This window comes from Novosphingobium aquae (assembly GCF_037572715.1).
Lineage (GTDB): Bacteria > Pseudomonadota > Alphaproteobacteria > Sphingomonadales > Sphingomonadaceae > Novosphingobium > Novosphingobium aquae.
The window spans coordinates 226,334-282,315 of the sequence record NZ_JBBHJY010000002.1; the positions used below are offsets into that span (position 1 = coordinate 226,334).

The 55,982-nt window shown below is 64.4% G+C and carries 55 protein-coding genes and 1 pseudogene (2 of these 56 running past the window's edge); 29 read left to right on the forward strand and 27 right to left on the reverse strand.

Going from position 1 to position 55,982, the window contains the following annotated elements:
• The 10 genes from WG900_RS06405 to WG900_RS06450 all read left to right on the forward strand — a co-directional run.
• On the forward strand, nt 1-250 hold the end of the coding sequence (locus tag WG900_RS06405) for a leucyl aminopeptidase family protein (RefSeq protein ID WP_339965665.1). Its footprint begins 1,133 nt before the window's first position; only the last 250 of its 1,383 coding nucleotides appear in the window; its start codon lies off the left edge, out of view; the stop codon is at nt 248-250.
• Complete coding sequence (locus WG900_RS06410; protein WP_339965666.1) at nt 247-1,848, forward strand: MBL fold metallo-hydrolase; 1,602 nt, start codon at nt 247-249, stop codon at nt 1,846-1,848. Before WG900_RS06405 ends, WG900_RS06410 begins: the two co-directional genes overlap by 4 nt.
• 93 nt (nt 1,849-1,941) lie before the next feature.
• Entirely contained in the window at nt 1,942-2,298 is a 357-nt protein-coding gene (locus tag WG900_RS06415; protein WP_339965667.1) for an SH3 domain-containing protein, read from the forward strand.
• Nucleotides 2,295-3,218, forward strand: a complete 924-nt coding sequence (argC, locus tag WG900_RS06420) for an N-acetyl-gamma-glutamyl-phosphate reductase (RefSeq protein WP_339965669.1) — start codon at nt 2,295-2,297, stop codon at nt 3,216-3,218. Before WG900_RS06415 ends, argC begins: the two co-directional genes overlap by 4 nt.
• Nucleotides 3,218-3,706 (forward strand): GreA/GreB family elongation factor, encoded by a 489-nt coding sequence (locus tag WG900_RS06425; RefSeq protein WP_339965671.1) that lies wholly within the window; start codon nt 3,218-3,220, stop codon nt 3,704-3,706. The genes argC and WG900_RS06425 overlap by 1 nt, the downstream gene beginning before the upstream one ends.
• Nucleotides 3,706-3,885, forward strand: a complete 180-nt coding sequence (locus tag WG900_RS06430) for a DUF4169 family protein (protein ID WP_339965672.1) — start codon at nt 3,706-3,708, stop codon at nt 3,883-3,885. The genes WG900_RS06425 and WG900_RS06430 overlap by 1 nt, the downstream gene beginning before the upstream one ends.
• Before the next feature lie 6 nt (nt 3,886-3,891).
• Nucleotides 3,892-4,383 (forward strand): invasion associated locus B family protein, encoded by a 492-nt coding sequence (locus WG900_RS06435; protein ID WP_339965673.1) that lies wholly within the window; start codon nt 3,892-3,894, stop codon nt 4,381-4,383.
• Nucleotides 4,384-4,434: 51 nt separating this feature from the next.
• A complete protein-coding gene (gene rlmN / locus WG900_RS06440) occupies nt 4,435-5,709 on the forward strand; it encodes a 23S rRNA (adenine(2503)-C(2))-methyltransferase RlmN (protein ID WP_339965675.1) in 1,275 nt (424 codons plus the stop codon).
• Between the two features lie 98 nt (nt 5,710-5,807).
• Nucleotides 5,808-6,161, forward strand: a complete 354-nt coding sequence (locus tag WG900_RS06445; RefSeq protein ID WP_339965676.1) for a glycine zipper 2TM domain-containing protein — start codon at nt 5,808-5,810, stop codon at nt 6,159-6,161.
• Between the two features lie 127 nt (nt 6,162-6,288).
• Nucleotides 6,289-6,663 carry a glycine zipper 2TM domain-containing protein gene (locus WG900_RS06450; RefSeq protein ID WP_339965678.1) on the forward strand — a complete coding sequence of 125 codons (375 nt, stop codon included), beginning with the start codon at nt 6,289-6,291 and terminating at the stop codon, nt 6,661-6,663.
• 4 nt (nt 6,664-6,667) lie between these two features.
• Here WG900_RS06450 and WG900_RS06455 read toward each other — a convergent pair whose 3' ends face one another.
• Complete coding sequence (locus tag WG900_RS06455) at nt 6,668-7,507, reverse strand: PhzF family phenazine biosynthesis protein (protein WP_339965679.1); 840 nt, start codon at nt 7,505-7,507, stop codon at nt 6,668-6,670.
• 78 nt (nt 7,508-7,585) lie between these two features.
• Between WG900_RS06455 and WG900_RS06460 the strand changes: the two genes are divergently transcribed.
• Genes WG900_RS06460 through WG900_RS06475 form a run of 4 tightly spaced genes read left to right on the forward strand, consistent with a single transcriptional unit; the run spans nt 7,586 to nt 12,387 of the window.
• Nucleotides 7,586-8,350: an SDR family oxidoreductase gene (locus WG900_RS06460; RefSeq protein WP_339965680.1), complete on the forward strand. Its 765-nt coding sequence runs from the start codon at nt 7,586-7,588 to the stop codon at nt 8,348-8,350.
• A 10-nt stretch (nt 8,351-8,360) separates the two neighbouring features.
• Nucleotides 8,361-8,942, forward strand: a complete 582-nt coding sequence (locus WG900_RS06465) for a TMEM165/GDT1 family protein (RefSeq protein ID WP_339965682.1) — start codon at nt 8,361-8,363, stop codon at nt 8,940-8,942.
• A gap of 44 nt (nt 8,943-8,986) precedes the next feature.
• On the forward strand, nt 8,987-10,246 hold the full coding sequence (locus WG900_RS06470; protein ID WP_339965684.1) for a cyclopropane-fatty-acyl-phospholipid synthase family protein: 1,260 nt from the start codon (nt 8,987-8,989) through the stop codon (nt 10,244-10,246).
• Nucleotides 10,243-12,387 (forward strand): hypothetical protein, encoded by a 2,145-nt coding sequence (locus tag WG900_RS06475; RefSeq protein ID WP_339965685.1) that lies wholly within the window; start codon nt 10,243-10,245, stop codon nt 12,385-12,387. Before WG900_RS06470 ends, WG900_RS06475 begins: the two co-directional genes overlap by 4 nt.
• Nucleotides 12,388-12,399: 12 nt before the next feature.
• Here WG900_RS06475 and WG900_RS06480 read toward each other — a convergent pair whose 3' ends face one another.
• Together WG900_RS06480 and WG900_RS06485 are read right to left on the reverse strand one after the other, a co-directional pair.
• On the reverse strand, nt 12,400-12,873 hold the full coding sequence (locus tag WG900_RS06480; protein WP_339965686.1) for a DUF1801 domain-containing protein: 474 nt from the start codon (nt 12,871-12,873) through the stop codon (nt 12,400-12,402).
• Nucleotides 12,874-12,883: 10 nt separating this feature from the next.
• Entirely contained in the window at nt 12,884-13,993 is a 1,110-nt protein-coding gene (locus WG900_RS06485; RefSeq protein WP_339965687.1) for a tetratricopeptide repeat protein, read from the reverse strand.
• A gap of 169 nt (nt 13,994-14,162) precedes the next feature.
• Between WG900_RS06485 and WG900_RS06490 the strand changes: the two genes are divergently transcribed.
• Together WG900_RS06490 and WG900_RS06495 are read left to right on the forward strand one after the other, a co-directional pair.
• Nucleotides 14,163-15,380: an argininosuccinate synthase gene (locus WG900_RS06490; protein ID WP_339965689.1), complete on the forward strand. Its 1,218-nt coding sequence runs from the start codon at nt 14,163-14,165 to the stop codon at nt 15,378-15,380.
• Between the two features lie 813 nt (nt 15,381-16,193).
• Nucleotides 16,194-16,685, forward strand: coding sequence for a DUF3617 domain-containing protein (locus WG900_RS06495; protein ID WP_339965690.1), 492 nt, complete (start codon nt 16,194-16,196; stop codon nt 16,683-16,685).
• Nucleotides 16,686-16,751: 66 nt separating this feature from the next.
• On the opposite strand, the gene WG900_RS06500 is transcribed toward WG900_RS06495, so the two are convergent.
• The 5 genes from WG900_RS06500 to WG900_RS06520 form a co-directional block, all read right to left on the reverse strand.
• Nucleotides 16,752-17,105, reverse strand: coding sequence for a hypothetical protein (locus tag WG900_RS06500; RefSeq protein ID WP_339965692.1), 354 nt, complete (start codon nt 17,103-17,105; stop codon nt 16,752-16,754).
• Between the two features lie 139 nt (nt 17,106-17,244).
• Nucleotides 17,245-17,712, reverse strand: a complete 468-nt coding sequence (locus tag WG900_RS06505; protein ID WP_339965693.1) for a hypothetical protein — start codon at nt 17,710-17,712, stop codon at nt 17,245-17,247.
• A 287-nt stretch (nt 17,713-17,999) separates the two neighbouring features.
• Entirely contained in the window at nt 18,000-18,476 is a 477-nt protein-coding gene (locus WG900_RS06510) for a CHRD domain-containing protein (protein WP_339965695.1), read from the reverse strand.
• 265 nt (nt 18,477-18,741) lie between these two features.
• Nucleotides 18,742-21,723: an excinuclease ABC subunit UvrA gene (gene uvrA / locus WG900_RS06515; protein ID WP_339965696.1), complete on the reverse strand. Its 2,982-nt coding sequence runs from the start codon at nt 21,721-21,723 to the stop codon at nt 18,742-18,744.
• Nucleotides 21,724-21,790: 67 nt separating this feature from the next.
• Complete coding sequence (locus tag WG900_RS06520; protein ID WP_339965697.1) at nt 21,791-22,186, reverse strand: COG4315 family predicted lipoprotein; 396 nt, start codon at nt 22,184-22,186, stop codon at nt 21,791-21,793.
• A 183-nt stretch (nt 22,187-22,369) separates the two neighbouring features.
• Between WG900_RS06520 and WG900_RS06525 the strand changes: the two genes are divergently transcribed.
• Nucleotides 22,370-24,586 (forward strand): PKD domain-containing protein, encoded by a 2,217-nt coding sequence (locus WG900_RS06525; protein WP_339965699.1) that lies wholly within the window; start codon nt 22,370-22,372, stop codon nt 24,584-24,586.
• Between the two features lie 59 nt (nt 24,587-24,645).
• Here the strand turns inward: WG900_RS06525 and WG900_RS06530 are convergent, their stop codons facing one another.
• From WG900_RS06530 to WG900_RS06540, 3 genes are all read right to left on the reverse strand, one after another.
• Nucleotides 24,646-25,545 carry a transferrin-binding protein-like solute binding protein gene (locus WG900_RS06530; RefSeq protein WP_339965701.1) on the reverse strand — a complete coding sequence of 300 codons (900 nt, stop codon included), beginning with the start codon at nt 25,543-25,545 and terminating at the stop codon, nt 24,646-24,648.
• A 179-nt stretch (nt 25,546-25,724) separates the two neighbouring features.
• On the reverse strand, nt 25,725-26,624 hold the full coding sequence (locus WG900_RS06535; protein ID WP_339965703.1) for a transferrin-binding protein-like solute binding protein: 900 nt from the start codon (nt 26,622-26,624) through the stop codon (nt 25,725-25,727).
• 31 nt (nt 26,625-26,655) lie between these two features.
• Entirely contained in the window at nt 26,656-28,008 is a 1,353-nt protein-coding gene (locus WG900_RS06540; RefSeq protein ID WP_339965705.1) for a surface lipoprotein assembly modifier, read from the reverse strand.
• 161 nt (nt 28,009-28,169) lie between these two features.
• Between WG900_RS06540 and WG900_RS06545 the strand changes: the two genes are divergently transcribed.
• Nucleotides 28,170-30,215 carry a M13 family metallopeptidase gene (locus tag WG900_RS06545; RefSeq protein ID WP_339965707.1) on the forward strand — a complete coding sequence of 682 codons (2,046 nt, stop codon included), beginning with the start codon at nt 28,170-28,172 and terminating at the stop codon, nt 30,213-30,215.
• Nucleotides 30,216-30,348: 133 nt separating this feature from the next.
• Here WG900_RS06545 and WG900_RS06550 read toward each other — a convergent pair whose 3' ends face one another.
• Together WG900_RS06550 and WG900_RS06555 are read right to left on the reverse strand one after the other, a co-directional pair.
• Entirely contained in the window at nt 30,349-30,870 is a 522-nt protein-coding gene (locus tag WG900_RS06550; RefSeq protein ID WP_339965709.1) for a c-type cytochrome, read from the reverse strand.
• A 137-nt stretch (nt 30,871-31,007) separates the two neighbouring features.
• On the reverse strand, nt 31,008-34,409 hold the full coding sequence (locus WG900_RS06555) for a glycosyl hydrolase (RefSeq protein ID WP_339965711.1): 3,402 nt from the start codon (nt 34,407-34,409) through the stop codon (nt 31,008-31,010).
• 215 nt (nt 34,410-34,624) lie between these two features.
• Here WG900_RS06555 and WG900_RS06560 point away from each other — a divergent pair, with 215 nt between their 5' ends.
• From WG900_RS06560 to WG900_RS06575, 4 genes are all read left to right on the forward strand, one after another.
• The gene (locus tag WG900_RS06560) at nt 34,625-35,419 is read left to right on the forward strand and encodes an SDR family oxidoreductase (protein ID WP_339965713.1); all 795 of its coding nucleotides are present in this window, start codon (nt 34,625-34,627) and stop codon (nt 35,417-35,419) included.
• Nucleotides 35,420-35,573: 154 nt separating this feature from the next.
• Nucleotides 35,574-36,974 (forward strand): sugar porter family MFS transporter, encoded by a 1,401-nt coding sequence (locus WG900_RS06565; protein WP_339965715.1) that lies wholly within the window; start codon nt 35,574-35,576, stop codon nt 36,972-36,974.
• Nucleotides 36,975-37,153: 179 nt separating this feature from the next.
• Nucleotides 37,154-37,927, forward strand: a complete 774-nt coding sequence (locus WG900_RS06570) for a HesA/MoeB/ThiF family protein (RefSeq protein WP_339965717.1) — start codon at nt 37,154-37,156, stop codon at nt 37,925-37,927.
• A gap of 148 nt (nt 37,928-38,075) precedes the next feature.
• The gene (locus WG900_RS06575) at nt 38,076-39,392 is read left to right on the forward strand and encodes an amidohydrolase family protein (RefSeq protein WP_339965719.1); all 1,317 of its coding nucleotides are present in this window, start codon (nt 38,076-38,078) and stop codon (nt 39,390-39,392) included.
• Nucleotides 39,393-39,599: 207 nt separating this feature from the next.
• On the opposite strand, the gene WG900_RS06580 is transcribed toward WG900_RS06575, so the two are convergent.
• Nucleotides 39,600-39,938 carry a GFA family protein gene (locus tag WG900_RS06580; protein WP_339965721.1) on the reverse strand — a complete coding sequence of 113 codons (339 nt, stop codon included), beginning with the start codon at nt 39,936-39,938 and terminating at the stop codon, nt 39,600-39,602.
• Entirely contained in the window at nt 39,935-40,633 is a 699-nt protein-coding gene (locus WG900_RS06585; RefSeq protein ID WP_339965723.1) for an NAD-dependent deacylase, read from the reverse strand. The genes WG900_RS06580 and WG900_RS06585 overlap by 4 nt, the downstream gene beginning before the upstream one ends.
• A 126-nt stretch (nt 40,634-40,759) precedes the next feature.
• Between WG900_RS06585 and dapB the strand changes: the two genes are divergently transcribed.
• On the forward strand, nt 40,760-41,488 hold the full coding sequence (dapB, locus tag WG900_RS06590) for a 4-hydroxy-tetrahydrodipicolinate reductase (RefSeq protein ID WP_339965725.1): 729 nt from the start codon (nt 40,760-40,762) through the stop codon (nt 41,486-41,488).
• On the forward strand, nt 41,485-42,147 hold the full coding sequence (gene nth / locus WG900_RS06595) for an endonuclease III (protein ID WP_339965727.1): 663 nt from the start codon (nt 41,485-41,487) through the stop codon (nt 42,145-42,147). The genes dapB and nth overlap by 4 nt, the downstream gene beginning before the upstream one ends.
• Before the next feature lie 18 nt (nt 42,148-42,165).
• Here the strand turns inward: nth and WG900_RS06600 are convergent, their stop codons facing one another.
• Together WG900_RS06600 and dapE are read right to left on the reverse strand one after the other, a co-directional pair.
• Nucleotides 42,166-43,485, reverse strand: coding sequence for a dicarboxylate/amino acid:cation symporter (locus WG900_RS06600; protein WP_339965729.1), 1,320 nt, complete (start codon nt 43,483-43,485; stop codon nt 42,166-42,168).
• A gap of 291 nt (nt 43,486-43,776) precedes the next feature.
• Complete coding sequence (dapE, locus tag WG900_RS06605; RefSeq protein ID WP_339965731.1) at nt 43,777-44,901, reverse strand: succinyl-diaminopimelate desuccinylase; 1,125 nt, start codon at nt 44,899-44,901, stop codon at nt 43,777-43,779.
• Between the two features lie 86 nt (nt 44,902-44,987).
• On the opposite strand from dapE, the gene WG900_RS06610 reads away from it, so the two are divergent.
• Nucleotides 44,988-45,452, forward strand: a complete 465-nt coding sequence (locus WG900_RS06610; protein ID WP_339965734.1) for a cupin domain-containing protein — start codon at nt 44,988-44,990, stop codon at nt 45,450-45,452.
• 3 nt (nt 45,453-45,455) lie between these two features.
• On the opposite strand, the gene WG900_RS06615 is transcribed toward WG900_RS06610, so the two are convergent.
• Nucleotides 45,456-46,316 carry a S1/P1 nuclease gene (locus WG900_RS06615; protein WP_339965735.1) on the reverse strand — a complete coding sequence of 287 codons (861 nt, stop codon included), beginning with the start codon at nt 46,314-46,316 and terminating at the stop codon, nt 45,456-45,458.
• Nucleotides 46,313-46,978, reverse strand: coding sequence for a glutathione S-transferase family protein (locus WG900_RS06620; protein WP_339965737.1), 666 nt, complete (start codon nt 46,976-46,978; stop codon nt 46,313-46,315). Before WG900_RS06620 ends, WG900_RS06615 begins: the two co-directional genes overlap by 4 nt.
• Nucleotides 46,979-47,036: 58 nt before the next feature.
• Here WG900_RS06620 and WG900_RS06625 point away from each other — a divergent pair, with 58 nt between their 5' ends.
• A complete protein-coding gene (locus tag WG900_RS06625) occupies nt 47,037-47,456 on the forward strand; it encodes a VOC family protein (protein WP_339965739.1) in 420 nt (139 codons plus the stop codon).
• Nucleotides 47,457-47,465: 9 nt separating this feature from the next.
• Here the strand turns inward: WG900_RS06625 and WG900_RS06630 are convergent, their stop codons facing one another.
• The 7 genes from WG900_RS06630 to WG900_RS06660 form a co-directional block, all read right to left on the reverse strand.
• A complete protein-coding gene (locus WG900_RS06630; protein WP_339965741.1) occupies nt 47,466-47,783 on the reverse strand; it encodes a division plane positioning ATPase MipZ in 318 nt (105 codons plus the stop codon).
• 188 nt (nt 47,784-47,971) lie between these two features.
• Nucleotides 47,972-48,619 (reverse strand): ribosome biogenesis GTP-binding protein YihA/YsxC, encoded by a 648-nt coding sequence (gene yihA / locus WG900_RS06635; RefSeq protein WP_339965743.1) that lies wholly within the window; start codon nt 48,617-48,619, stop codon nt 47,972-47,974.
• Nucleotides 48,616-50,376 (reverse strand): membrane protein insertase YidC, encoded by a 1,761-nt coding sequence (yidC, locus tag WG900_RS06640; RefSeq protein WP_339965745.1) that lies wholly within the window; start codon nt 50,374-50,376, stop codon nt 48,616-48,618. The genes yihA and yidC overlap by 4 nt, the downstream gene beginning before the upstream one ends.
• 54 nt (nt 50,377-50,430) lie before the next feature.
• Nucleotides 50,431-50,640 (reverse strand): membrane protein insertion efficiency factor YidD, encoded by a 210-nt coding sequence (gene yidD / locus WG900_RS06645; RefSeq protein ID WP_339965747.1) that lies wholly within the window; start codon nt 50,638-50,640, stop codon nt 50,431-50,433.
• Nucleotides 50,641-50,645: 5 nt separating this feature from the next.
• Nucleotides 50,646-51,014 (reverse strand): ribonuclease P protein component, encoded by a 369-nt coding sequence (gene rnpA / locus WG900_RS06650; protein ID WP_417597069.1) that lies wholly within the window; start codon nt 51,012-51,014, stop codon nt 50,646-50,648.
• Nucleotides 51,015-51,022: 8 nt separating this feature from the next.
• A complete protein-coding gene (gene rpmH, locus WG900_RS06655) occupies nt 51,023-51,157 on the reverse strand; it encodes a 50S ribosomal protein L34 (protein ID WP_310531568.1) in 135 nt (44 codons plus the stop codon).
• A gap of 60 nt (nt 51,158-51,217) precedes the next feature.
• Nucleotides 51,218-51,958 carry an alpha/beta hydrolase gene (locus tag WG900_RS06660; RefSeq protein WP_339965750.1) on the reverse strand — a complete coding sequence of 247 codons (741 nt, stop codon included), beginning with the start codon at nt 51,956-51,958 and terminating at the stop codon, nt 51,218-51,220.
• A 175-nt stretch (nt 51,959-52,133) separates the two neighbouring features.
• Here WG900_RS06660 and WG900_RS06665 point away from each other — a divergent pair.
• Together WG900_RS06665 and WG900_RS06670 are read left to right on the forward strand one after the other, a co-directional pair.
• Nucleotides 52,134-53,245, forward strand: a pseudogene (locus WG900_RS06665) (YifB family Mg chelatase-like AAA ATPase).
• A gap of 67 nt (nt 53,246-53,312) precedes the next feature.
• Nucleotides 53,313-53,903 (forward strand): TetR/AcrR family transcriptional regulator, encoded by a 591-nt coding sequence (locus WG900_RS06670; RefSeq protein ID WP_339965752.1) that lies wholly within the window; start codon nt 53,313-53,315, stop codon nt 53,901-53,903.
• A gap of 69 nt (nt 53,904-53,972) precedes the next feature.
• On the opposite strand, the gene WG900_RS06675 is transcribed toward WG900_RS06670, so the two are convergent.
• Complete coding sequence (locus WG900_RS06675) at nt 53,973-55,463, reverse strand: aldehyde dehydrogenase family protein (protein ID WP_339965754.1); 1,491 nt, start codon at nt 55,461-55,463, stop codon at nt 53,973-53,975.
• A 118-nt stretch (nt 55,464-55,581) separates the two neighbouring features.
• Here WG900_RS06675 and WG900_RS06680 point away from each other — a divergent pair, with 118 nt between their 5' ends.
• On the forward strand, nt 55,582-55,982 hold the 5' portion of the coding sequence (locus WG900_RS06680) for a GbsR/MarR family transcriptional regulator (RefSeq protein WP_339965756.1). The gene runs 55 nt beyond the window's last position; the window shows 401 of its 456 coding nt (coding positions 1-401); the start codon lies at nt 55,582-55,584; the stop codon falls past the right edge of the window.

A 55,982-nucleotide genomic window follows, 5' to 3' on the forward strand; every position in this document is an offset into this window, starting at 1 on the left:
GCCACTGCACAAACCCTATGCCGAATGGCTGAAAAGCGACATCGCCGATATCAACAACAGCCACACCAACGGCTTTGCCGGGGCCTCGGTCGCGGGGCTGTTCCTCGACCGCTTCGTTGGCGAGGGCATAGACTGGGCGCACTTCGATACCTTTGCATGGCGGCCGGTTTCCAAGCCCGGGCGACCCAAGGGCGGCGAGGCGCTGGGCCTGCGCGCATCATGGGCCATGCTGCAAGGGCGCTACACATGAGCCTGACCGTCACCCTGCACGGTGCGGGTCGCACCGTCACCGGATCGTGCCTTGAATTCGACACGGGCAAAGCGCGGCTACTGGTCGATTGCGGCATGTTTCAGGGTTCGCGCACGCTGGAATCGCTGAACATGGCAAAACGGGTGAATAACCCGGAAAAGCTTGACGCCGTCATCCTGACCCACGCGCACATCGACCATTCGGGCCTGCTGCCCAAACTGGTCAAGGACGGCTTCAGCGGTCCGATCTGGTGCACGGACCAGACCGGCGAGTTGCTCGAATACATGCTCGCCGATTCCGGCCGCATCCACGAGGGCGAAGCCGAACGGATGAACCGCCGCCGCGACCGTGAGGGCAATAGGGCGATGGAACCGCTCTACACCGAAGCCGACGGACTGGAGGCCTGGCGCATGGCGCGGCCTGTCGCGCTTGGCCAATGGTTCGAACCCGCACCCGGATATCGCGCGCGACTGTGGAACGCCGGGCATATTCTCGGATCCGCCTCTGTAGAGCTTGAGGCCGCGGGTGTGCGGATGATGTGTTCGGGCGATATCGGACCGGACAACAAGGCCTTCCATCCCGATCCCGAAGGCCCGGCCGGCTTCGACCATGTCTTTTGCGAGAGCACTTACGGTGACCGCGCCCGTGAGAAGCACTCCATTGCCGAACGCCGTGACATCCTTGCCGGGGTCGTCAACGAGGCATTGGGGCGCGGCGGCAACCTGATCGTGCCGACTTTCGCGCTGGAACGGACTCAGGAACTGTTGCTCGACCTCGCCAACCTGTCCCGCGATGGGCGCATCGGACATGCCACGGTGTTTGTCGATTCACCGCTGGCCAACCGCGCCACCAAGGTCTTTGCCCGACATCTTGAGGATCTGGAAGATACCGGCGGCACCAATCCGTTTGAAAGCACGGCGATCCACTACGTCAACGACGTGTCCGAATCTGTCCGGCTCAACACGATTTCGGGCGCGATCATCTTGGCGGCATCGGGCATGTGCGAAGCTGGGCGCATCCGGCACCACCTGCTTCACAACCTGCACCGGCGCGATTCCACCGTGCTGTTCGTCGGCTTCCAGTCCGAAGGGTCTCTCGGCCGCGTTATCCTCGAAGGTGCAGAGCGGGTGCGGATCACCGGCAAGGACGTGCTGGTCCGCGCACAGATCCGCCGGATCGATTCCTATTCCGCTCATGCCGATCAGGCGGAATTACTCGACTGGATTGCTGCTCGCGCGCCGATATCGGGCAGCCTTATGCTCGATCACGGTGAGAGCGCCGCGATCGATGTCTTGGCCCGTCTGGCGCAGGATCGTAAACTCGCGCCGTCGGTCATCGTGCCGGGAATCGGTGAGACCTGGCAGCTCGAACCGGGCAGTCGGGCCAGCCGCCTGCGCACCGCACCGCCCGAAACTGCGGCCGCAGTCGGGCGCGACTGGCAGAATTCCTATGCCGATCTCGCCAGCAGCCTCAAGCAGCGCTTGCTCAGGATCGAAAACGCCGAAGCCCGCGAGCGCGCCATCGCGGAAATGCGCGCCGTGCTCGACAGCTACACCGAGTTCCGAGAGGCGAAGAAGGATAGGCATGACCACCGCTAGGCTGCCCCCAGGGGTCGCTAACTTGCCTGAAACGCCTCTATTGTATAAGCGCCCCCATCCCCGGGGCATCCGGGCAGGGGAACCGGAGGGCAAGTGAGCGAATTGGCCAGCCTTGATACCAATCTCGACGGACGCAACTTTGCGATGACCGGACCGATGAAGATCGCCGATCCGGCGCACACGCCGGTGCGCGGTGATCTGGCCCATGTCCGCCTCGCGGGCTGCTATTTCGTGCCGCATTACGCCGTGCCCGCGCCGCACAAGGTTGTGGCTGGCGGAGCGCAATTACTCTCGTCCGGACGCGCCGATGCAGAAGTGCTCGCAGCACTCCCAGCCGGTTCGCACTTCGACGTGCTCGATATTGCCGGCGGCCAGGCTTGGGGACAGGCGGGAGATGAGAACGGACTGGTCGGCTATGTGTCCATGAACCAGCTCAAACTCGCAGCATGACTGCGCGGGTTTTCATTGACGGCGCGGCGGGGACCACCGGTCTCGAAATCCTAGAACGGCTTGCCCCGCGCAGCGAATTCGAACTGGTTGTGCTCGACGACGTTCAGCGCAAGAGCGCCGACGCGCGCCGCGATGCCTATCACGCTGCCGATTTCGCCGTGCTCTGCCTGCCCGACGATGCCGCGATCGAGGCTGTCGCGCTGGCCGAGGGCGCAAAGGTCCGCATCGTCGATGCCAGCTCCGCACACCGTGTGGCGCAGGGCTGGACCTATGGCTTTCCCGAAATCACTGGGCGCGAAAAGATCGCCAATGCAGCGCGGGTGAGCAACCCCGGCTGCTATCCCACCGGCTTCATCGCACTCCTCGCGCCGCTGATCCGCAACGGGCTGCTGCCGGCGGACTGGCCCTATGTCTGCCACGCCGTCTCCGGCTATTCGGGCGGCGGCAAGGCGCTGATCGCTCGGTTCGAAGATGATACCGACATCGCCTACCGCGATTACGGCCTCGCGCTTGGTCACAAGCACGTGCCTGAAATGCAGCGCTATGCGGAGCTGGGGAATGAGCCGGTTTTCGCCCCGGCGGTGATCCCGGCGCATCGCGGCATGGTTGTCGAAGTGCCGCTGCACCTGTCGATGATGGAGCGCGCTGCGCCGGTCGACGGTCTGCGCCAGTGCCTCCAGCTGTTCTACCAGAGCAGCGAAGTCGTGACGCTTCACGCCGATACGCCCGATGAACTGCTGCTGCGTCGTTCTGCCGAGCCTTCGGACCGGCTCGACCTCTATGTCTTCGGCGCCAAGGATGGCCGACAGGCGCGGCTCGTCGCCGTGCTCGACAACCTTGGCAAGGGTGCCAGCGGTGCGGCGGTGCAGAACCTCAACCTGATGGCGGGCCTGCCGGAAACCGCCGGTCTCAGCCTCTAGTGGACCCGAAAGCGCCGCCGATTTCCCCGGCGGGCATGGCCGCGCTGCGCAAGCGGTACGACCATCTGCTGGGCACAGAGCGCCCCGCGATTGTCGAGATCGTCTCGTGGGCGGCGGGCAATGGTGACCGCAGCGAGAACGGCGATTACCTCTATGGCCGCAAGCGCATGCGCGAGATTGACCGCGAGCTGGCCTTCCTCGCCAAGCGCATGAAGCTGTGCCGGGTGATCGATCCCGCCGCGCAGACCGACCCCGGCCGCGTATGGTTCGGCGCCACCGTCACCATTGCTGACGATAACGACGGGCAGCGTACGATCACGCTGGTGGGCGATGACGAGCAGGATGCCAGCAAGAGCCTGATCGGGTGGTCCGCACCGATGGCCCGCGCGCTGCGCGGCGCGGCACTGGGCGACTTGCGCAAGGTACGCTTGCCCGGCGGCGAAAAGGAATGGGAAGTGATTGCGATCACCTACCCCGAGCCGCTCTGATGGCCGAGATTGTCAACCTGCGTCTGGCGCGCAAGGCGCGCAAGCGCGAGGCTGACAAAGCCGCCGCCGAACAGAACCGCGCGCTCAGCGGGCGAACCAAGACCCAGAAGCTGCGCGAGCGCTCCGAGCAGGACCGCGCCGCACGCGAGCTTGACGCCCACCGGCGCGACGGCGATTGAACCGCCATGCCGCGCCGCTTGCCTCTCCTGCTCATCGCTCTGCTGATCGCCGCCCCGGCTTCGGCGCGCGATAATCTGGGCGTCTATGGCAAGTGGGCGGCCTTTCGCGATCCCGCCGTGCCGCGCTGCTATGCCATCGCCATGGCCGAGCCTTCGCGGCTCCAGCGTGATTTCCAGCCCTATGCCGCGATCGGCACCTGGCCGCGCCGGAACGAGCGCGGGCAAATCCACTTCCGCCTGTCGCGCAAACTCGCGCAGGGTGCGCGCGTGGTATTGACGATCAGCGGCCAGCGCTTCGAACTGTCCGCCGGCGGCGGCGATGCCTGGGCGGCAGACAAGCGGATGGATGCTGCCGTGGCCGCAGCCATGCGCTCCGCAGGGTCGATGACGGTCAGCGCGCGCGATGCCTCGGGCCGCAATTTCGCCAACACTTATGCCTTGTCGGGCGCGGCAACCGCCATGGACGCGGCGCAGATCGGTTGCGCTGGAATTCGCTGAGGCATTCGCCGAAGCTAGCCAAACTGGGCCGCTAACCCTATGTGCCCAACCATGGCCGATACAGCACTGATGTCGATTCCGGGAATGATCGATCCCGTACCCACCCCGCGCGAGGTCACTCCGCGCGCTGATGGCCGGGTGGATCTGCTCGGCCTGCCGCGCAAGGCGATCACCGCGCTGTTCGAAACCGCAGGCCTTGATGCCAAGGCCGCCAAGCTGCGCGCCAAGCAGGTCTATCACTGGCTCTACCACCGCGGCGTCACCGATTTCGAAGCGATGACCGACATCTCCAAGACCATGCGCCCGTGGCTGGCGGCGCGCTTCGTGGTTGGCCGGCCCGAGGTCGTGCTGGCCCAGCATTCGAACGACGGCACCCGCAAATGGCTGCTGCGCACCGATGATGGCCACGAGTTTGAAATGGTCTTCATCCCCGACGAATCGCGCGGTACGCTGTGCGTTTCGAGCCAGGTCGGCTGCACGCTCAATTGCCGTTTCTGCCACACCGGCACCATGCGACTGGTGCGTAACCTGACGCCGGGCGAAATCGTCGGACAGGTCATGCTGGCCCGCGATGAACTGGGCGAATGGCCGCGCAGCGCCGATGATACCCGCATCGCCACAATGGCCGGACTTGATGAAGTCGAGGACGAAGATGGCGGCGGCTATTCCCCCGATGGCCGCCTGCTCACCAACATCGTGATGATGGGCATGGGTGAGCCGCTCTACAATTTCGACCACGTCCGCGATGCGCTGAAGATCGTCATGGACGGCGAAGGCCTCGCCCTGTCGAAGCGCCGCATCACCCTTTCGACTTCGGGCGTGGTGCCGATGATGGCCCGCGCGGGCGAGGAAATCGGCGTCAATCTGGCGGTCTCGCTCCACGCGGTGAACAAGGAAGTGCGCGACGAGATCGTACCGATCAACCGCAAGTACGGACTCGAGGAACTGCTCCAGGCCTGCGCCGACTATCCCGGCGCCAGCAACGCACGGCGCATCACGTTTGAATACGTCATGCTCAAGGATAAGAACGACAGCGATGCCGATGCGCGCGAACTGGTGCGGCTGATCAAGCAGTACAAGCTGCCCGCCAAGGTCAACCTGATCCCGTTCAACCCGTGGCCCGGCGCCATCTATGAATGTTCATCGCCCGACCGCATCCGGCGCTTTTCCGAGATCGTTTTCGAAGCCGGCATCAGCGCGCCGGTGCGCACGCCGCGCGGCCGTGACATCGATGCCGCCTGCGGCCAGCTCAAGACTGCTGCGCAGAAGATGAGCCGCGCCGAGCTTGACCGGCTGGCCGAGGAAAAACAGGCCGCACTCGGCTGATCGCACATTCGGGGCAGTCCAGCTGCCCGGCAATCCGCAGTTCAGCCATGGAACCCTTTGGTGCTCTCACGAGTTAACACAGTCATAGGAGCCTACCCATGTTTCGCAAGACACTCATCGCCGCCGGCCTCGCCACGATGGTCCTGCCGGCCGCCGCAGCCTATGCCGCGCCGCCAGCATGGGCCCCCGCCAATGGCTACCGCGCCAAGAACGGCGACATTTCCTATCGCCGCACCGAAAACGGCGTGCGCTACTGGCAGGGTCGCGACGGCCGCTATTACTGCAAGCGCAGCAACGGCACCACCGGCCTGCTGATCGGCGCTGCCGGCGGCGCTCTGGTTGGCCGCGCAATCGACAGCCGCGGTGACCGCGCGACCGGAACGATAATCGGTGCCGCCGCAGGTGCGCTGCTTGGCCGCGAGATCGAACGCAGCAATTCGCGCTGCCGTTAAACCTGCAACCCGATGTTTCGCCCGAACGGCTTGTCGTGCGGGCGGCACGGCCTGACTCATTAAGGTGAGTCATCGTCGGCGAGTTGACGTAGCTTTCGCGTGGTTCGTCCATGCGAAAGGATTGCCCATGCGCAAGTCACTCATCGCCCTCACACTAGCCGGCTCAGTCTGCTTCGCCGCTCCCGTTGCGGCGGATCCGCCGCTCTACACGTTTGGCGGCAGCGCCCCGGCGAACAGCGCCGTGGCTTATGACGAAAACGGCCAATACGTCACCCCGCAGGCGCTCGTCGCCAGTGACCGCGTCTGGTTGGGCGAAGACGGCCAGTATCATTGCAAGCGCAAGAACGGCACGACCGGGCTGGTGATCGGCGCGGCCATCGGCGGCTTCCTCGGCAATCGCATCGCCGGGCGCGGCAAGCGCACGCTCGGCACGATCATCGGCGCGGTTGGCGGTGGCCTGCTCGGCAAGTCGCTCACCGATGGTGAGGTGAAGTGCCAATAAGGGCTTAGGGGGCGAAAAGCTCCCCGCCTGCCGACACGGTCGCCACGCGCCCGCCGATCCACACGCCGTCAGCTTCATTGTTGGCATAGACCAGGCCGTTCGCGCCGGTCTTGCGGCCTTGCGCAGCGATGTAGCTATCCTTGACTAGCCCGGTCTCGAACAGGTGCATCGCAACCCCGGCATTGAAACTGCCGGTGACCGGGTCCTCCGCCATGTCCCCCGCCCCCTTGGCGAAGAAAGCGCGCAGTTCCCAATCAGCTTCACTGCCCGGCACACAAGGTCCCGCCAAACCGACATCGGTCCCGGGAGCAGCCTTTGCCGCCGGTTCCGCCGCAAGGACGGCCTCGGCACTGTCCATGCGCAGCAGCACCCAGTTCGGGCCGTTGGCGACATGGACCGCCTCGACTACGTGGTCAGGATCGGCGCCAGATACGCGCAGCGCCTCGGCCAGTTCGTCCGCTGAGAGTGCTCCGGTGCGGATCAGAGGCGGGGCGCGGAAGGCCAGCCGCTCGCCCTGCTGGCGAACCTCAATCAGCCCGACGCCGCATTCCTGCACGATCCGTCCGGTCCCTTTCGGCACGCCGCCCGCCGCCAGCCAGCCATGGGCGGAACCCAGCGTGGGATGGCCGGCGAAAGGCAATTCGCCCGCCGGATAGAATATCCTCACGCGGTAATCTGCCGCCGGATCGGTCGGCGGGAGCAGGAAAGTCGTCTCGGAATATCCCAGCCAGCAAGTGATCGCCTGCATCTGCTGGGTCGTCAGCCCTTCGCCGCCATGGACCACTCCGAGCGGGTTGCCGCTGAGCGGGCCGTTGCAGAACACGTCGATCAGATCGAGATTCACGCCGTCATTCTCCTTTAGGTGCCGGGAAATCGCCTGGGCGCCCTTCCATGCCGGCGCGGCTTATGCTCCAAACGCCGTATGGCAATCAACCGACCCGCCGTCCTCATCACCGGCGCCGCCCGGCGCATCGGCGCAGTGCTTGCGCGCAGTTTTGGTGCCGCGGGGTGGCACGTGGTCATTCACCACGGCTTCTCGCACGCCGAGGCCGAGACGCTGGCAGCCGAACTGCCCCGCGCCGAAGTTGTCCAGTGCGACCTGACAGACGGCGATGCGGCCGAGGCCATGGTCGAGGCCCTCGCCGCGCGCCTGCCGGACTGGCGCGTGCTGGTGAGCAACGCTGCCGTATTCAACGAAGACCGCGCCGACCGCATCGATCCCGCCGTCTTTGCCGAGGCGATGGCCGTCAACGCTGCCGCGCCGGTGCGTATGGCGCAGGCCTTCCTGCGCTCCGCCAGGGCCGATGGCGGTCGCCGCGTGATCCAGTTTACCGACATGAAGGTCGCCAATCCAAACCCCGATTTCTTCTCCTACACCATGGCCAAGAACGCGCTTGCCGCATCGGTTCGGACGCTGGCGATGGCACAGGATGACCCGCGCGACCGGGTCTACGCCCTTGCCCCCGGGGCCATGCTCCCCAGCCACGATCAGCGTGACGAGGAGCACCTGCTATCGGGCCGGATGAACCTGCTCGGCCGGATTACCGAGCCTGAGGAATTGGCCGATGCAGCGCTATGGCTGTCCGAAGGCTGGCTGGCGAGCGGCGAGACGCTGTTCATCGATTCGGGCCAGCACCTGATGACCCAGCCGCGCGACGTGCTTTACCTTGCGCGCGGGCTGACCTAACGCGCCGCCCATGCTCGAAGCCCTGCTGACCTCCACCCTCGTCGTCGCGCTTGCCGAAGTGGGCGACAAGACGATGCTGCTTGCCATCGTGCTGGCCGCCCGGCTGCGCGCGCCGTGGCAGATTATCGCGGGCATTTTCGTCGCCACCATTGCCAACCATGCACTCGCCGCGCTGGTCGGGCGCGAGGTGGCCGGACTGGTCGAATCGCAATGGTTCCGCATCGCGGTTGCGCTCGGTTTCATCGCCATGGCCGCGTGGACGCTGGTGCCGGACAAGCTGGACGACGATGAAGAAACATCGGTCCGCACCAAAAGCAGCGCTTTCCTGACCACGCTGGTCTCATTCTTCTTCGTAGAGATCGGCGACAAGACTCAGGTCGCGACGATCGCGCTGGCCGCGCATTACCGCGATGTGCTTACCGTCGCCGCTGGCACCACACTCGGTATGATGATCGCCAATGTGCCCGCCGTGTTCCTCGGCGAGGAACTGGTCAAGCGCGTCTCGCTGAAAGCGGCGCGCACGGCGGCGGCGGCGCTGTTCTTCGTGCTCGGCGTATGGCAGCTCGCTTCGGCGCTCGGCTGGCTCGGCTGACAGATCAAACTTGCCTTTGTGCACAAGTGGCATAGGCTTGCCGCATGTGGCTGCTAGACAAGATGCTGCGCGCGTTGATCCGCAAGGGTCGTCTCGTGCTGACCGACCACGACGGCAAGATCTACACCTATGGTGAGCCTGCCGCCGATCCCCTCCACATCCGGCTGACCGACAAGGGGGCGGCGCTGCACATCGCCAAGGACCCGCGCATCGGTGCGGGCGAGGCCTATATGGATGGCCGGCTCGTGATCGAACCGCCGCATGACGTGCGCGACTTCATCCTGTTTGTCATGAGCCAGGATTCGGGCGATGCCGTGCGCGCGCGCAACCCGCTGCGCCGGGTGCTGGACAAGGTTGCGTCAAGGCTTGACCAGAACAATTACCGCGCGCGGGCAGCCAAGAATGTCGAACATCATTACGATCTTACGCGGCGTTTTTACGAACTCTTTCTCGATACCGACCGCCAGTACACGATGGCCTATTGGCGGGATCCGAATGGCACGCTGGAGCAGGCGCAGCTCGACAAGAAGGCGCTGATTGCCGCCAAGCTGCGGATTGAGCCGGGTATGCGAGTGCTCGATATTGGTTCCGGTTGGGGCGGTTTCGGCTTGTTTCTGAATCGGCATTACGGCTGCGAAGTGCTCGGTGTGAGCCTCGCGCCCGATCAGGTGCGCTTCGCCAACGAACGCGCCGAAGCCGCCGGGGTAGCGGACAAGGTGAAATTCGAGCTGACCGACTACCGCGACGTCAATGTGCAATTTGACCGGATCGCCAGCGTCGGCATGTTCGAACACGTCGGCCTGAAGAACTACGACGAATATTTCTCCAAGACCTGGGACCTCCTGGCCCCCGACGGCGTCATGCTAACCCACACCATCGGCCGCCTGAAACAAAGCGGCGCGACCGACAAGTGGAACCGCAAGTACATCTTCCCTGGCCACTACCTGCCGGCGGTGAGCGAAATGTCCGCCTCGCTCGAGCGCACCGGCTGGGAAATCGCCGACCTCGAAATGATGCGTTACCACTACGCCTATACGCTGGCCGAATGGTACCGCCGCGCAACCCTGCACCGCGAAGAGATCGAGCAGCTTTACGACGCGCGCTTCTTCCGCATGTGGCAGTTCTATCTGGCGGGCGCCGAACAGGGCTTTCGCCACGGCAACCTCGTCAACTTCCAGTTCCAGACGGTAAAGCGCCGCAATGCCGTGCCGAACACGCGCGACTATATCGAAGCGGAGATGCTGCGCTTGCTCGCGGCTGAGCAGGCGCCCGAGTGGCATCTGGAAAAGCACGCTGCCGAATGAGGGCACTGGCCTTTGCCGGGGCGCTCTCGGCCCTGCTGCTGCTCACCCCTGCCCCGGCGCAAGATGCGAAGACTGCACGCGAGGCGGCGGCAGACGCTGCGGCCGCTGTAACAGAGGCGGTGGAAGCGGCGGATGAGGACGTTCCGGTTAACACCGAAGGCCCCCGCCACACTTACGGCAAGCCGGTGGAGTTCACCTGCCCGGTCGGCGGTGAGAAGTTCAGCCAGGTCATCGACGCGTTCAGCTTTCCGCTCGAGACCTATCCCGATGGCGGCGGTCCGGGGTCGGAGCAGAGCGACGTCCAGCTGCCCGAGTGCCCGTCCAACGGCCTCGTGCTGATGAACGAATACAAGCACGAGGAAGGCGACAGCCAGGAGCCTTACACCACTGCCGAGATCGCCCGCCTGCCCGCGCTGATCGCCACGCCCGAGTATCAAGCGCTGCGCAAAGACAGCCGCGCCGCGCGGTTGCTGTGGCTATCCGAAAAACTCGGCCGACCGGCATGGCAGCGCTACCACCTGCTCCAGCGCGCCGCTTGGGTCGCCAAGACGCCCGCAGACCGCAAACGCTGGATGACTCGCATCGCCGATGAGAGCGAGGCAATGGCCAACGCCCCCGGTTTCCCGCCCGACTTTGCCGTGCAGCTCGACGTGTTCCGCATCAATGCCCTGCGTGAAACCGGGCGCTGGGACGAAGCGCTGAAGGCGATTGATGCGCTTTATGCGAAGGCCGATGCCTTGCGCGCCAAGCGGCCGGTCAATCCGCACGTGGTCAATCAGCAGGAAGATGACGATGGCCGGATCGACATTCTCGAACGCATGCGCAGCGTAATCGCCGATAAGGACGATGATCCGCACCCCGTCGGCATGATGGGCAAGCGCTGGGCCAACATGATCTGCCGCGACATCGATGAGCCCGGCAAGAACCCGCTGATCGGCCCCAACACACGCCGGGGCTGCGCAAAGATGAAGGCGGACGCCGAGTTCGAGACGGCCGTCACTGAACTCGAAACCGATCTCGTGGGCGACGTGGTCAAGCGCGACAAAATCTGCGTGCGAACTCCGGCAGACAAGCGCAGCAAACTGGAAGCAAGGGCCTGCGAAGGCGCGATGGCGCAGGTCGAATGGATCGCCGACCGGGCGAAGATGGATGCCTGGGCCAAGCGCCTTCTCGCCAACCCCGCGATACTGGACGTGGAGTGCAAGGCCGTGACAATCGGTCGCTATGACACGCCCGCCACCGCGCTTGGCAAGGCCTGCCAGGAACGCGCACGCGCCCTGCACGAGAAGGAATTCCGCCGCCTGCGTGACCTGATGCAAAAGAACCCGGCGGAGTACGACAATCGCTGCACCTACAAGTACCCGCAGTATGTCAGCGAAGACCCGCTTGAGGAGGCCTGCGCCTCGGTGAAGTCAACCCGCGAATCTGAACAGGATGACAATGCACGGCAGCAGGTAAACAAGCTGACCCCGGCCGAAATCGCCGCGCGCTGCGCCCAGCGCGACGAGGCGGAGGCTAAAGATGCCCCCGCATTTCCGGAGGCAAAGGCCTTTGACCCGATAGACTACAAGTGCATCTCGCTGCGCTCGCAGCGTGAGGAAGCGGAGTGGAGGAAGATCGCGGCTGATCCTGCCCTGCTTGCCGAAACCTGTGCCAAGGCTCTGGCTGACGAGGATCATCTGTACCGCAGCCGCTGCGACGCCATCGAGGAGGATAAGCTCGACGCTGAAGCCTACAAGCTCGCCAAGGATCACACGGCCCTGGTCGGTTCGTGCCAGTCCACACCGATGGAGCAGCGCGGCCGAGTGCTTGCCATGGCCTGCGAACGCTATCGCAAGTGCGTGATTGTGCCTGTCGGCACCCGTGTGCCCCAGAAGAACATGTTCCGCGGCGACCTGCCCATCGGATATTACGGAGAGGAAGCGGAGAAGCGCTTCCTCGAAGGCGAGCATGGCGATGGCACGGGCCGCTATTGCTATGACATGCTGGAGGAAGCCAACGCGGCCTGGGAACTGGTCAAGGACCCGGCGAAGCGGGTGATCGATCCGGTTGACTTGGGTGCGCCCTATTCCGATCGGAAGATCAAGGCGCCCAAGGCGAAGGGCAAGTCCAGACCAGCCTCGCCGCCTGTGAAAATGTAGCTCCGGGCCGCCCTATTCGGGATAAGCCTCGTTCATGCAGCGCCAGCTCAGCGCCACAAGCTCTTCAAGCACGCCTGCATCCACGTCCGCCAGCTTGTTGATATAAAGGCACGACGCGCCGGTCTTGTGCTTGCCCAGCCGCGCAAAGAGGGCGTCGGCTTCGGGCTGGCGGTTGGCGTAATTGCCCATCAGATAGATCGTCATCGCCGCTTTGCGCGGGCTGAACCCGGCGCGGCACATGGTGCCTTCGCGGCCACTGTCGTATTTGTAGTTGTAGCTGCCATAGCCGATGATGCTCGGCCCCCACATCTTCGGTTCGACGCCGGTGACGCGGCGGTGCATGGCGTCGATTACCTCAGCTTCCTCGCGCCGCCGGGTATCAGCAACAGCCGCGATGAAATCGGCGGCACTGACCTCGGTCGCCTTGGTCTTCAGTTCCGCCTTTGCCATGCCGGTTCCTCCCGATACGCGAAGCCTATCACGCATCGACGGAAAGTCACCCGTCGCAATCGTTCCAGTAGTCCTTGTTGGTCGTGCAGCTTTGCAGGCCGGAATAGTGGTTGACCGTGCAGACCGTCTTCATCGGGCAGGCCTTGAACGTGCGCGGGCGGTACTGGGGCGGAGCGGCTGGGCGGTTGAATATGGCCACGACCTTGGGCTTGAGCGCGGTCATCTGGGTCCGCACGTCGGAGTTCCCGTATTTGATCGAGTAATTGATCCAGTAAAGGATCTCGTCCTGATGTTTCATCGGCTCGCTCGACTGGAGCAGCGCGGATGCTGCCATGACCGCGCCATAGACCTGCCCGTCCTCCGCAAGATTGCGGCCAAGCCGGTAGGCCAGGTTCCAGTCCTTTTTTGTCCCCTTGCCCTCGTTCAGCATGTCCCAGGCGAGGAAGGTGCCATAGATGTGCCCGCGCTCGGCCGCCTTGCGGAACCAGGCGAATGCCTTGGTGGGGTTCTTCGCGGTTCCCAACCCGGCCATGTGGAAGTTGCCGGCGCTGAACATCGCGTCGACATGACCCGCTGTCGCAGCCTTCTCGACCAGCGCAAGGCCGGCCTTGTAATCGACCTTGTTGTCGACCTGCCCGCGCGCCAGCAGCACGCCCTTGGTATAGGTCGCTTCAGGATCGCCAAGGTCGGCCGCCTGCGAAATCAGCTTGTAACCTTCATTGCCGTCCGACTTGCCGAACTTGCCATTCCACATGGCCAGCCCGGTCTCGAACATGGCCACCGGGTCCTTCTGCTGCAGGGCATACCCCGCTGCCCCGCCCATGCCCTGCTCCGTCTGGATGACGTGTTGGTCCGCCCGAACCGCCAGCCCGGCAGGCGGCTTGGGGCAGGGCTGCTTCGCCCCGCGCGCCGCTTCATAGGCAGCAGCCCAGCTCGCTTCCTCAGCGCTCGACTTGCGGCCCTTTGCGTTCTCGGCGAACAACAGGTCGTAAGCATTGTGACAATTGGTGCGCGGCTGGTGGACCTTGTCGATCGCCGGCAGGCCATATGAGGCCAGCTTGCGGTTGGCCTCATCAACCGCTGGCTGCGAGGCGAGCTGGCCGCCGCAGAACGCGGAGGCGACAAGGATGGCTGCATAGCTGAACGAACGGCGCATGGGTTTCTCCTCCCAGGCTGATTGCCCCGCAAATATCCTGCAGCGGCAGTTTCAGGTCCAATGACAAATTCTGTCATCGCCGCTTCGCCTAGCCTATGGTTGCGATAGCGCCCCTACCCTGCTAGCCGCGCCCGCGAATTGCTGCCCTTTTTGTGCGAGTCCCTGCCCCATGTCCGATGCCATCAAGAAAGTCGTGCTTGCCTATTCGGGCGGCCTCGACACCAGCGTCATCCTCAAGTGGCTGCAGGTCACCTACAACTGCGAAGTCGTGACCTTCACCGCCGATCTCGGCCAGGGCGAGGAACTGGAACCGGCGCGCGCCAAGGCCAAGCTGATGGGCGTGCCCGATCACCACATCTACATCGACGACCTGCGCGAGGAATTCGTCCGCGACTTCGTCTTCCCGATGATGCGCGCCAATGCCCGCTATGAAGGCGACTACCTGCTCGGCACCTCGATCGCCCGCCCGTTGATCTCGAAGCGCCTTGTCGAGATCGCGCATGAGACCGGCGCAGACGCCGTAGCTCACGGAGCCACCGGCAAGGGCAACGACCAGGTGCGCTTCGAACTGTCCGCCTATGCGCTCGATCCCTCGATCAAGGTCATCGCACCATGGCGCGAATGGGACCTGACCAGCCGCACCGCGCTGATCGCCTGGGCCGAGAAGCACCAGATTCCGGTGCCTAAGGACAAGCGCGGCGAAAGCCCGTTCTCAACCGACGCGAACCTCCTCCACACCTCGTCCGAGGGCAAGGTGCTCGAAGATCCGTGGGAAGAGACCCCGGACTACGTCTATTCGCGCACGGTCAACCCCGAGGACGCGCCAGACACGCCCGAATACATCACCATCGATTTCGAGCGCGGCGATGGCGTCGCGCTCAACGAACAGGCCATGTCGCCCGCCACCCTGCTGACCGAGCTCAACACGCTGGGCCGCAAGCATGGCATCGGCCGCCTGGACCTTGTCGAGAACCGCTTCGTCGGCATGAAGAGCCGCGGCATGTATGAAACGCCCGGCGGCGAGATCTATGCCCGCGCCCACCGCGGCATTGAGAGCATCACCCTCGATCGCGGCGCTGCGCACCTCAAGGACGAGCTGATGCCAAAGTACGCCGAGCTCATCTATAACGGTTTCTGGTTCGCCCCCGAGCGTGAGATGCTGCAATCGGCAATCGACCACAGCCAGGCGAAGGTTTCCGGCACCGTGCGGCTCAAGCTCTACAAGGGCAATGCCAGCGTTGTCGGCCGCAAGAGCCCGAACAGCCTCTATTCGGAACGCCACGTCACCTTCGAGGATGATGCCGGCGCTTACGACCAGAAGGACGCGGCGGGCTTCATCAAGCTCAACGCCCTCCGGCTGCGATTGCTGGCCCAGCGCGACCGCTGAGGCGAATCGCCTTCGCGGGAGGCGATTGAAAAAGATGTCCACCGCAGGAGCCGACTTATCCACCGTGGAGTCGGCTGCCTGTGGATAAGTCACCCGAATCCCGCTTGTGCGACTCGGTTTGTGGGCGCAGCTTCAAGTCATCGGAAGGGCGCTTCAGACGCAACGGGACAGAAGGAAACTTCTGAAACGAAACGGAAAAAGCAACCAGAAGGTACGGCGGCGCTGCCCGCAGCAGTATCGGAAAACACGCCTCGCAAGTTCCCCCCGGAATAAGCCTGGCGAACCGCAGATGCAGTGAGAGGCGCGCTACCGTCAGACCGCTTTCGCGAGGAGCGCGGCAACGGAGAGAAGCAGGTCCTTCGGGTCCAGCAACAAACCGGAACCAAGCACCAGAAGGCAGTCACGGAACCGCCAGGCGGGAACGGCATGGGTCGGCACGCGTTGTCTTCGGACAAGCGATGCGCGGATCGGCCACCCACCTGACGGGACCGGGCACCCCTTCGGCGGTGCAGAGGTACGGCGACCGGTCGCCAGGGACTTCGGTCCGTGGCACCGCTGGCAGAGCCAGGTAAAGTTGTCCCGAAGGCTGCAACGACGCAGACGGTGAGCGGGGGCTGGCAGCAATGCCGGCCCCTTTTGCTTTTCCGGCCCGCTCGCCGCTCTACCCGTCCTTCTCCTAACGCACCGTACCACCATCACACCTCCCGCGCCCCTGGGTTAGTCGTTGCACTTGCTCGCCTATTCGCTAGGCTCGAAAGCCTGTGCCGACCGGGAGAAGACTTGCGGGCGGACACCCCAACCGAAGGAGTTTCCATGATCCGCAACCTGCTCCCCCTCGCCGCGCTGGTGGCGCTTGCTGCTTGCGGCAAGGCTGACGGCGAACTCAATCCGGGCAACTGGAAGACCACGATGAAGGTCACCAGCTTCGAAGTGCCCGGCGCGCCGCCCGAAATGCAGGCGCAGATCAAGCAGCGCATGGCCATGATGATGGGCCAGGGCCAGTCGACCGAAAGCTGCATGACGGCCGAGCAGGCAAAGGCCGGCGTGCGCGACTTTTCCAAGAAGAGCCAGCAGGGCGATTGCACGCTTGATCCCTACACCCAGGGCGGCGGCAAGATGAGCGGCACGCTGAAGTGCAAGGGCGGCCAGTTCGGTGCTGACGGCATGAAGATGGAAGGCACCTACAGCGACAGCAAGGTCGACATGGCCATGGCCGCCGACATCAATCAGCCCGCGCTGCCCGGCGGCAAGGCGACGATCAAAATGAGCGTCGTCTCCGAACGCACCGGCGACTGCAAGAAGTAAGCTTCGGAGCGAGGCTCCCCCTCCCGCCGGGGAGGAGGAGCCTGCTCCCAACCGCAACCGCGCGCGTTAGCGGCGGTCGCAGTATTCGTATCGGCCCGCTTCGCACAGCGAGACCGCGCGGCGCCAGGCGGCCATGTCGCGCTGGTACCGGGCGCGGGCAGAGGCATAGTCATCCGCGCCATCACCGCCCCGCCGGCCTTTATATTCTCGCCCGTTATATTCCCGCCAAGCCTTCCAGCCCTCGGCATATTCCGCATCGCGCCTTTCGACATAGGCGAGCTGGCCCAGGTTCAAATCGCGAATGATCGCCTTGTCGCGCGCCCGGTTTGCCGGGTTGCGCATCGAGGGATCGTTGGGATCATCCGCCCGGGCCACCGATGCACCGCCCGAGCACACGCCAAGCGCCAAGGCGCCTGCCAAAGTCCAATTCCTCATGTTTTTACGCTACCCTTCCAACCCTCTGCGCCGGTTATAATGAAGTTGGCAGAGTCGGTGCAAAGCGCTTGCGACGAAGCGTTTTCGCCTCGTCGCAGGATCGGAGCGCTTCGGCTTTCGCTCGTTACTCGTCGCTGACCTCGGCCAGCGGCTCGGCGCTCTCGGCCGGTTCAATTGGACCGGCCTCGGCGGGCTTGCTGCCCCGATGCACCTCCACCCCAGCCACCTCGCCTTGCGGCTCGATCACCGCGGGAGCCTCCTCCTTCGGCCAAACGGCTTGAGCCACCGCGCGCTGCAATTCGGCCTCCTGTCGCACAAGGATTTCGCGCTCGCGGGCCAGACGCCAGCCATGCGCGCCATAGACGTCTATCGGGCCGCGATCGGAAGGCAGCGCCCCGCTGTAGCTGTAGGTTTCCGAAGCCTGCGCAAACATCTGGCCCGATGCCGGCTGCCACGCATTGGCCGCGCCGGAACTAGCCCAGGGACGAGCCGGTGCGACCGCTTCATAGCTGGGATGCGGGAACAAGGCCCCCATCAGCGCCGCCCCGGCGGCAGCGGCGGAAAATGCCAGTTTCGAGGCGAACGGATCCATCTTGCAACACTCCAAAGGCCCCCTCTGGAACTTACAAGTGAAACACGGGGGCCAGCGCGATGGTTCCCGCCAAGAGCCGCCTCATTCGGGCCGCGCGAGTCCCGCTGCGGGATTTGGAACCCAGCCCCCTCTTGCCGCCCCTCCCCCCTTGACCTGCACCCGGGATCTTGGACCGTTTGGAGATGGAAGATTCCAGTTATGATTGGAGGGCCAGGATACGGAGTGTGTGATGAAGAGATCGAAGTTCAGCGAGGCGCAGATAGCCTTCGCGGATCACTTTCTCTAAATCACTTCACCAACTGCCCCCGCACCGCGCCATTCGGGAACGCGGCATTGTGCACGTTCACGTAATAGTCTCCCGGCGTCTTGATCAGCGCCATGGCGAGGTCGCGGGTGATCGTGGCGCAGGCGTCGCTCGATCCGTCGGCGGGGGCTTCGAGGGCTACGGCGACCGGGCCGGCCACGCCTGCCTTGCCCGCATGGATGTGCGCGCCAGTGGCGGCGTCGATGCCGGCCACAGTCAGGGTGTAGCAGACCTCGCCCTTGCCGGGATTGACCCGCGCTTCGAGCGTGCCGGTGCCGTCGGTATCACCGGGGCCGGGAACTTCGGCAGCGCCGGTCAGCGTGGCGGAGAGCTTGACTCCGCCCTCACCCAGAGCGGCATTAGGAGCCGGATCGGCAGCGAAAGCGGGAAGCGCGGCGGCGCCGAGTGCGGCGCTGGCGGCAAGCGCGGCCAGGGTGCGGGTGATCGGGGTAAAGGTCATGGCAGGAACTCCTTCATGGGATGAGAGGGAGATTGAACCCGCTGCCGTCATGAAAGTTTCCGCCCCTGCGCCGGAGCGTGCGGGGAATGCGGGGGGGCGGGTTTGCCCCAATATTCGTCGCCCCGGACGTGATCCGGGGCCCCGCTTTCCTTCTGGCGCTGAGAGGCAAGCGGGATCCCGGGTCAGGCCCTGGATGACGGGGTTGGTTTGATGAGGCCAGCGGTCCCGGGTCTGGCCCGGGACGACGAGGGCGCCGCCCCTGCGCTCAGCGTTCCAGCAGCGGGGCGAGGTATTGCCCGGTGTAGCTGCGCGGGTTCTTCGCGACGTCCTCGGGCGTGCCCACGGCGACGATCTCGCCGCCGCGCACGCCGCCTTCTGGGCCGAGGTCGATCACCCAGTCCGCGGTCTTGATGACATCAAGGTTGTGTTCGATCACCACTACCGAATTGCCGCCATCGACCAGCCGGTGGAGCACTTCGAGCAGTTTGCGGACGTCTTCGAAGTGCAGGCCGGTGGTCGGCTCGTCGAGGATATAGAGCGTCTGCCCGGTGGCGCGGCGGCTGAGTTCCTTGGCGAGTTTGACGCGCTGCGCCTCACCGCCCGACAGCGTGGTCGCCTGCTGGCCGACCTTGACGTAGCCAAGACCCACCTCGTTCAGCATGTGCATCTTGTCACGGATGGGGGGCACGGCCTTGAAGAATTCCTCCGCGTCCTCGATCGTCATGTCGAGCACGTCGGCGATCGAGTGGCCCTTGAACTTCACCTCGAGCGTTTCACGGTTGTAGCGCTTGCCATTGCATTCCTCGCAGGTGACGTAGACGTCGGGGAGGAAGTGCATTTCGATCTTGATCAGGCCGTCGCCCTGGCACTTTTCGCAGCGCCCGCCCTTGACGTTGAAGCTGAAGCGCCCTGCCTTGTACCCGCGCGCGCCGCTTTCCGGCAGGCCGGCGAACCAGTCGCGGATCTGGGTGAAGGCGCCGGTGTAGGTCGCCGGGTTGGAGCGCGGGGTGCGGCCGATGGGCGACTGGTCGATCTCGATCACCTTGTCGCACATTTCGAGGCCGGTGATCTTGTCATGCGCGCCGGCGATCACCCGCGCGCCGTTCAGCGCCCGCGCCGCGCCGGCGTGGAGCGTATCGAGGGTGAGGCTTGACTTGCCCGAGCCTGACAGGCCGGTGACGCAGCAGAAGGTGCCGAGCGGGAATTCCGCCGTGACGCCGCGCAGGTTGTTGGCCCGCGCGTTCTGGACCACGACCTTGTGGCCGTTGCCCTTGCGCCGCGTGGTCGGCACCTCGATCCGGCGCTTGCCCGAGAGGTACTGGCCGGTGAGGCTGTCCTTCGCCTTGAGGATGTCCTTGAGCGTGCCCTGCGCGACGATGTGCCCGCCGTGGACGCCCGCGCCGGGGCCAAGATCGAGGATATGGTCGGCATGGCGGATCGCGTCCTCGTCATGCTCGACGACGATCACCGTATTGCCGAGATCGCGCAGCCGCTTCAGCGTTTCGAGCAGCCGGTCATTGTCGCGCTGGTGGAGGCCGATGGAGGGTTCATCGAGCACGTAGAGCACGCCCGACAGGCCCGAGCCGATCTGGCTGGCGAGGCGGATGCGCTGGCTCTCCCCGCCGGACAGCGTGCCGCTGGTGCGGTCGAGGTTGAGGTAATCGAGCCCGACGTTGTTGAGGAAGCCCAGCCGCTCGTTGATTTCCTTCAGGATGGCCTTGGCGATCTGCTGCTGCTGGCTGGTCAGCTGGTCATTGAGCGCGCCAAACCACGCCACCGCGTCCGACACCGACAGGTGCGTGACCGAGGAAATGTCGCGCCCGGCGACCTTGACCGACAGCGCCTCGGGCTTGAGGCGCTTGCCCTCGCAGGTCTCGCACGGCTGCGCGGTCTGGTACTTGCCCAGCTCCTCGCGCGTCCAGGCGCTTTCGGTCTGCAACATGCGGCGGTTGAGGTTGCCGATCACGCCCTCGAACGCCTTCTTGACGGTATATTCCTTGCGCCCGTCCTTGAACGTCAGCGGGACGGCGCGGCCGGCGGTGCCGTGGAGGATGACGATCTTCACCTCGACCGGCAGCGCATCCCACGGCGTGTCGAGCGCGAAGCCGAACTCCTTGGCGAGGCTGGCCAGCACCTGCATGTAATAGGGCGACGGCGGGTTGCTCTTCGCCCAGGGCACGATGGCGCCCTGCTTGAGGCTGAGATGCTCGTTCGGCACCACCAGCTGCGGGTCGAACAGCAGCTTCTCGCCAAGGCCGTCGCAGGCGGGGCAGGCCCCCTGCGGCGCGTTGAACGAGAACAGGCGCGGTTCGATGGACTCGATGGTGAAGCCGGAGACCGGGCAGGCGAACTTTTCGCTGAAGACGATGCGGTTGGGCGGGAGCGAAGCGCCTTTCATCCCGGCCGTCAGCGCGCGGCCTTCGACAGGCTCAGGCTGAGCGGGATTGGTTTCTGCAGCAACATCCGCTCGTGCTGAGCCTGTCGAAGCACCCCCGCCCCGCTCGCCCTGCACTTCAGCCACGGTCCAGTCAGCCAGATCGACATAGGCCAGCCCATCGGCCAGCTTCAGCGCCTGTTCGAAGCTGTCCGCCAGCCGCGTCTCGATGCCTTCCCGCACCGCAATACGGTCCACCACCACTTCGATGTCATGCTTGAACTTCTTGTCGAGCGCCGGCGCGTCCTCGATGGCAACCATCTCGCCATTGATCCGCACGCGGGTGTAGCCTGCCTTCTGCCACTCGGCCAATTCCTTGCGGTATTCGCCCTTGCGCTGCCGCACGACCGGCGCAAGCAGATAGGCGCGCGTGCCCTCGGGCAGGGTCATCACCCGGTCGACCATCTGGCTGACCGTCTGCGCCGAAATCGGCAGGCCGGTGGCCGGCGAATAGGGCACCCCGGTGCGCGCCCAGAGCAAGCGCATATAGTCATAGATCTCGGTCACCGTCGCCACGGTGGAGCGCGGGTTGCGGCTGGTGGTCTTCTGCTCGATCGAGATCGCCGGCGACAGCCCGTCGATATGCTCGACATCCGGCTTCTGCATCATTTCGAGGAACTGGCGCGCATAGGCGCTCAGGCTCTCGACATAGCGCCGCTGCCCTTCGGCATAGATCGTATCGAAGGCGAGGCTCGACTTGCCCGAGCCCGACAACCCCGTGACGACGATCAGCGCATCGCGCGGCAGTTCGACATCAAAACCCTTGAGGTTATGTTCGCGGGCACCCCGCACGACAATCTTGGAGAGCGACATGCGCCGCTCTGTTCCACATCTGTTCGATTCTCGCAAGGGGCGGGTGGAACATGTTCTGGTCCGTGGCTCAATCGGCCGGAACCGGCGGCAATAGTTGGAAATTGCCCATGCTGCCATCGCGTGCGGCGACTGGTTCGGGATCGGCGGCAAAGCTGTAGACCGGCTTGCCGTCAAAGGCCCACTGGTCCGATCCGTCGTCGCGGCGCAGCAGGGTCCAGCGGCCCACCGGCTTGTCGCTGCCTGCAGAGGTGAGCGGGCGAAAAGTCTGCGCACAGGCATCGATACAGTTCGATCGGGCAGGCTTCTCGCCGCTCGCGACGTCATCCTTGTCAAAGGTGTAGATGCGGTTGTCGTCGATCAGGTTGCGCATCACCCAGCCCTCGCCTTCGCGTACGGCCTGGACGTTGGTCGACGGCACTTGCGGTATCGCGGCGGCGAACAGGGCGAGGGACACGAACGACATCGGCGGGAATCCAAGAAAAATAGACGATGCGACCCTTTTGCCGCCTCTGACGCGGCTTTGCCACCTTGCAGATGTATCGCACCTGACACACCTTCCCGCTTTACACCCGGCGCGTGACAGGTGAGCCTGCCGACATTGGACCGGGCAGCGGAACAGCGCAGTCTGGCAGCAGGGGAGAGTGACATGGCAAGTGCGACAATCTTTGCGCAGGCCCGCAGCCGCGCGGCAATGATCGGGACGATCCTTTCCTCAGGGCTTGCCCTCGCCTCCCCGGCGCTGGCCAAGCCTCAGGCCACTCCTGCGCCCGCGACCTGCAAGTTCGTGCCGGCCACGCCGATACTCAAGGATGTCGGGATCGAGCCCCAATTGCTGATCAACGCCACCTGCGTCGATCCGGACTACAACGAAAAGACCTTCGTGATCGACAAGACCGAGCAGCTGACTTTCCAGTTGCCCGATGGAGGCCCGCTGGTCCCCTATACCCAGATTACCGGCCATTTCCCTGCGACGAAAACCCCGGTGCAGTTACCCGCTGGCGTGATCCAGAGCCCGACCCTGTTCGAACAGAAATACGTGCTGCGGTTTCCCGCCAAGGAGTTCTTCAAGCACCGTTCCTTCGAACAGCAGCACCCGTCAGGCGGCGGGATGGTCGACAACCGGATGGCCTTCGTCAACGGAGCGATGTCGATCAACTGGGTGAGCCCGAGCGTGGTCAATGCCGTCGCCACCTTCCGCCATCAGGCTGCGGCGACAAAGGTCGCCAAGGGCATCGCCCGCCGGCTCTATGACGATGATCGCAAGATCTATTCCTATTTCTGGGGTTGCAGCGGCGGCGGGATTGTCTCGATGGCCGCGGCCGAAAATACCACCGGCGTGTGGGACGGGGTGCAGGTGCAATGCACTGGCCCTTATGGCGTGAGCACCTATCACTCGTTCCAGTGGCAAGCGCAGTACACCTTTGGCATTCCCAAGGCCAAGCGCGACGCAATCGCCGAGGCTGCAATGCCGGGCGGCACCGGAGACATTTACGCCGGCCTCGACAATGACGAAAAGTCGATCCTCAACGAGTTTCTTTCCGCTGGTTATCCGCTGCCGATCATCGGCAAGCATTTCGACAACCTTCTGCCGCTGGTCGACCCGGTCGACATCCGCCTGGCCGACCCGAGCTATGAAGACGATTTCTGGTCGAAGCCCGGCTATGCCGGTTCAAAACCGCCGAAGTACCTGAAGGCGGCGAAGGTCGATAGCTGGGTGACTGTCACCGGCATTGACCGCGACGCCTCCGGCAAGCCGACCGCCGTCCATTTCGACAAGGACGCCTTCCCGGCTGCAACGGCAACGGGCGATACCTACCTGGAATTCTGGGTCTATGACGATGATGGCAGGACCCGCCTGATCGATGGCACGCGCGCCAATGGTGCCCCCACCGAAAACAAGCGCCGCTACAGCCTGATGGGAATTCTCGACCGCCAGACCGCCACGCTGGCCCTGTCCGGCTCGGTCAAGGACGTGTTCGGCGGATCGGCCCCGATCACCAACAGCCCGGTGCTGCTGGGTGGGCTGAAGGTGGGCAGCAAGGTGCGGGTCAACAACCGCTTCATCCTGTCGATCTATTTCTATCCGCGCCACAGCATCATTCCGGGCATGCGCAGCTATGACCAGTATCGCAATGCCAATGGCAGCCCCAAGTACCCACAGCGCAAGGACCTTTCGGTGCTTACCCATGCCAATTACCGGACCATGGGCGGACGTATCGAAACCGGGGCGGTGAAGACCAGGACCATGGTGCTCGAAGGCCGCTCGGACAATCTCTCGTGGCCGATCTTCAACTCCAGCTATGCGGAGAAGATCGCCCGCACCATGGGACCCAAGGCGGATTCGACCATGCGTTTCTACCTTCACGACAACGGCCGCCATGCGGCGGGCGCCGGTGAACCGGGCGTGTGGCAGCAATCGATCCAGGACCTGATGGCCTGGGCGGAAAAGGGAATCGCCCCGCCCAAATCGACCGCCTATGCCATCCGCAACGGCCAGGTCATCCCGCCAGACGATGCCGCGGCCCGCGGCGGCCTCCAGCCGGTGATGGACCTCAAGGTCAATGGCGGCACCCGCGCAAAGGCGGCGGCGGGCCAACCGGTGACACTGCGCGCCAGCTTCGCCATGCCGCCGAAAACCGGCATGATCGTGCAATATGGCTGGTCGATCGAAGGCAAGGCCGATGTGCCCAACGTGCTGGCAAAGCCGCAGGTTTCCTCGTCGGCATCGCGCACGATCAGCTTTGACAAGCCGGGCATCTACACCGTGCGCCTGACAGTCAGCGGCCAGCGTGACGGCCTGATCAACCCGGCGAACATGGCGCTGCCGCAGAACTGGCAGGAAGTGAAAGTGGTGGTGGAATAGAACCACCTGGCAAGGCGCGGGCGGGAGGCCGGGGCCCCGCCCGGCCCACCGTGGAAAGCCTACTGCTTGATGCCGGCTGCCAGCCCCGCCCCGCTGATCGTAGCACCGTTGAGATACCAGGCCATTGCCATTTCCAGCGCGTGCGGTCCGAAGAAGCCGCCGGAAAACAGGCCGGTTGCGCCGGTGCCGCCGAGAGTGCCGGAAAAGCCCGAGCCGGTTGACGATATCGTGCCCGTCCCGCTGAAAGTGCCAAAGCTTGTCACCGGCCCGCCGCCCGAAGTACCCGCCAGCGTAAGCGTGGTCGACACCGTGCTTGCGCCGAAATTGGCCGTGAAGGATACCGAGCTGTTTCCCTGAAGCGTGTAGGACTGCCCCGCCGACACAATGGCACCGCCGGTCCCGGCCGAATAGATGGCTACCCCCGTGCGCGGCATGTCGGCCGCGTAGGTCGGAGCGCCGCCAACAGACAGACGGATCGTTCCATTCGTCGTTGTCGTGTCGAAACGGCCCCAGGAACCGAGCACCGTGTAGCTGAGCGGCACGCCTGAGCCAGAAATGGGCACTGTCAGTGAAAACTGGTTCCGCTGGGTGCCGGTTTCATTGACCCAGGTCTGGGTTGCCCCGGATGGCGGCTTCGCCATGGCGGGCGTGAAGGTAAAGGTCGCGCCGTCCTGGGCGGTAAGGCGATAGCTGTCGGTCGCGGCGGTGTAGGCAATAGCCACGCCGTTTCCGAAATTCTGGGCGGTGCCGCTGGTCAGGCCAGCGGCAGAGCTGTCATACTGCACCCCGGCCGGCTGGAACGTGCGGTCGCCGGTCATGTCGGCAATCCTGGTATAGCTCGGCGGGGCGGGTGGCGGCGGTATCGTGCTAACAAGGGTGCCGCCACTGCCGCCGCAAGCGCTGACGAAAAACACGATGCCGCAAGTCGTTACGCCGCGCATACGACCAGTCTGATCCATGGAGCGTTCCTTCCTGCGACCCGGCAGCGACTCCCGCCGCCCCGAGGCCTGTCAGTTAGGCACGAAACATCCTGCCGGACAAGCAGGATGCGGGCGTCAATTGCCCACTGCTCCATTCCGGCACGAACTTTGGACAGGCGAAGGTGGGGAGGAAGTTCCTCCCCGAATTCCCCGGCAGCCTACTGTTTGATGCCGGCTGCCAGGCCAGCCCCGCTCATCGTGGGGCCATTCAAGTACCAGGCCATGGCCATTTCAAGCGCCTGCGGGCCGAAAAACCCGCCCGAGAACAGGCCGGTCGCGCCGGTGCTGGTCAGCGTCCCGGTAAAGCCCGAACCGCTGGACGAGATGGTGCCGGTTCCGTTGAAGGTGCCGAAACTGGTGATCGGGCCGCCGGTGAATTGCGTGCCGGCAAGCGTGAGCGTCGTCGAGACCGAATTGGCCGCAAAATTGGCTGAGAAGGTCATCGTGCTGTTGCCTTGCAGGTTGTAGCCCGCCCCGCTCTGGACAATGGTGCCACCCGTGCCAGCTGTGTAGTTGGCGCTACCGGTGCGCGGCATGTCAGCGGAAAGAGTGGGCGAACCGCCGACGGCAAGGCGGAAAGTGCCGTTGTTTGTCGTCGTATCGATCCGGCCCCATGATCCGAGGATAGTATAGCTTAGCGCCACGCCATTGGAGGCAGGCACGGTGAGCACCAACTGATCGCGCTGGGTGCCGCTGACACCGACCCAGACCTGGCTGTTTGGTGTGGCCGGCGCGGGCGGCTGTGCCATTGCAGGCGTGAAGGTGAAGGTCGCAGCATCGGGTGATGTCAGCCGATAGCTGTCACTCGCGGCAGTGTAGGCGATAGTCACCCCGGCGCCGAAGTTCTGTGTGGTGCCGTTAGCGATCCCGGCAGAGGAGGTGTTGTACTGCACCCCGCCCGACTGAAATGTACGATCGCCGGTCATGTCGACGATCTTGGTATAGGAAGGCGGGGGCGGAGCGGGGGGAGGCGTACTGATGACGCCGCCACCAGAGGAGCCGCCGCCGCAGGCGCTGACGAAAAATACGATACCCGACGCCAATGCGGCTCGGACCATGCCTTTGCTTTCCAATCTCCTGGCCCCCCTCCTAAAAAGCGGCAGTGATCCCCACTTCACCGCTAAGTCGTTTGTAATCATAGATTTCTACAGTTGAAAAGTTCCGCTCCCACCGAATTCGCGCGATCGGCGCGAACGGGCCGACGCGCAGTTGGCGAAAGGTTGTGGAAAGGCCGGCGCTAAAGCGATTGTCGATCCGGCGCTGCGGATAGAGGAACAGTCGCTCGTCAGCTTCTAGGTGGCCGAAGCCGAGATTGGCCACCACGGTCATCGCGCCCATTTCGCGCCAGGCGTAGATCGAGGCATTGCCGCTAGCGAGGGCATAGCCGGGATCAGCCGCGGTCTGGCGCGATGCCGAAAGCTGCAGTCCGCCGCCGACCTTCTCCGAAAAGGCATGGTCGAGCGAACCGGAAAGCGAGAACAGGTCCCCCGTCTGCGCGGCGTTGCGGCGGTTGGTAACGTGGGCGATGCCGCCTTCGGCGCGCATCTGCGTGCGCTTGCCCAGCGGGTGCTGCCAACTGGCATTGCCGCCGAGCGAGACGGTGTAGGGATCGGTGCCGTACCAGCGCCATGCCGGACCGATCGACAGCGCGATCCGGTCAATCCCCGAGCGGTATTCCGGGCCGACCTGAAGGCCGATGGTGAAATCATCGAACTGCGACTGCCGGTACAGGTCGGCGCTCCCCGAAAGCCGCGCGACCAGCGCCGCGCCGCCCGGCAGCGGCCGGCGCAGATAGGCCTGCCCGCGCAGCGCAAGCCCCAGACCGGACTTCGCCTTCGCATCCTGATCCAGCGTGAAATCGCCGATGACCGTACCCAGCATATCGGACCGCGTCGCCCGATTGATGTTGGTATCGGGGGCGAGCACGACTTCGATACTGACACCGTAAGGCTTCGCTGCGCTCAGCGCATTGGCGTAGAAACGCACCATGCGCTCCACTTCGGGAGGCAGGCCGCCCGCCTGCGCCGCGCGGAATTCGCGCTCGGCAGAACCGAGGTTGCCCATCATCGCCTGCATCCGCGCCAGTTCCAGCCGCACGCGCGCCGCCTTGGGCTTTTCATCGAGGATCGCGCGGAATTCGACCGCCGCGTCCCGCAAGCGGCCCATCCTCTCGGCCAGCATCATGCCAAGCCGAAACCGCGCCTCGGTCCGCAGTTCGACATCGGGATTGGAGGAGAGCGCGCGGTAGGCCTGCTCGGCCGATCGGTAATCGCCGGTGTCGCGGGCCTTGTCGGCAAAGGCGAACAATTGCGCCGGGGTAAGCTGGACCTCGGCGGGGCTTTCCGCCGGCACGTCCTGCGCCAGAACGGGCGCGGACAGGGCCGCCAGCCCTGCGCCAAGTGCTAGCAGCAGCCGGCTAATATATGCGAATCGACGACCCATCCCTGTGGCCGCGATAGAGCAAGGTGCTGGGGAGGCAAAGAAATTGTGGTCGCTCCGCTTTCCGCGTCATTCCACCAACCGCATTTCCGCCTCCACCAAAGCCATTGACTCAATCACTCGCGCGCGCGAGCAGGAGAGAAATCGTTTCAAAAGGAACCGGAATGAAATCTGCCGTCCTTCTCGCCTCGGCTGCTGTGTTGGCGCTGGGTGCTGCACCTGCCCTTGCCGCCACGCCCGAAACCGCAGCCGCCTCCCCTGCCGCGAGCTCCGACCCGGCCAAGTCCGGCAAGTACGGCGAATGGGGCGTCGCGCTGGAGAACCGCGACCTTGCGGTGAAGCCGGGCGACGATTTCGACAAGTACGCCTCGGGCAAGTGGCTGGCGAAGACGCCGATCCCGGCGGACCGCGCCGGGGTCAGCTCGTTCCTTGAACTCTACGACCGCACGCAGGACAATCTGCGCGCTCTGGTGACCAAAGGGGACAGCACCAAGTACGGCGCGTTCTACAAGAGCTTCATGGACGAAAAGGGCGTCGAGGCGCGGGGCATGGCGCCGCTGCTGGCCGATATTGCCAAGGTCCGCGCGCTGGAAAGCAAGCGCGATTTCGCCCGGTTCATGGGCACGACCAACGGCGATTACGGCATCGCGCCGTTCAACTGGGGGGTCGAGGCGGACACCGCCGATGCCTCGATGACCGTGCTGTGGCTGTACCAGGGGGGCATCGGCATGCCCGAGCGCGACTATTACCTGAATACACGCTTCGCCCCACAGCGCGCCGCCTACAAGGCGTATATCGCGCGCACTCTTGCCAAGCTTGGCGAGCCCAATGCGGCGGCAATGGCGGGCAAGGTCTTCGCGCTGGAAACCGCCTTTGCGCAGAAGTCATGGCCGGCCGCTGATCGCCGCGATGTCGACAAGGTCAACAACCCGATGTCGTCGCTCGACCTCGCGCAATATGCCCCCGGCATCGAATGGAACGCCTTCTGGGAAGGCGCGGGCGTGCCGGCGCAGAAGCGGTTGATCGTGTCGGAAAAGACCGCCGTGCGCGATATTGCCGGGGTCTATGCCAATACGCCACTGGACGTGCTGAAGGCGTGGCAGATGTTCCACATCGCCGATGGTGCCTCGCCCTATCTGGGCAAGGCGATGGTCGACAGCCGGTTCCAGTATCGCAAGACGATCTCGGGCGTGACCTCGATCCTGCCGCGCTGGAAACGTGCGGTAAGTCAGGTCGATGCCTCAATGGGAGAACTGCTCGGGCAGGACTACGTCAAGGCGCACTTCCCGCCGCGCGCCAAGGCCAAGATGGAAGAGCTGGTTGCCAACCTCAAGCTCGCCATGGCCGACCGCATCAAGAGCAATGCCTGGATGAGTGAGCCGACCAAGGCGTCGGGCCTGGAAAAGCTGGCGAAGATGGACGTGATGGTCGGCTATCCCGACAAGTTCCGCAGCTATGACGCGCTGAAGATCGATGCCGGCGACCTCTACGGAAACGTCCAGCGCGCCGGCAAGTTCGATGCCGACTACAACCTCGCCGATCTGGGCAAGCCGGTCGATCGCAAGAAGTGGGCGATGAACCCGCAGACGATCAACGCCTATAACGGGGGGCTGGAAAACAAGATCGTCTTCCCCGCCGGCATTCTTCAGGCCCCGTTCTTTGACATGGAGGCGGACGACGCGGTGAATTACGGCGCGATCGGCGCGGTGATAGGCCATGAAATCGTCCACGGCTTCGACGATCAGGGCCGCAAGATCGACGCCACCGGCGCTGTGCGCGACTGGTGGACCAAGGAAGACAACGACCGTTTCATCAAGGAAGCCAAGATCTTCGGCGACCAGTATGCGAAGTTCGAGGCGGCGCCCGGCCAGTTCGTCAATCCAGACCTGACCATGGGCGAGAACATCGCCGACCTTGGCGGCATGCTGGTGGCGCTCGACGCCTATCGCAAGTCGCTGAACGGCAAGCCTGCGCCGGTGATCGGCGGCCTGACCGGCGAACAGCGTTTCTTCCTCGCCTGGGCGCAGGTGTGGCGCGAGAAGAACCGCGAGGACGCCATCCGCAGCCAGATCACGTCCGACCCGCACAGCCCCGGCCGCTTCCGCGTGCTCGGTCCGCTGGCGAATGTCGATGCGTGGTACGATGCGTTCGGCGTCAAGCCGGGCGACAAGATGTACATCGCCCCGGAAAAGCGCGCGCGGTTGTGGTGAGGTACGCGTAACGCCCCTCTCCCAGCTTCGCTAGACGCTGGTGCGGCAAGCTACGCTAACCCTCTCCCCGGTTGGGAGAGGATACGAAGGCTTGGGAGCAAAGCGAGCTAGCCGCAGTTGGAGAGAGACCGCCTCAGGTCGTGGGCTTCTTCGGCTCGCGGTACAGGTCGTGGCAGCCCTTGCAGGTCATGGCTTCGCCCAGCACGTCGTTCACGGCAGGGACCGAGCCGGTTTCGCCCAGCTTGGCGATCTGTTCGGCACCGGCAACGAAGGCATCGAGCCGCTTGGAAAAGTCCGCCCAGTTGCTCCACGCCTCGGGCTTGGTGCGGCCGCCTGGAACCTTCATCGAGAAGGCACCGTGCGATTCCTTTGCGTCGCGGGCCAGCGCAGCGGTGGTTTCCTTGAGCTTGGCTGCAGGAGCGATTCCGGCGACGATTTCGCCGAGCAGTTCGGAATCCTTGTCGATCTGGATCATCAACTGCTGGCGTTCATAGATCAGCGTCTCGATCTCGTCCTTGGACAGCTTCGATACGTCAACCGCGGCAGGCGCAGCCTGCTGCGTCGCGGCGAGCGGACCGCCGCCAATGAGCACGGCCACGGCCAGCACTGCCAGCGCCGCGCCGATCTTCAGACCCGGCTTCGTCTTCGCAATCATTCGTTTTCCCCGCACAGTCGCTTTGGTGTTTTCTTGAATGAAATCACATTTCCACGATGTGAACGCCGCCGGCAACCGCCGGGGCGGTGCCGTGTATCAGCGCTGTAACAAATGGTGCCGATCTGGAAACGGACCCCTTACTTGCCCTGTCCCAGCAGCTTGACCGGCCCGATCAGCCCCGAAGGCCGCAGCGGCGCATCGGGCTTGTAGGTGGGCATTGCCGTCCATGTCAGCTTGGTCGCGCCGGGCTGGCGGTCACCGATCAGGCGGTTGACCCACAGGTTCGCCACCTTCACTTCGAGGCGGTTCTTGCCCTTCTTTACCGCGCTGCCAATCTCCACCCGGTAGGGCGGATGCCACGCCGCACCCGCGGGCTTGCTGTTGATCGACACTTCGGCCAGCTCGCGCACATCGCCCAGGTCAAGCCACAGCGGCTGCCCCGGCTTCCAGCCCTTCGGCGTGGTGAAATCGCGGGAATAGGTCGCCATGCCGGAAAAGTACTTGATTCCCGAATCGGCGTTCTTTTCCAGCCCCTCAAGCGCGGCGAGCTTCGCCCCCGAAGGCGCGCCCCGGCCCGGCTGGAAGGCCACATCCCAAGCGCCGGCGATCGTTGCCAGTTCGACCGGCACGACCTTCTTGATCGCCAGCGATGCAGTCGGTGCAGGCTTGCGGAACACCACGTGGAAAGACTTTTCCGCGCCGAATTGCAGCGGCACCACGGTCTCGCCGCCTTCGATCCGGTAGCTGAGCGGCTCGGACTTGCCGGTTTCGGCATCCCATAGCTCGGGGGCCTTGCCGGTGACGCGGAAACGCGCCTCGACATTGGCGGGCACGTTGTTGCGGTTGACGAGGAAGTAGCTGTCGCCACCGGCCAGCCGGCGGTGGACGAATTCCACCCGCACGTCCGCGCCGCCATCATGGCGGAAGTCGGAGGTAATGCCGGCACCGGCCAGCGCGGCTTCGATATTGCGCGAGGCGATGACCTGCCCCTTGCCCAGCTTGGTCACGTCGCCGCCGGCCCACAGCTTGCCGGCCAGTGCCGACCATTCGGCGGAATTGTCAGACAGGCTCGGGCTGCTCTCCGGCTTCATGCCAACGATGGTCGCGCCGCCTTCAACCAGCGCTGCCAGCCGCTTCAGCGCGGAAAGCGTCATGCGGTGTGTCGATCCGCCCAGATACAGCGCCTTGTACCGCGCCCCGCCGGTGGAGACGATTTCCGCACCGTCATTCGACAGGGCATCGGTCAGCGCGCCGTAGTTGACGAAGTCATAGGCATAGGTCCTGGGCGCATCCTTCACCGGGCCATCGCCATACAGGCTGGTGAGCGGGGCTTCCTCGCCATAGAAATAGGCGACGTCGGCAAAGTTGCGCCCAGCCTGCAACATGGCCGAATTGCGCGCCATGTAATCGACCCAGGGCTTGGCCATTTCGGCCCAGGATTCGTGCCGGTTGAAGTACTGACCGAAAATGAACAGCGACAAGCCGGGGAATTTGCTGTCCATCGGCTGGTGCACCGAGGTGTGGATCACCGGGCGGTTGACGCCGGTGACGAATTCGATGTCGATCATGCGCTTCAGGTCGTTGGGCGCATAGTTCCAGGGATTCATCGCTGCCGTCAGCGATTCCGCCGCGACAATGTTCTGGCCGAAAACGTGGGCGACCGATGCCGCGCCCTTCATGTCGGCGATCAGCGTATCGCGCAGGGCTCCGCCGCGCGGGAAGGTCCAGAACGCGGCCATCGGCACGTCAGCATAGCGCCGCATTTCCATGTCATCGCCAAGCGAGGGGCGTTTGTCTTCCAGCGCCTCGCCATAGACCTTGAGGCCGTTTTCGTGCGCCACCTTGGCGACCGTGCCATAATGTTCGCTGGCCATCAGATCGGCTAGCGTGCGGCGATAATCGTAGAGGAACTTGTCGCTTTCGGCGCGCGATCCGATGATCGTCCCGGTCAGCGTCGGCAGCCACGGCGTGGGATCATAACCGCGCAGGCGCTTGAACTGGTCAACCATCTTCGGCGTCCAGTTGGCCGCGCCAACCTCGATCGAGTCGGTCAGGATGGCGCGGACACCCTTGTCACCCAGCATGCCGCCCGAGGCGTCCTTGTACATGCCGATGTAGTGATCGAGATAGCGGCGCACGGAGGGGCCATCGAACTTGTCCACTTCCAGCCCGGTCGCTTCGGGCGGGGCGGGATGGTTGGTCGTGCCAAGCAGGGTCGACCCCAGCCGGAGGACCTTCCACTTGCCCTTCGGCGGGGTCCAGTCGAGCGAGCCATCGGCCTTGAGGCGCGATGTGAGATCAATCACCGAGGAAGGCGCAACGCCGGCGGCATCGGCCACGTCGGTGCTCAGCTTGTAGTAATCGCGCTCCAGCTCAAACCCGGCCTTGGCTTCATAGCGGTCGATGCGCGGATCGGCCTGCAGCCTGAAGTCCGCCACGCGCAGTGGCATACGGGGGCCACCGCCGCCCAGCGCAGATCCGTACAGTCCCGCATCGGCCCCTTCCGCTGAGGCTCCGAGCGCGTTGATGTTGAAAGACTTCGGCGGCATCATCACGCGGAAATAGCGCGCGGTGACGGGTGCAAAACTCACGGTCGTCGGCACTGGCTGAACCGACAGATCGGCGATCTTGCGCCATGCCTTGCCATCGTCGCTCGCCTCAAGCCGGGGTTCGACCAGCGAACCGAGGAAGGCAACCGAGGCACCGGGAATCATGATCGTGGCTGCGCGTACCGTCTGTGGAGCGGCATAGGTCACCAGCAGTCCCGCATCGCTCTGGCCGATGGTACCAATATCTGTTGCCGAGGCGAGATCACCATCGACCATCGGCGCCATAGATAGCGGCTTGCCATCAAGCGTGGTCACCGTTGGCACCGCGAGCGCGGCCGGCTCCGTCACCGGAAAGGCAAGCACGGCAATGTCGGCAAAATGCTTCGGCTTGACCTTTTTTGCGCCCGAACCACCCATCAATTCCTCGATGGACATCGCAGGTCCCATGCCCTGGAACGGTCCGGTCACGTTCACTGGCGCAGCGATCCGGCCCTTGAAGGGCCTGCCGCCTTCGACCAGCGTTTCGCTCCAGACGACCTTCTTGAGGCCATCTTCAGGCTTCACCCAGGGGCCGCCGGTTTCCGACCAGCCCGGTGAAGCGGCGATGGCGAGTTCCAGCCCGTGGCGTTCGGCTTCATTGGCGGTGAAACGGAAGGCGTCCTTCCAGCCTTCGTCCATATAGACCAGCCGCTTGTCGACCACTTGCGGGGTCTGCAGGTTGGCATCGAAGTTCTGCATGCCGCCGATGCCGACGCGCTTCATCCATGCAAGGTCCTTGGCGATGCCGTCCTTGGTGATGTTGCCGTTCATCCAGTGCCACCACACGCGCGGGCGAGCGGACTGCGGGGGATTGACGAACTGGTCTTCGAGGCTTGGCTGAGCCGGAGCGGCAGCTGGGGCCGCCGTCTGGGCGACCGCGCTGGCGGGAACAAGTGCCGTGGCCAGCAGCAGTGCCGCGCGCAGAGAACCGGTCGAACCGAAAGCCTTCATGTCATACCTCTCAGCAGATCGCCGCGATTCCCGCGTGCGAAATTGGTCTGACAGACAAAGCACGATTCGGCGATGCAATCAAATAATTCCCTATCCAATCATTTTCGATCACCGCTCGGACGATCTTGCAGGTGGAGACAAGCCCGCCCCATTGCCACGCCCTTCGACGCAAGGCAGGGCACCGTCAAAGACATCTGCAATCAAGGGAAACGCCCATGAAGATCGACAACACCATCGCCGCCGTCGTCACCGGCGGGTCCTCGGGCCTCGGCAAGGCTACCGTGCAGGCGCTTGCCGCTGCCGGCGTCAAGGTCGCCATTTTCGACATCAACGAAGACGTCGGCGAAGCGCTGGCCAAGGAAGTTGGCGGCGTGTTCTGCAACGTCAACATCATGGACGAAGAGAGCGTCGAGGCCGGCTTTGCCAAGGCCCGCGCGGCCAACGGCCAGGAACGCCTTGTCGTCCACTGCGCGATGGTTGCCGGTGGCGGCAAGACCGTGGGCTGGGACAAGGAAAACAACTGCTACAAGCGCGCCACCACCGAAGGCTTCGCCAAGTCGATGGAAGGCATCGCCACCGCCAGCTTCCGCGTCGCCTCGATCGCCGCACTGGGCATGGCCAATTCGCAGCCGCTGAACGAAGACGGTGAGCGCGGTTGCATCATCCTGACCTCGTCGGTCGCATCGCAGGACGGCCAGATGGGCCAGGTCGCCTATGGCGGCGGCAAGGGCGCGGTCAATTCGATGGTCCTGCCGATGGCGCGCGACCTGATGGACGTCGGCATTCGCGTCAACGCGATCCTGCCTGGCACCTTCGCCACCCCGCCTATGCTCGGCGTCAAGGCCAAGGCCCCGGCGATCTATGAGAACCTCGAAAAGGCCGTCCCCTTCCCCAAGCGTCTTGGCATGCCCGAGGAATTCGCCAGCCTGGCTCTGGAGATTGCCCGGAACACCTACATGAACGCGCAACTGCTGCGGCTTGACGGCGGCATCCGCTTCCAGCCGAAGTAAGCAAACGGCCCCGGCCTTACGCCGGAACACTGACACCGGTAGCACGCCCGGACCCCTGCGGTTCGGGCGTTCTACTTTGCGCGGCGTATTTAGCGGTTGCCGCACCGTCCTGACTTTGCCAGTCAACTGGCAAGGCCAAAAAAAGGGGGACGGGATGACGGCGGCTCAGCGGCAAGCGAACATGGGCTTTATCGGGCTGATCGTGGCGGTCGCCACGCTCGGCGGGTTCATGTTCGGCTATGATTCGGGCGCGATCAACGGCACCACGAAAGGCCTGGCGACGACCTTCGGCCTCGACGAGGCGAACCTTGGCCTGACCGCCAGCTCGCTGCTGCCGGGCTGCGCACTTGGCGCCTTCATGGCGGGCCGGCTGGCGGACCTGAAGGGCCGGCGCTGGGTCATGGTTACGGCGGCGATTCTGTTCATTCTCTCGGCGCTCTGGGCCGGCGCGGCGAACAGCGCGGTGTCCTTCGCCCTTGCTCGGTTCATTGCCGGTGCGGCAGTGGGCGCGGCATCGGTGCTGTCACCCGCCTACATTTCCGAAGTGACCCCGGCCAACCTGCGCGGGCGGCTGTCCTCGATCCAGCAGATCATGATCATCACCGGGCTTCTCGGGGCGGCATCATCCAACCTGATGCTGCAGCGGCTCGCCGGGTCGTCGCTGAACGAGATCTGGGGCGCCCCGGCCTGGCGCTGGATGTTCTGGGTCCAGGCGGTTCCTGCCGTGCTGTTCCTCGTCTCGCTGATGTTCGTGCCCGAAAGCCCGCGCTTCCTCGTCGCCAAGGGCCGCATGGACGAAGCGCTGGCCGTGCTCACCCGCCTGTTCGGATCTGACGAAGCCCCGCGCATCGCCGGCGAAATCCGTGACAGTCTGGCCAAGGATCACCAGCCGAGTATGAAGGACCTCAAGGATCCCGCCACCGGCAAGTGGCGGCGCATCGTCTGGGTCGGCATCGGCCTCGCCGTGTTCCAGCAGTTCGTCGGCATCAACGTGGTGTTCTATTACGGCATCATGCTGTGGGAAGCGGTCGGCTTTACCGAGCAGCAAGCCTTCACCACGCAAGTGATCAACGATGCCGTTTCGGTCGGCGCCTGCATCGTCGCGCTGATGCTGATCGACAAGGTCGGGCGCAGGCCGCTGCTGCTGATTGGTTCGCTCGGCATGGCGGTGACGCTGGGGCTGATGACCTTCGCCTTCACGCAAGGCACGATCATCGAGGGCAAACTGGTGCTGCCGCCCGAAATGGGAACCCTCGCCTTCGTCGCGGCGATTTCCTATGCAGCGCTGTTCAACCTGTCGTGGGGCCCGGTGATGTGGGTCTTGCTGGGCGAGATGTTCCCCAACCAGATGCGCGGAAGCGCGCTGGCGGTGGCGGGCGCGGCGCAGTGGAGCGCCAACTTCGCGATCTCCTCGAGCTTTCCCTGGGCGCTCAAGAATCTGGGGCTGGCGACGGCCTACGGCTTCTATGCGACCTGCGCGGCGATCTCGTTCTGGTTCGTGCTGAAGATGGTCAAGGAGACCAAGGGCAAGACGCTGGAGCAGATGGAGGGGTAGGGAGCCTCCAAAGTGCTCACATCCTTCGTCATTGCGAGGAGGCGCAGGGACGAAGCAATCCAGTGGCGTTGCGTGCTGGACTCTGGCTTGCCGCGTCGACTTCGCCTCCTGGCAATGACGAAGGTGAGCCTCGCGGGTCTGGCCTTTCCTGAAGGCCTCGCCTCGTTTACGGCCATCCCATGACCCTCAGCCCCGATCGCCTTGACCGTTTCGCCCGCCACATCGTGCTGCCCGAAGTTGGCGGCGCTGGGCAGGTTGCGCTGACGCAGGCGCATGTCGTGCTGGTCGGCTGCGGCGGGATCGGATCTCCGGCGCTGCAATACCTTGCGGGCGCGGGCGTCGGGCGGTTGACGCTGATCGACGACGACACGGTCGATGCCAGCAACCTGCAGCGCCAGACGATCTTCACCCCCGCCGATATCGGGCGGCCCAAAGCGGAAGCGGCAGCGGAATGGGTGGCAAGGTTCGACCCCCAGATTGAGGCCCGCGCGGTCATCATGCGTTTGGGGGGGGATAACGCCGCGCGGGTCCTCAGGGGGGACGTGAGCGTCGTAGTCGATGGGTGTGACAACTTCGCGACTCGTCTGATCGTATCCGACACTTGCACCGCGCTGAGTATGCCGCTGACCAGCGCCGCGCTGGGCCGTTTTCAGGGACAGGTCGCGAACTTTGCGGGACACCTGCCGGGACAGGCCTGCTATCGCTGCTGGGTGGGCGATGCCTTCGATGCCGAGGACTGCGATACCTGCTCGGCGGACGGCGTGCTGGGCGCGATGGTCGGCATGGTCGGCGCTTTCGCCGCGATGAGCGCGATCCGCGTCATCCTCGAAGGCAAGGCAGCGCTGGGCGATCCGCAGTGGGGCCAGCTCCAGCTGTTCGATGGCCTCGCCCCGTCAATGCGCACCATCGGCGTGCCCAAGGACCCCGAGTGCCGGGGCTGCAATCCGGCCTGAGGCCACCTTAGCCATCGCCGTCACGATGGCATCCCCCTTCCCTCTTCCGCAATTGATTCGCATCAAGGATCGCCGGGCTTGAGGAGAGGAAAACCCTCCCATCCGATGCAACGCCAGCGCCGCGCGCGCCGCCGATGGGAGAGTAGTAATGAAAATGGACGACATGGTGATCATCAGCGTCGATGATCACATCAGCGAACCCGGTGACCTGTTCACCCACCACCTCAGCGGCCCCGCGCTCGCTTCCGCCCCGACCTTCAAGCAGAAGTCGAACGGGTCAAACTATTGGGACTATCAAGGCCTGAAGATGGCCTCGGTCGCGCTCAACGGCGTCGTCGGCCGGCCCAAGGAAGAATACGGCATGGAGCCGACCAGCCTTGACCAGCTGCGCAAGGGCTGCTGGGACCCGGCCGCCCGCGTCGATGACATGGACGTCAACGGCATCGCCGCCAGCCTCAACTTCGGCACGCTGATCGGCCTCGATGGGCTGATGTTCTGCAATGCGCCGGACAAGACCTATGCCGTCCAGCACGTGCAGGCCTATAACGACTATCACTGGTTCCAGTGGTGCCAGGCCCACCCCGGCCGCTTCATCATGAACGGCATCCTGCCGGCCTGGGACATCGACGCCACGGTCGCGGAAATCCACCGCCTGGCCAAGCAAGGCTGCACCTCGGTCTCGTTCAACGAGAACCCGACCAAGCGCGGCCTGCCTTCGGTCCACAACTCCTACTGGGAGCCGATGTGGAAGGCCTGCGCCGATACCGACATGACGATCAACCTGCACATCGGTGCCGGCAACCCCAGCCCCCACGCCACCGATGAATCGCCGATCGAGGCATGGATCACCACCATGCCGATGTCGGTTTCAATCGGCCTTGCCGACTGGCTGCACCTTGAAGCGTTGCACCGTTATCCGCTGAAAATCGCCATGTCGGAAAGCGGCATCGGCTGGATTCCCTACCTGCTCGAACGCGCCGACTATGCCCACGAACAGCACTCGGCCTGGACCCATTCGGACAGCTACCTGAAAGGCAAGAAGCCTTCGGACGTGTACCACGAACACTTCTATTCGTGCTTCATCGACGACGCCTATGGCTGCCGCAACCTCGACGCGCTGGGTGAGGACAAGGTCTGCTACGAAGTCGATTACCCGCACTCCGACGCGCCGTGGCCGAATGCTCCCGAAGTGCTGTGGCGCTCGGTCAGCAAGCTTTCCGACGAAGTGATCGACAAGATCACCCACAAGAACGCGATGGCCCTCTACCGCTTCGATCCCTTCGCGCACCACGCCAAGGCAGATCTGACGGTAAAAGCCCTGCGCGCCAAGGCCGCGGCCAACGGTGTCGACACGACGGTCAGGTCCACTGGCGGTGCAGCACCGGAAAATCAGGCCGACAAGCAGCGCGCCATCACCTCGGGCGATGTCAACGCGATGTTCAAGAAGCACGCCGAAGCGGTTTGACCAGTATCGCTGCATTACGCTCCCTCCCCCTTGATGGGGGAGGGATGCGAAGACTTGGCAGCAGCGCTGCCTAGTCGCAGCTGGGTGGGGGTGCGCTCTCCGCCGGACGTAGCGCCTGCGGCACGATCACCCCTATCCAACTTCGCCTAGCTCCCTTCAGGAGCAGGGCTGCGTATCCTTTCCCCATCAAGGGGAAAAGATAGTCACCTAATAACTCGCCCCGTCGACGATCCGCCGCGGTAGGTCACTCCACAGCGAGGGATCGAACATGCGTATGTTCACACCCATGCGCTGGTAGGTGTCATCAATCGCCGTCCAGTGCGTCACGCAGCCGCAGTGCGCGCAGCGCCAGGTGGTGAGCGAACAGTCCCCCTGCACATAGCCTGCCAGCTCGCCCGTCACGCTGACGCTGTCCGGCGGGCCATAGTGCCACAGCGTACCGAGCCGCCGGCAGACCGAGCAATTGCACTCCGCCACTTCGGTTGGTGTATCGGCGATGGTGATGGTCACGGCGCCGCAGTGGCAGGTTCCCTGATGACCGCTCATCCCAGCATCTCCTCCACCCAGGCCGGCACGACCTCGCTCGCCGGACCCAGCCGCGTTTCGTGGAAGCTCTGCGATCCCTGCGAGCGCTCGAGGTTCAGTTCCAGCGTCTGCGCCCCCAGATCGCGCGCAGTCTGGACGAAGCCCGCCGCCGGATAGACCGCGCCCGATGTGCCGATGGAAACGAACAGATCCGCCTCGCGCAGCGCCGCGTAGATCTCGTTCATGCGGTAAGGCATCTCGCCAAACCACACGACATCAGGCCGCAGCGCGCGCGATCCGCAGACCGGGCAAGGAGGCCGGTCGAACAGCGGCCCAGTCCAGTGCAGGCGCGAATCACAGGCTGTGCACCAGGCGTTGAGATGCTCGCCGTGCATGTGCAGCACGCGCCGCGCGCCGCCGCGCTCGTGCAGGTCATCAACGTTCTGCGTGACGATCAGCAGGCTTCCCTTCCAACCCGCATCCAGCCGCGCCAGCGCCATGTGCGCCTCGTTCGGCACCTTCGTCTGGATTGCCGCGCGGCGCATGTCGTAGAAGCGGTGAACAAGGTTGGGATCGCGCGCGAAAGCCTCGGGCGTGGCGACGTCCTCCACCCGGTGCTGCTCCCACAATCCGCCGCCATCACGAAAGGTGTCGATCCCGCTTTCGGCGGATACGCCTGCGCCGGTGAGGACGACGATATTGCGGATTTCAGGCACGCGAACCTCTTTCCCTCGTCACCCTGAACTTGTTTCAGGGTCCATTGTGCCCCAAGGACAGGTCCGAGTGTGGGGCACGATGGATGCTGAAACAAGTTCAGCATGAGGGCCTTTTGTGGAGTTGGCATGGCACGCATCGGCATTATCGGCAGCGAAGGACGCATGGGGCAGGCACTGGCGCGCGCCATCGCGGCCAAGGGCGAGACGCTTTCCGGCGGGATAGATAAGGGCGGCGATGCCCTCGCCCTCGCCCGCGTCAGCGACGTGCTGGTCGATTTCTCCAGCCCCCACGCGCTCGAGGCGAACCTTGATGCAGCGGCCGAGGCGGGGATTCCCATCGTCGTCGGCACCACCGGCCTTGAAGAGCGCCACCACTGGCTCTGCGACAGCGCCGCGAACAACACTGCCGTCCTGCAGACCGGCAACACCTCGCTCGGAGTGACGCTGCTGGCTTGGCTGGTGCGCGAAGCCGCCGCGCGGCTGGGCGATGACTGGGATATCGAGATTGTCGAGACGCATCACCGCATGAAGGTCGACGCGCCATCCGGCACCGCGCTGCTGCTCGGCCAGGCCGCTGCGCAGGGGCGCGGGGTGGACCTCACCGCCGTGTCCGAACGCGGGCGTGACGGCATCACGGGTGCGCGCAAGCCCGGCGCGATCGGCTTTGCTTCCTTACGCGGCGGCACCGTCCCCGGCGATCACACGGTGAGCCTGTTCGGCGATCACGAACGCATCAGCCTCTCGCACTTGGCCGAAGACCGCATGATCTTCGCCGCCGGCGCGGTGAAGGCGGCGCAATGGTTGATTGGCAAGCCCGCCAGGCGTTACGCGATGGGTGAGGTCCTGGGGCTTTGACCCGCGACGAGATTTTCGAATTCTTCCGCCGCCTCGCCGAGCTGAACCCCGCGCCTGAAACCGAGCTGCTGTTCGGCAATGCCTACCAGCTCGTCGTTGCCGTCGCGCTTTCGGCACAGGCGACCGACGTGGGCGTGAACAAGGCGACCCGCGCGCTGTTCCGCAAGGTGCAAACGCCCCAACAGATGCTCGACCTTGGCGAGGAGGGCCTGCGCGAGCACATCAAGACCATCGGCCTGTTCAATACCAAGGCCAAGAACGTCATCGCGCTCAGCCAGTTGCTGGTCGATGAATTCGGCGGTGAGGTTCCCTCAACGCGCGAGGAACTGGTGCGGCTGCCCGGCGTCGGCCGCAAGACCGCCAATGTCGTGCTCAACTGCTGGTTCGGGCAGGAAACCTTCGCGGTCGATACCCACATCTTCCGCGTCGGCAACCGCACCGGCCTCGCCAAGGGCAAGACGCCGGATCAAGTAGAAGCCAAACTGGAAAAACGCGTCCCCGCCCCCTTCCGCATGGGCGCGCACCACTGGCTGATCCTGCACGGGCGTTATGTCTGCAAGGCGCGCACGCCGGAATGCTGGCGCTGCCCGGTGGTGGACCTTTGCAGTTTCAAGGCGAAGGTGCTCGAACCAAAGGGCACCTCATCGTCCCGGACCTGATCCGCCACGACGTGATCCCTAATTGTAGTTCGAAGGATCCAGCTCCAGCCCCGCCCGCCCATCCGCCGCCGTATGCGCCGGAGCGTGCGGGTGTTCGACGAATTCGCCTTCCTCGGGCTCGAGCATGCCTTCCCACTTGGTGATCACCGACGTCGCCACCGCATTGCCGACCACGTTGGTCGCGGTGCGGCCCATGTCGAGGAACTGATCGATGGCGAGGATTATCGCCACACCTTCGACCGGCAGGCCGAACATTGCGAGCGTGCCGGTGATCACCACGAGGCTGGCGCGCGGCACGGCGGCGATGCCCTTGGAACTGATCATCAGCGTCAGCAGAATCATGATCTGCGTCGCCACCGGCAAGTCGATATTATAGGCCTGCGCGATGAAGATCGTCGCAAAGCTCATGTACATCATCGAACCATCGAGGTTGAAGCTGTAGCCCAGCGGCAGCATGAAGCCCGAAATGCGGCGCGGCACGCCGAAGCGGTCAAGCTGTTCGAACATCTTGGGCAGCGCCGCCTCGCTCGACGCGGTCGAGAAGGCGATCATCATCGGCTGGCGGATGTAGCGGATCAGCGTGATGATCCGCTTGCCCAGGAAAATCGCGCCAATGCCCAGCAGGATGATCCAAAGCAGCGCAAGGCTGAGATAGAATTCGACCAGAAGCTCAAGGTAGGTCTTGAGGATTTCCAGCCCGCTTGCGGCCACCACGTTGGCGAGCGCGCCGAACACCGCGATCGGCGCATAGCGCATGACGTAGCCGGTGATCTGCAGCATCATTTCGGCCAGCGCATCGGCGCCGCGCACCAGCGGCTTGCCCTTTTCGCCGATGGCCGAAAGCGCCACGCCGGCGAAGATCGAGAAGACCAGGATCTGCAGGATGTTGTTCGTCGCCATCGCGTCGAAGGCGTTCTTGGGGAAGATCGAGAGGATGAATTCGGGCGCGTTGAGGTGCTTGACCTCGCCCACGGCCTTGGCGGCGGCGGCAACATCGGGGATCGGCGCGCCGACGCCCGGCTTGAGCAGGTTGACCATGATCAGGCCGAGCCCGATCGAGATCAGGCTGGCGGTGATGAACCACGCCAGCGCGCGGACGCCAATGCGGCCCAGCGCCGTGCTGTCGCCCATGTGGGCAATGCCGACCACGATGGTAGACAGCACCAGCGGCGCGACCAGCAGCTTGATCAGGTTGAGGAAGATGTCAGAAAGCAGCTTGAGCCACGGCGCAATGTCCGCCTTGATCGTCGCGGCATCGACCATCATGTGCAGGCCCTGCCCGACGATGACGCCCAGCAGCATGCCCATCAGGATATAGAAAGTCAGCCGCCGATCCATGCGTCCAGTTCCCCGCGTGAAATATTGTTGCGGGTGAGACTAACCGCGCCGGGCAGCACTGGCAATGCGCCTTGGCCGGTTCATCCCAAACAAGCGGTGTGGGGGGCAGAACCTGTGGTCTGGTCGCGATGTTCCTCTCCATTTTTGCCGAATGGCACAAATGGGGAGGTGGATGGCCCGTCAGGGCCAGATGGAGGGGTATCGACCTTGCCGCATTACCCCTCCGTCAGCCGCTGTGCGGCTGCCACCTCTCCATTTGCCCTGCGGGAAAATGGAGAGGATCCGGGATCGTCAGCGCGCCAACGCAGCCTCAGCCACGCGCGCGTAAATCCGGGCGAGTGCCTCAAGATCAGCAATCGCCACGGCTTCATCGCGCTTGTGCATCGTTGCATTGCACAGGCCGAACTCAATCACCGGGCACAGGTTCTTGAGGAACCGCGCGTCCGAAGTGCCGCCAGTGGTGCTGGCTTCAGGCTCAATACCGGTTTCCGCCTTCACGGCATCGGCGATCATCGCGGAGAAGTCGCCCGGCAGGGTGATGAACGCCTCGCCCGAGATAACGGCGCGCGCTGTGCCGCCGTGGCGCGCAGCGATGGCGCTCACCCGGTCAGCGAGTTCCTGCCCGGTGTGGAGCGCGTTGAAGCGGATCGAAATCCGCGCGCTGGCCTTGGGCGGGATGACGTTGGTCGCCGGGTTGCCGATGGCAATATCGGTGATTTCAAGGTTCGATGCCTGGAACCACTCGGTGCCGTTATCGAGCTTCAGCGCGTCGAGCTCTGCCAGCATGGCAACCAGCCGCGGCGCGGGATTGTCGGCGAGGTGCGGATAGGCGACATGACCCTCGCGGCCTTCGACTTCGAGCCAGATATTGACCGAACCGCGCCGGCCGATCTTCATCGTGTCGCCCAGCCGCGCGCTGGATGTGGGTTCACCGACCAAACACAGGTCGGGCACCGCGCCCAGTTCCTGCATCGTGTCCATCAGCGCCAGCGTGCCGTATTTCGCCGGACCTTCCTCGTCACCGGTGAGGATCATGCTGAGCGTGCCGGCATCGGCTGGCACCTGTTCGGCGGCAGCGATCATCGCGGCAATTGCGCCCTTCATGTCGACCGCGCCGCGTCCGTAAAGCAGTTCGCCGCGCCGTTCGGGAAGGAACGGGCCGGAAGTCCAGCCCTCGCCCGGCGGCACGACATCAAGGTGGCCGGCAAAGGCGAAGTGGCGGCTGCCCTCGGGCCCCTTGCGGATGGCGAAGAGGTTTTCGACCGGGCCATCAGGGGCATCGCCGCTGATCTTGCGGTGCACCTCGAAGCCGAGCGGACGCAGGCGCGCTTCAAGGCAATCGAACACCACACCGCGCGCCGGGGTAACGCTGGGGCAGGCGATCAGGTCTTCGGCGAGTTGGACGACATCGATCATGCCGGCGCGCTTATCGCGTTTCGCGCAGCTTGGAAATGGCCGAGGATTGGTGCAGCCTGTGCGGAGGAGCGGAGGGAGCACAGCGCATGCCGAAAATCGACCTTGAGGCTATCGAACAGAAAAACACCACCGGCTATCCCGCGCCGTTCAACGCCGATGTTGCCGGTCGCCATTTCCGCCGGCTCGCCCCGGCTGGCGGCCTCAGCGAGATGGGCGCGAGCCACGTGGTGCTGAAGCCCGGCTGCTGGTCATCGCAGCGCCACTGGCACATGGGCGAGGACGAATTGCTGATCATGCTCACGGGCGAGGCGGTGCTGGTCGAGGATGAAGGCCGCACGGTCCTGCGCCCGGGAGACATCTGCGCCTGGCCGAAGGACGTGGAGAACGGCCATCATCTGATCAACGAGAGTGACGCCGATTGCAGCTTCGTGGCGATCAGCGCGGGTCGGGATCTGGGCGGGTCCTATCCCGATATCGACATGATGTGGACCGAGGACGGGGCCTATCGGCATAAGGACGGGACGCCGTATCCGACGGAGAGGATGGCGTAAGCCCTACCCCGCCAAGGCCCCATCCAGCATGTCGGCCAGCCGCAGCCCAGCCTGCGAAATGCGCCGCTGGGCATCAGGGATGAACTCCACGATCGCCTCGTTCGACCAGGTGATCTTCTCGGGTGCCTTGGCACCGCAGGGATCAAAGCCAAAGGCGCGGGTGTAAACGCGGCGGGCGAGTTCGTGGCTCTCACGGCCCCAGTCGGCGATCGTTCCGCTGGCAAGCGCGGCGCGCTCTTCCGGCGAGTAACGGCGCACCAGCGGCGGCACGGCGGAGGAAATCGAGCGCTCCGCCTGCTGTCCGTCCCACAAGCCGTGCAGGTTCCACACCGGGGCGTCGCCGTAATTGGCCTTCACGCCGTTGCCGCCCTGATCGAAGTTGTCGCCCGAATGGAGGGGCATATGCACGTCGCCGGTGAAGTGGACGAGGAAGGCGAACGCCTCCAGCCGCACGGCATCGGGCAGGCTCTTGTCGGCCAGCACCTTGCGGCCGCGTTCGATCTGGCCGGTCACGCAGTTGCCGCTGGCGCAGTTAGCCTTTGGGTCATAGGCCTTGCACACCGGCTCGGTCTGGTAATGCCACGGGAAGGTATAGGCATAGCGCCAGGCAAGGCTGCGGATGCAGTCGGGCCAGTAGCTGGCCTCCTCGATGTTGCGCACCCGGCACTTGGGCGTGCCAAGCGCCTTTTCGGACTTGAGCAACTGGCGGATCGCGGCCTTGGTCTCGGGCTTGATATTGGCCCATGCGACCGAGCCCGTGGTGTGGTGGCCATATTCGCCCCAGGCCATCGCAGCGGGCGCCCATGCCAGCGTCAGCGCGGCAAGAACGGCGGACAGGCGATTGATAATTCTGGAGAAAATCATTTCGCGGGAACCTCGTACTGTTCGATCACCCAGTCCTCTGCCTCGGCGGCGTGGACCCATGCTTGCAGCCATTCGTGCTCCCACACCGCTTCCATATAGGCCTGCCCGAAACCGGGCACGCCAACCCCATAGGTGATGAAGCGGCTGACCACCGGGGCATAGAAGATATCGGCGGCGCAAAAGGTTCCGAACAGGAATGGCCCGCCCTTGCCAAAGCGCGCGCGCGCCTCGGCCCAGAGCGTCAGCACGCGGACAACGTCGGCGCGGGCTTCATCGTCGAGCTTCACACCCTCGATCCGGCGGCGCACGTTCATCGGGCATTGCGTGCGCAGCGCCTGAAAGCTCGAGTGCATTTCCGCGACCATCGACCGGGCCATGGCGCGGGCATCGTCGGCCTTGGGCCAGAAGCGGTCCCGCCCGACCTTGTCGGCCAGGTAATCGATGATCGCCAGACTGTCCCACACCACGGCATCGCCGTCCCACAGCACCGGAACCTTGCCGTGGCTGGGGGCAACTTCGCCCATTGCCTTTTTCTGCTCGGACCAGTCGTCGGTGTGGATCGGAACGACGATTTCCTCAAACGCCAGCCCCGATTGCTTCGCCGCCAGCCAGCCGCGCAGCGACCAGCTTGAATAGTTCTTGTTACCGATGATCAGCTTCATGGCCACAAGCTACCCGTTCAGTTTGACAGTGTCGAGGCTGAACGCTTAGGTTTCTGGCATGAACCTGCCCCCATTCCACCTCGCCTTTCCCGTCCGTGACCTTGCCGAGGCCCGCGCCTTCTGGGGCGGCCTGATGGGTTGCAGCGAAGGGCGCAGCAGCGACCAATGGATCGACTTCAACTTCCACGGCCACCAGTTGGTCGCGCACTGCGTTGGCGAGCGGTCGCAGGATGCCGGGGCCAACCCGGTCGACGGGCACGGCGTGCCGGTGCCGCACTTCGGCCTCGTCCTTCCGATGGACGAATGGCACGCGCTCGCCGAACGGCTGCGCGCGGCAGGGACCCAGTTCGCGATCGAGCCCTATGTGCGCTTCAAGGGTGAAGTCGGCGAACAGGCGACGATGTTCTTCCGCGACCCTTCAGGCAATGCCGTCGAGATCAAGGCCTTCGCGGATATCGGTCAGCTGTTCGCCAAGTAACCGTTGGGTTCAGGCAGGCACAAGTCCCGCCTTGCGCACCCTGACCTGCCCCGGCGCATCCAGCTGCAATTCGCCATGGAGCCGCAGGATTTCCTTGCGGGCAACCGTGTGTGCGCGCGGCAGGCTGGGAATATGCTGCAGGTCAAGCTGGGTGAGCCCGAGCAGTTGCAGGTCGCGGTAAGCGGCGCGTTCGGTCATCCCCGAACCGATCCGGAAGCCGACGCGCGGCGAAATCCGGCCGAGCGCGGCAAGGCAGGCCTCCCCCATCTTGCGGATGCGGCCGGCGCGCGACATCAGCCACCACCCGGCGCGGGTGTTCGCCGTCAATACTGGCGTCCGTCGGCGCAGGATCACGCCGAGTGAATTCTACGACTCCCATCGACAACCCCCGTGTCGTTGGGCCCCAAACACGATGTCGCGTTTTTATGATTCGCGCTTACGTCAAGGACCGAAGTCACAGGACGCCACAATTTCCACAGCTTGGCAACGTAGTTAACCCTATGGTTACATAGAGTTTACAAACGCGCGTCGGCCAAAACGGCTGCGCGCAGCTCGTCAATCCCCATGCCCTTTTCGGCGCTGGTGACGTGGATGACCGGATAGGCGGCGGAATGTTTGCGCGCCTCGGCGGTGGTGGAAGCGAGCACGGCATCCAGCTCGCTCGCCTTGATCTTGTCGGCCTTGGTCAGGACGACGCGATAGCCGACGGCGGATTCGTCAAGCATCTGCATCATCTCGACGTCGACCGGCTTCACCCCGTGGCGCGAATCGATCAGCACCAGGTTACGTTTCAGCACCACGCGCCCGCGCAGGAAATCGCGGACCATGCGGCGCCACTTCTCCACCACGGCGGGCGGTGCCTTGGCAAAGCCGTAGCCGGGCATGTCGACCAGGCGGAACTGGGTCGGCTCGCCAACCTCGAAGAAGTTGAGCTCCTGCGTGCGCCCCGGCGTGACCGAGGTGCGCGCCAGCGACTTCCTGCCCGTAAGCGCGTTGAGCAGCGAGCTTTTGCCCACGTTGGATCGGCCGCAGAAGGCCACTTCAGGCACCGTCGGATCGGGCAGGAACTGCAGCGACGGGGCCGAGAGCAGGAACTCCACCCGGCCCGAGAACAGCCGACTGGCTTCCGCTGCGAGTGCCGTATAGTCGTCTTCGTCGCTCACTTCGCGGCCTTCTTGGCCGCTGCCACGTCAGCACGTTCCTTGTCGACCATGGCCTTCATCTGCGGATGGCGGGCGTAAAGGTACTTCTGCTGGGCGATGGTCAGCACGTTCGATGTGATCCAGTAGATCAGCAGGCCGGCGGCAAACGGGGCCATGATGAACATCATCAGCCAGGGCATGATCGCGAAGACCTGCTGCTGCACCGGATCGGGCGACGAAGGGTTGAGCTTGAACTGCAGCCACATCGTCACGCCGAGCAGCACGGCCAGCACGCCGATGGCGAGGAAGCTGGGCACGTCAAACGGCAGCAGGCCAAATGCGTTGAGGATGTGTGCCGGATCGGGTGCGGACAGATCCTTGATCCACAGCACGAACGGCTGGTGGCGCATTTCGACCGCGAGCGTCAGAACCTTGTAGAGCGCGAAGAACACCGGGATCTGCAGGAAGATCGGCAAGCAGCCGCCCAGCGGGTTGACGCCCTCGCTCTTGTACAGGGCCATCGTTTCCTGCTGGAGCTTCTGCTTGTCGTCCTTGTAGCGTTCCTGCAGCGCCTTCATCTTAGGCTGAATCGCCTTCATCGCCGCCATTGATGCGAACTGGCGCTGGGCGATGGGGAACATGATGCCGCGCACGATGAGCGTCAGCAGGATGATGGCGACGCCGAAGTTGCCGGCAAGGCTGAACAGCTTCTTGAGCAGCCAGAAGATCGGTTCTTCGAACCAGCGGAACCAGCCCCAGTCGATGGCGAGGCTGAAATTGGCGATACCGGTCTTCTGATAGGCCGACAGGACGTCGCCTTCCTTGGCACCGGCGAACAGGCGGGTGCTGGTGCCGGCAGACTGCCCGGGGGCCACGGCGACCGGGCGGTAGAACATGTTGGCCTGATAGAGGTCACCGCCGATTGCGCGGTAATTGCTCGACGCGGTGGGGCTGCCCGGGATCAGCGCCGACATCCAGTAGATGTCGGTAAAGCCGATCCAGTCGGTCTTGCCCTCGTTCACCTGAATCGCGCCCGGAAGCTCGGCCATGTCATCATAATTGGTGTCGAACGAAACCTTGCCATCGAACGCGCCAAACGGACCCGAATGGATGTTCCACGTATCGAGGCTGGCGGTCTTCTTGGTGCGGCCAATGCGGGCGAACGGCGTGACGGTCACCGGCGCGGTGCCGCGGTTTGCAACCTTCGCGTTCGCGGTGATCATGTAGTCCTTGTCGATCGCGTAAGTGATCTCGAACACCAGACCGGCGGCATTGGTCCAGGTCAGCGTGACTGGCGTTTCCGGCGTCAGCTTGGCGCCGGCAGGCGCGGTCCACAGGGTGTTCGGTGCGGGAATCTCGACGTTCTGGCCGTCCCAGCCGATCTGCGCGTAATGTTCAGCCGGGGTGCCGACGGGCGAGAAAATACGCTCCGGTCCGTTCAGTTCGACATTCTTGTGACGCACGGTGACAAGATCGTCGAGCAGCGCGCCGGCGGGGTTGATCGAACCCGACAGGCCTGGCGCCTGAATGGCGATGCGGCCCGGCGCGGCGAGTGCAGACTTGAGATCGCGCACTTCGGCGGCGCGGTCCGCCGCGTTCATCAATCCGCCCTCGCGCGTCGGCGCAGCGCCATTGGCACCAGCAGCCGGCGACGGGCTGGCGGCCGCAACCACCGGCTTGTTCGCGTGCGGATAAAAGTAGCTGATGGCTGAATCCCAGCCGAAGAGAAGCAGCGCGCACAGCACGACCGCGAGGATGAGATTACGCTGGTTTTGCACGAAGCTTCCCTAGAACCCTTGGTTTTGTATCAGATAGGCAAACTGCCCAGCCCTTCAAGGCACGGGATCGTGCCCGTGTCCCCCCCAGGGGTGGCAGCGCAATAGACGCTTGATGGCCAGCAATCCACCCCGAAACGCGCCGTGCTTTTCCAGCGCCTCAATCGCGTATTGCGAGCAAGACGGCGAATAGCGGCAGGTCGGCGGCAGGATCCGGCTGGGGCCAAGCTGCCAGCCGCGCGCGATGAGGATGAGCAGGCGCTTCATCGCAGCTATTTGCGCGGCGGCCGGGGCTTGCGCGGCGGATCGCCCTTGCCCTGCGCGGCGCGGGACAGCGCGGCAGTGAGTTCGGCGCGCAGCAGCGCAAAGTCCCGCTCCACCCCGCCCTCACGGCCAATCAGCACGTGATCGTGGCCCGGCAGGCCCTCAGCCGGCAGCGCATCGCGCAGCAGTTCGCGGAAGCGCCGCTTCATGCGGTTGCGCACCACGGCGTTGCCGATCTTCTTGGTGACGGTGATGCCGAAACGAATCGCGCCCGCCTCGTTGGGGCGGGCGAGCAAAACAAAACCGGGGCGTGCTATGCGCAGGCCCCGGTTTGCAGCAAGAAAGTCAGCCCGCCTCGAAAGGACGGACAGTTTCATTGCAATGCTTACGCAGACAGCTTCTTGCGGCCACGCGCGCGGCGGGCGCGCAGGACGTTGCGGCCACCGACGGTCGACGTGCGGGCGCGGAAGCCGTGGCGGCGGGCGCGGACAAGGCGGCTGGGCTGGAACGTGCGCTTCATGTCAAAAACCTCTGGAATCATGCTGTGGCCGTATATCCGGCCGAATTTGGAGCCGCGCCCCTACCGAAGCACCCGGCCCGAGTCAAGCGCGCGAGGTGCCTGTGCGAAGTCATTTTCAAGCTTCACCCATTGGCCCATCTGCGAGGCATTCAGCCAACGCGCGTCGCGGTTCGGCACGGTATTGGTCATATCATAGAACGCCCGTGCCTCGACCGGGCTCATCCCCATTTCGCGGTAATAGGCGATATAGGCCAGGTTGACCGGCGCATCCTTGGCGAAATCGCCCGGCTGGCGGCCGTTTTCGTCTTCCCAGGCATGGACCGCGAATTCAGCCCCCGGATCGGCCATTCGGCGGCTTCCGGCAAGGAACAGCTCGACAGCGCCCGACCGGACCGACCCGCCCGAAGGGACATGCGTGGCCACCCCCTTCGCGCGGATCATCCGCCCCAGCCGCAGGTTGGCGCTGTCATCCAGCGTGCCCGGGCATTCGATCATCTGCAGCTCGGTGATCTGGGGAAAGGCCGCCAACATCGCCGCGAAAGCCGCAGGACTGCGGCCATCGGTTACGTCGACAAGCGCGGCGCGGTTGGCGTCAATGACGCGGAACGGGCCGAAGCGGGCAACGCCCTTGGGGACCGTCGCAGCCGGTGACTGGACGAAGCGGCTGGAACCGCCCTCTTCCACGACCATTTCCTCAACGATCACCTCTTCGCTCACCACCACATGCCCGTCCGGCGCGGCATGGGCCGGGCTGGCCAGCAGGGCGGCAAGGGCAAGGAAAAGGCAGGAAACGCGGCGCATCGTGGCACCGCTATGCGCGCCGACACTTTACGGGGTTCCTTCGGGAAATCGTTAAAATTTTCTTGCGCGGAATTACGCGAGTTCCCGTAAGTATCTCCAAAACGGCGGCAATCCCTCGTCAGGGGCGCGGCCATCCGCCATCAGCGATCTAGGGATATTTGCGGAAGGGGCATTCGTGGTCGCACTGGTATCGACGGTGGCCTACCTCGGGCTTGAGGCGCGCAGCGTCGAAGTACAGTGTCAGGTGGCGCCGGGCATGGTCGGTTTCCACGTCGTCGGCCTGCCGGACAAGGCCGTTGGCGAAAGCCGCCAGCGGGTCAGCGCGGCGCTCTCGTCGAGGAGGCTGTCGCTGCCGCCCAAGCGGATCACGGTGAATCTTTCGCCGGCCAATCTGCCCAAGGAAGAACCTGCCGATCGCGCTGGCGCTGCTCGTGGCCATGGGCGTGGTCGATATTGAAACGGCATCAGAATACGTCGCCGTCGGCGAACTGGCGCTGGACGGGCGGATCATTTCCTCCCCCGGCCTGCTGCTCGCCGCGCCCGATCTCGTCTCGCTGCTCAACCATTTGCGCGGCACGCTGGAGGACGGACGGATCAGACGCAACCGCCCGTTCCGCTCGCCCTACCACTCGGCCTCGATGGCGGCGCTGACCGGCGGCGGGCTGAAGGGGCGCCCGGGCGAAGTGAACCTTGCCCACCTTGGCGTGCTGTTCCTTGACGAGCTGCCCGAATTCCAGCGCCCGGTGCTCGATGCGCGGCGCCAGCCGCTCGAAACCGGCGAGGTCAGCGTGGCGCGGGCCAATGCCCATGTCACTTTCCCGGCGCGGGTTCAACTGATCGCGGCAATGAACCCATGCCGCTGCGGGCACCTAGGCGATCCGGCGCTGGGCTGCTCCCGCGCGCCCAAATGCGCCGCCGATTACCAGAGCAAGGTGTCAGGCCCGATACTTGGCCGCATTGACCTCCACGTGGAGGTCGACCCTGTCTCCGCCGCCGACCTCGCCCTGCCCCGCCGCCCGCGCGATCCAGATCGCCCGGTTCGAGGCGACACATGCACGCACCAATGCCGAGCTTAACGGCGAGGCGCTTGATGCCGTGCCAACACCGGAAGAGCCCGGCCGCAAGCTGCTGCTGCAAGCCGCCGAAGCCATGCGCCTCTCCGCCCGCGGCTACACCCGAATGCTCCGCATGGCGCGCACGATTGCCGATCTTGCGGCAAGTGATACCGTCGGCCGCATCCACGTGGCCGAGGCGCTGAGCTATCGCCGGCAGGCACCGCGGGCGTAAACTCGGCCAGTCATAGTTTACATGCAAACCTTTGCATGATCAGCTGAAGTCGAATAAACCCCTGTCCATGAAGCACAAAAAGTCAGAGCTGACACGCGCGCGGATTATTGCCGCAGCGAAGCCGCTCTTTACCGAAAATGGCTTTGATGAGACTTCGGTGGCGGAAATCTGCCGGGAATCGGGCGTGTCGAACGGAGCGCTGTTCCACCAGTTCAAGGTCAAGGAAGACATTGCTTTCGCCGTCTTTTGCGAAGTGCGCGCCGAATTCTGGGACCGCGTGATCAGCGCGATGGTCGCCTGCAAAGACCCGCTCGACGGGGTCGAGGCCGCGGTGCGGGCATCCTTTGCCTTCCAGCAGGAAAACCCCGGAGCCTCCGCCTTCATCAAGGACGTGACCGGATCCAAGTGGATCGAAGACTACGCCGCCGAAAGTCGCACGGTCTATGACGGCGGCATCCAGCGCGGCCTCGCCTGGGCACGGCCGCACTTCGAAGCCGGCCGCCTGCCGCCGATCAGCCCCGACGCTTTCATCACCCTCGTCTCAGGCGCCCCCCAATGGATCGGCCGCATGATCCGCATGGGCATGGCCGACAGCAAGTTCGAGGACATCGCGGATGAAATGGCCGTGCTGGTCAGGCGGGCGCTGACGGTGCGGTAATAACGCCGGATGGACCCGGCCCGGCCATAAGGACCGGGCCGCGTTCAGGTATTCACACCGGACAGGCCATCACACCGGATAGGCCATGACCTTGGTTTCAAGGTATTCCTCGATCCCCTCGACACCCCAGGCGCGGCCAATACCGCTCTGCTTGTAGCCGCCGAACGGCAGGTCGCCGTTGATCGGCGAGCCGCCATTGATGCCGATCGTGCCGGTCCGCACTCGCATGCCCACATCGATGCCGCGCTGGAGATCGCCCGACCAGACCCCACCTGACAGCCCGTAAACGCTGTCGTTGGCGATGCGGATCGCGTCCTCGTCGTCGTCGAACGGGATGACGACCAGCACGGGTCCGAAGATCTCTTCCTGGGCAATGCGCATGTCATTGGTGACATCGACGAAGCAGGTCGGTTCGATAAACCAGCCGGTACCCATGTCCGGACGGAGATTGCCGCCGCTGAGCAGGGTGGCGCCTTCCTCCACGCCAAGATCGATGTAGGCTTTTACCCGCTCCATCTGCTTCTTCGACACGACCGGCCCCATGGCGCAGGTGGGTTCGTCGAAGTGCCCCCACTTGTCGGCAAAGCCATCGTAAGCGGCCTTCAGGATCTGCTTGGCTTCCTCATACCGGGCGCGGGGCACCAGCAGGCGCGACTGGACCGCGCAGCCTTGGCCGGCGTGGAAGACCAAGATCGACGAGGCGACGACCCGGGCAAAATTGGGTTCGTCATCGAGCACGATGTTGACCGACTTGCCGCCGAGTTCGAGGAACTGGCGCTTCATCGTTTCGGCGCCCTGCCGCATGATATGTTTGCCGATCGCCGTCGATCCGGTGAACGTGATCAGGTCAACGCGCGGATCGGTGACGAGCATCTCGCCCGCTTCCGCCGGATCGCTGGCGGTGATCACGTTGAGCACGCCGGCGGGGAAACCGGCTTCCGCCGCCAGTTCGCCAAAGATCGCGCCGGCAAGCGGCGTATCGGGCGCGGGCTTGAGGATCACGGTGCACCCCGCGAGCAGAGCCGAGACCACCTTTTCCGCGTTGACATAGAGCGGGAAATTCCACGGCGTGATGGCGGCGGCGACACCGATGGCTTCGTAGTGCCCCGTGCGCTGGCTGGTGCCGAACGAAGTCGTCTTGACCCCGAAATCCTTTTCCCAGATCACTTGCGGGAAGACCTCCATCAGGTCGCGCCAGCTGTTGAGGCAATTGGCCACCTGCGCGCGGTTGACTGCAACCAGCGGCGCGCCGACTTCATGCCGGGCGATGGCAACCAGCCGGTCCTTCTTGGCTTCGAACAGGTCATAGAGCTTCTTGACCAAGGCGAAGCGCTTTTCATAGTTGGTCGACCAGTCCGTCGTGTCAAACGCGCGGCGGGCGGCGGCAATCGCCTGCTCGACATCGGCTGCCGATGCATCGGCTGCGACCCCTACCGACTGCCCGGTCCACGGACCGATGTTATCGTAGGTGCGGCCATGTTCGGCGCGGCGAATTACGCCATCGACATAGAGCATGCCTTCGGGAAGAACGGTGGCGGCGGTTTCAGGCAGGCTGGGCATGTGTCATTTCCCAAATTGTTTTTATCCGAGAGACTTTGCGGGGTGCGTCGCAGCGAATCCGGCGCTTGATTCCCGTCTCATATTCTGTATATTTCTTAAATGAGAAATCTTGTCAATCATGCTGTCTGACGATCAACGCCGCTTCATCGACGAATTTGTTACGCTGCTGGCCGGCTGGAACATGCCTGCCAATGGCGCGCAGGTTTATGGCTACCTGCTGTTCCAGAACCACGCGGCAAGCCTGGACGAGATCGCCGAGGCGCTCGAAATCAGCAAGAGCAACGCCTGCAAGGCCGCCAAGATGCTTGAGGACAAGGGCCACATCCGGCGGGTGGGCGAACGCGGCAGCAAGCGCGTGCTCTATGTCGCGCGGGAGGACTTCGGCACGCCGTTCCTGCACCGGACCGCGTCGCTTGGTGCGCTCAGCCGCCTGATGGAAACGCGCGGCGCCCGGTCGGCCGACGGCCCGGCCAGCGAACGCATCGCCAGCCTCGCGTCATTCTACGCAGTGATGCAGAC

Coding starts and splice junctions, on each gene's coding strand:
- WG900_RS06410 (WP_339965666.1), top strand. CDS start 247: ATGAGCCTGACCGTCACCCTGCACGGTGCGGGTCGCACCGTCACCGGA.
- argC (WP_339965669.1), top strand. CDS start 2,295: ATGACTGCGCGGGTTTTCATTGACGGCGCGGCGGGGACCACCGGTCTC.
- WG900_RS06430 (WP_339965672.1), top strand. CDS start 3,706: ATGGCCGAGATTGTCAACCTGCGTCTGGCGCGCAAGGCGCGCAAGCGC.
- WG900_RS06435 (WP_339965673.1), top strand. CDS start 3,892: ATGCCGCGCCGCTTGCCTCTCCTGCTCATCGCTCTGCTGATCGCCGCC.
- rlmN (WP_339965675.1), top strand. CDS start 4,435: ATGGCCGATACAGCACTGATGTCGATTCCGGGAATGATCGATCCCGTA.
- WG900_RS06445 (WP_339965676.1), top strand. CDS start 5,808: ATGTTTCGCAAGACACTCATCGCCGCCGGCCTCGCCACGATGGTCCTG.
- WG900_RS06450 (WP_339965678.1), top strand. CDS start 6,289: ATGCGCAAGTCACTCATCGCCCTCACACTAGCCGGCTCAGTCTGCTTC.
- WG900_RS06460 (WP_339965680.1), top strand. CDS start 7,586: ATGGCAATCAACCGACCCGCCGTCCTCATCACCGGCGCCGCCCGGCGC.
- WG900_RS06465 (WP_339965682.1), top strand. CDS start 8,361: ATGCTCGAAGCCCTGCTGACCTCCACCCTCGTCGTCGCGCTTGCCGAA.
- WG900_RS06470 (WP_339965684.1), top strand. CDS start 8,987: ATGTGGCTGCTAGACAAGATGCTGCGCGCGTTGATCCGCAAGGGTCGT.
- WG900_RS06475 (WP_339965685.1), top strand. CDS start 10,243: ATGAGGGCACTGGCCTTTGCCGGGGCGCTCTCGGCCCTGCTGCTGCTC.
- WG900_RS06480 (WP_339965686.1), bottom strand. CDS start 12,873: ATGCGTGATAGGCTTCGCGTATCGGGAGGAACCGGCATGGCAAAGGCG.
- WG900_RS06485 (WP_339965687.1), bottom strand. CDS start 13,993: ATGCGCCGTTCGTTCAGCTATGCAGCCATCCTTGTCGCCTCCGCGTTC.
- WG900_RS06490 (WP_339965689.1), top strand. CDS start 14,163: ATGTCCGATGCCATCAAGAAAGTCGTGCTTGCCTATTCGGGCGGCCTC.
- WG900_RS06495 (WP_339965690.1), top strand. CDS start 16,194: ATGATCCGCAACCTGCTCCCCCTCGCCGCGCTGGTGGCGCTTGCTGCT.
- WG900_RS06505 (WP_339965693.1), bottom strand. CDS start 17,712: ATGGATCCGTTCGCCTCGAAACTGGCATTTTCCGCCGCTGCCGCCGGG.
- WG900_RS06510 (WP_339965695.1), bottom strand. CDS start 18,476: ATGACCTTTACCCCGATCACCCGCACCCTGGCCGCGCTTGCCGCCAGC.
- uvrA (WP_339965696.1), bottom strand. CDS start 21,723: ATGTCGCTCTCCAAGATTGTCGTGCGGGGTGCCCGCGAACATAACCTC.
- WG900_RS06520 (WP_339965697.1), bottom strand. CDS start 22,186: ATGTCGTTCGTGTCCCTCGCCCTGTTCGCCGCCGCGATACCGCAAGTG.
- WG900_RS06525 (WP_339965699.1), top strand. CDS start 22,370: ATGGCAAGTGCGACAATCTTTGCGCAGGCCCGCAGCCGCGCGGCAATG.
- WG900_RS06530 (WP_339965701.1), bottom strand. CDS start 25,545: ATGGATCAGACTGGTCGTATGCGCGGCGTAACGACTTGCGGCATCGTG.
- WG900_RS06535 (WP_339965703.1), bottom strand. CDS start 26,624: ATGGTCCGAGCCGCATTGGCGTCGGGTATCGTATTTTTCGTCAGCGCC.
- WG900_RS06540 (WP_339965705.1), bottom strand. CDS start 28,008: ATGGGTCGTCGATTCGCATATATTAGCCGGCTGCTGCTAGCACTTGGC.
- WG900_RS06545 (WP_339965707.1), top strand. CDS start 28,170: ATGAAATCTGCCGTCCTTCTCGCCTCGGCTGCTGTGTTGGCGCTGGGT.
- WG900_RS06550 (WP_339965709.1), bottom strand. CDS start 30,870: ATGATTGCGAAGACGAAGCCGGGTCTGAAGATCGGCGCGGCGCTGGCA.
- WG900_RS06555 (WP_339965711.1), bottom strand. CDS start 34,409: ATGAAGGCTTTCGGTTCGACCGGTTCTCTGCGCGCGGCACTGCTGCTG.
- WG900_RS06560 (WP_339965713.1), top strand. CDS start 34,625: ATGAAGATCGACAACACCATCGCCGCCGTCGTCACCGGCGGGTCCTCG.
- WG900_RS06565 (WP_339965715.1), top strand. CDS start 35,574: ATGACGGCGGCTCAGCGGCAAGCGAACATGGGCTTTATCGGGCTGATC.
- WG900_RS06570 (WP_339965717.1), top strand. CDS start 37,154: ATGACCCTCAGCCCCGATCGCCTTGACCGTTTCGCCCGCCACATCGTG.
- WG900_RS06575 (WP_339965719.1), top strand. CDS start 38,076: ATGAAAATGGACGACATGGTGATCATCAGCGTCGATGATCACATCAGC.
- WG900_RS06580 (WP_339965721.1), bottom strand. CDS start 39,938: ATGAGCGGTCATCAGGGAACCTGCCACTGCGGCGCCGTGACCATCACC.
- dapB (WP_339965725.1), top strand. CDS start 40,760: ATGGCACGCATCGGCATTATCGGCAGCGAAGGACGCATGGGGCAGGCA.
- WG900_RS06600 (WP_339965729.1), bottom strand. CDS start 43,485: ATGGATCGGCGGCTGACTTTCTATATCCTGATGGGCATGCTGCTGGGC.
- dapE (WP_339965731.1), bottom strand. CDS start 44,901: ATGATCGATGTCGTCCAACTCGCCGAAGACCTGATCGCCTGCCCCAGC.
- WG900_RS06610 (WP_339965734.1), top strand. CDS start 44,988: ATGCCGAAAATCGACCTTGAGGCTATCGAACAGAAAAACACCACCGGC.
- WG900_RS06615 (WP_339965735.1), bottom strand. CDS start 46,316: ATGATTTTCTCCAGAATTATCAATCGCCTGTCCGCCGTTCTTGCCGCG.
- WG900_RS06620 (WP_339965737.1), bottom strand. CDS start 46,978: ATGAAGCTGATCATCGGTAACAAGAACTATTCAAGCTGGTCGCTGCGC.
- WG900_RS06625 (WP_339965739.1), top strand. CDS start 47,037: ATGAACCTGCCCCCATTCCACCTCGCCTTTCCCGTCCGTGACCTTGCC.
- yidD (WP_339965747.1), bottom strand. CDS start 50,640: ATGAAGCGCCTGCTCATCCTCATCGCGCGCGGCTGGCAGCTTGGCCCC.
- rnpA (WP_417597069.1), bottom strand. CDS start 51,014: ATGAAACTGTCCGTCCTTTCGAGGCGGGCTGACTTTCTTGCTGCAAAC.
- rpmH (WP_310531568.1), bottom strand. CDS start 51,157: ATGAAGCGCACGTTCCAGCCCAGCCGCCTTGTCCGCGCCCGCCGCCAC.
- WG900_RS06660 (WP_339965750.1), bottom strand. CDS start 51,958: ATGCGCCGCGTTTCCTGCCTTTTCCTTGCCCTTGCCGCCCTGCTGGCC.
- WG900_RS06670 (WP_339965752.1), top strand. CDS start 53,313: ATGAAGCACAAAAAGTCAGAGCTGACACGCGCGCGGATTATTGCCGCA.
- WG900_RS06675 (WP_339965754.1), bottom strand. CDS start 55,463: ATGCCCAGCCTGCCTGAAACCGCCGCCACCGTTCTTCCCGAAGGCATG.